Origin of the sequence: Mucilaginibacter sp. UYCu711 (assembly GCF_050433825.1) — a bacterium.
Taxonomy (GTDB): domain Bacteria; phylum Bacteroidota; class Bacteroidia; order Sphingobacteriales; family Sphingobacteriaceae; genus Mucilaginibacter.
Map to the genome: position 1 here is coordinate 458,572 of NZ_JBNPWM010000003.1, position 47,947 is coordinate 506,518.

At 43.2% G+C, this 47,947-nt stretch carries 38 protein-coding genes (1 of these 38 cut by a window edge); 8 read left to right on the forward strand and 30 right to left on the reverse strand.

All coding sequences use genetic code 11. The features are described from left to right. From ABIB50_RS09190 to ABIB50_RS09245, 12 genes are all read right to left on the reverse strand, one after another. Positions 1-1,704: the 5' portion of an efflux RND transporter permease subunit gene (locus tag ABIB50_RS09190; protein WP_429379166.1), read on the reverse strand. 1,434 nt of this gene lie to the left of the window's left edge; the window shows 1,704 of its 3,138 coding nt (coding positions 1-1,704); it begins with the start codon at positions 1,702-1,704; its stop codon lies beyond the left edge, outside the window. Between the two features lie 97 nt (positions 1,705-1,801). Next, positions 1,802-2,899: an efflux RND transporter periplasmic adaptor subunit gene (locus ABIB50_RS09195; protein ID WP_429379168.1), complete on the reverse strand. Its 1,098-nt coding sequence runs from the start codon at positions 2,897-2,899 to the stop codon at positions 1,802-1,804. A gap of 25 nt (positions 2,900-2,924) precedes the next feature. Beyond that, on the reverse strand, positions 2,925-4,202 hold the full coding sequence (locus tag ABIB50_RS09200) for a TolC family protein (protein WP_429379170.1): 1,278 nt from the start codon (positions 4,200-4,202) through the stop codon (positions 2,925-2,927). Between the two features lie 64 nt (positions 4,203-4,266). Continuing rightward, positions 4,267-5,628 (reverse strand): sensor histidine kinase, encoded by a 1,362-nt coding sequence (locus ABIB50_RS09205; RefSeq protein ID WP_429379172.1) that lies wholly within the window; start codon positions 5,626-5,628, stop codon positions 4,267-4,269. Further along, a complete protein-coding gene (locus ABIB50_RS09210) occupies positions 5,629-6,306 on the reverse strand; it encodes a response regulator transcription factor (protein ID WP_429379174.1) in 678 nt (225 codons plus the stop codon). It abuts the gene before it with no gap. Positions 6,307-6,347: 41 nt separating this feature from the next. After that, the gene (locus tag ABIB50_RS09215; protein ID WP_429379176.1) at positions 6,348-6,794 is read right to left on the reverse strand and encodes a DUF1569 domain-containing protein; all 447 of its coding nucleotides are present in this window, start codon (positions 6,792-6,794) and stop codon (positions 6,348-6,350) included. A 335-nt stretch (positions 6,795-7,129) separates the two neighbouring features. Further along, positions 7,130-9,958, reverse strand: coding sequence for an FAD-binding and (Fe-S)-binding domain-containing protein (locus ABIB50_RS09220; RefSeq protein WP_429379178.1), 2,829 nt, complete (start codon positions 9,956-9,958; stop codon positions 7,130-7,132). Positions 9,959-10,056: 98 nt separating this feature from the next. Then, positions 10,057-11,073, reverse strand: a complete 1,017-nt coding sequence (locus tag ABIB50_RS09225) for a carbohydrate kinase family protein (RefSeq protein ID WP_429379180.1) — start codon at positions 11,071-11,073, stop codon at positions 10,057-10,059. Positions 11,074-11,076: 3 nt separating this feature from the next. After that, positions 11,077-11,649 (reverse strand): D-lyxose/D-mannose family sugar isomerase, encoded by a 573-nt coding sequence (locus ABIB50_RS09230; RefSeq protein WP_429379181.1) that lies wholly within the window; start codon positions 11,647-11,649, stop codon positions 11,077-11,079. Further along, the gene (locus tag ABIB50_RS09235) at positions 11,646-12,791 is read right to left on the reverse strand and encodes a Gfo/Idh/MocA family protein (RefSeq protein WP_429379183.1); all 1,146 of its coding nucleotides are present in this window, start codon (positions 12,789-12,791) and stop codon (positions 11,646-11,648) included. The genes ABIB50_RS09230 and ABIB50_RS09235 overlap by 4 nt, the downstream gene beginning before the upstream one ends. 23 nt (positions 12,792-12,814) lie before the next feature. Beyond that, positions 12,815-13,648: a class I fructose-bisphosphate aldolase gene (locus ABIB50_RS09240; protein WP_429379185.1), complete on the reverse strand. Its 834-nt coding sequence runs from the start codon at positions 13,646-13,648 to the stop codon at positions 12,815-12,817. 40 nt (positions 13,649-13,688) lie between these two features. Further along, on the reverse strand, positions 13,689-15,938 hold the full coding sequence (locus ABIB50_RS09245; RefSeq protein WP_429379187.1) for a GH92 family glycosyl hydrolase: 2,250 nt from the start codon (positions 15,936-15,938) through the stop codon (positions 13,689-13,691). A 178-nt stretch (positions 15,939-16,116) separates the two neighbouring features. On the opposite strand from ABIB50_RS09245, the gene ABIB50_RS09250 reads away from it, so the two are divergent. Further along, positions 16,117-16,833, forward strand: a complete 717-nt coding sequence (locus tag ABIB50_RS09250) for a GntR family transcriptional regulator (RefSeq protein WP_429379189.1) — start codon at positions 16,117-16,119, stop codon at positions 16,831-16,833. Here ABIB50_RS09250 and ABIB50_RS09255 read toward each other — a convergent pair. Beyond that, a complete protein-coding gene (locus ABIB50_RS09255; RefSeq protein WP_429379191.1) occupies positions 16,830-17,444 on the reverse strand; it encodes an HAD family hydrolase in 615 nt (204 codons plus the stop codon). The genes ABIB50_RS09250 and ABIB50_RS09255 overlap by 4 nt on opposite strands. 262 nt (positions 17,445-17,706) lie before the next feature. On the opposite strand from ABIB50_RS09255, the gene ABIB50_RS09260 reads away from it, so the two are divergent. Then, entirely contained in the window at positions 17,707-19,716 is a 2,010-nt protein-coding gene (locus ABIB50_RS09260) for a tetratricopeptide repeat protein (protein ID WP_429379193.1), read from the forward strand. Positions 19,717-19,772: 56 nt separating this feature from the next. Here the strand turns inward: ABIB50_RS09260 and ABIB50_RS09265 are convergent, their stop codons facing one another. The 14 genes from ABIB50_RS09265 to ABIB50_RS09330 form a co-directional block, all read right to left on the reverse strand. Then, positions 19,773-20,531: a Type 1 glutamine amidotransferase-like domain-containing protein gene (locus tag ABIB50_RS09265; RefSeq protein ID WP_429379195.1), complete on the reverse strand. Its 759-nt coding sequence runs from the start codon at positions 20,529-20,531 to the stop codon at positions 19,773-19,775. A gap of 27 nt (positions 20,532-20,558) precedes the next feature. Then, positions 20,559-21,329, reverse strand: a complete 771-nt coding sequence (locus ABIB50_RS09270; protein WP_429379197.1) for a Type 1 glutamine amidotransferase-like domain-containing protein — start codon at positions 21,327-21,329, stop codon at positions 20,559-20,561. A 206-nt stretch (positions 21,330-21,535) separates the two neighbouring features. Continuing rightward, positions 21,536-23,512, reverse strand: coding sequence for a CocE/NonD family hydrolase (locus ABIB50_RS09275; protein WP_429379199.1), 1,977 nt, complete (start codon positions 23,510-23,512; stop codon positions 21,536-21,538). A 27-nt stretch (positions 23,513-23,539) separates the two neighbouring features. Next, positions 23,540-25,150, reverse strand: coding sequence for an alpha/beta hydrolase-fold protein (locus ABIB50_RS09280; protein WP_429379201.1), 1,611 nt, complete (start codon positions 25,148-25,150; stop codon positions 23,540-23,542). A gap of 24 nt (positions 25,151-25,174) precedes the next feature. After that, the gene (locus tag ABIB50_RS09285; protein ID WP_429379203.1) at positions 25,175-26,575 is read right to left on the reverse strand and encodes a RagB/SusD family nutrient uptake outer membrane protein; all 1,401 of its coding nucleotides are present in this window, start codon (positions 26,573-26,575) and stop codon (positions 25,175-25,177) included. A 23-nt stretch (positions 26,576-26,598) separates the two neighbouring features. Continuing rightward, a complete protein-coding gene (locus ABIB50_RS09290; protein WP_429379205.1) occupies positions 26,599-29,901 on the reverse strand; it encodes a SusC/RagA family TonB-linked outer membrane protein in 3,303 nt (1,100 codons plus the stop codon). Positions 29,902-30,151: 250 nt separating this feature from the next. Continuing rightward, positions 30,152-31,351 (reverse strand): FecR family protein, encoded by a 1,200-nt coding sequence (locus tag ABIB50_RS09295; RefSeq protein ID WP_429379207.1) that lies wholly within the window; start codon positions 31,349-31,351, stop codon positions 30,152-30,154. 139 nt (positions 31,352-31,490) lie between these two features. Beyond that, entirely contained in the window at positions 31,491-32,066 is a 576-nt protein-coding gene (locus tag ABIB50_RS09300) for an RNA polymerase sigma factor (RefSeq protein WP_429379209.1), read from the reverse strand. A 494-nt stretch (positions 32,067-32,560) separates the two neighbouring features. Next, entirely contained in the window at positions 32,561-33,889 is a 1,329-nt protein-coding gene (locus ABIB50_RS09305; protein WP_429379211.1) for a Gfo/Idh/MocA family protein, read from the reverse strand. Between the two features lie 484 nt (positions 33,890-34,373). Next, positions 34,374-34,691, reverse strand: coding sequence for a hypothetical protein (locus ABIB50_RS09310; protein WP_429379213.1), 318 nt, complete (start codon positions 34,689-34,691; stop codon positions 34,374-34,376). 399 nt (positions 34,692-35,090) lie between these two features. Beyond that, entirely contained in the window at positions 35,091-35,474 is a 384-nt protein-coding gene (locus ABIB50_RS09315) for a hypothetical protein (protein ID WP_429379215.1), read from the reverse strand. Positions 35,475-35,626: 152 nt separating this feature from the next. Next, positions 35,627-36,322, reverse strand: coding sequence for a hypothetical protein (locus tag ABIB50_RS09320; RefSeq protein ID WP_429379217.1), 696 nt, complete (start codon positions 36,320-36,322; stop codon positions 35,627-35,629). A gap of 296 nt (positions 36,323-36,618) precedes the next feature. Beyond that, positions 36,619-37,383: a PRC-barrel domain-containing protein gene (locus ABIB50_RS09325; RefSeq protein WP_429379219.1), complete on the reverse strand. Its 765-nt coding sequence runs from the start codon at positions 37,381-37,383 to the stop codon at positions 36,619-36,621. A 32-nt stretch (positions 37,384-37,415) separates the two neighbouring features. Continuing rightward, the gene (locus ABIB50_RS09330; RefSeq protein ID WP_429379221.1) at positions 37,416-38,027 is read right to left on the reverse strand and encodes an OmpA family protein; all 612 of its coding nucleotides are present in this window, start codon (positions 38,025-38,027) and stop codon (positions 37,416-37,418) included. Positions 38,028-38,254: 227 nt separating this feature from the next. Between ABIB50_RS09330 and ABIB50_RS09335 the strand changes: the two genes are divergently transcribed. Together ABIB50_RS09335 and ABIB50_RS09340 are read left to right on the forward strand one after the other, a co-directional pair. Further along, positions 38,255-38,515, forward strand: a complete 261-nt coding sequence (locus ABIB50_RS09335) for a nucleotidyltransferase family protein (RefSeq protein ID WP_429379251.1) — start codon at positions 38,255-38,257, stop codon at positions 38,513-38,515. Next, a complete protein-coding gene (locus ABIB50_RS09340; protein WP_429379223.1) occupies positions 38,502-38,816 on the forward strand; it encodes a HepT-like ribonuclease domain-containing protein in 315 nt (104 codons plus the stop codon). Before ABIB50_RS09335 ends, ABIB50_RS09340 begins: the two co-directional genes overlap by 14 nt. 114 nt (positions 38,817-38,930) lie before the next feature. Here the strand turns inward: ABIB50_RS09340 and ABIB50_RS09345 are convergent, their stop codons facing one another. From ABIB50_RS09345 to ABIB50_RS09355, 3 genes are all read right to left on the reverse strand, one after another. Then, positions 38,931-40,028, reverse strand: coding sequence for a PKD domain-containing protein (locus ABIB50_RS09345; RefSeq protein ID WP_429379225.1), 1,098 nt, complete (start codon positions 40,026-40,028; stop codon positions 38,931-38,933). 447 nt (positions 40,029-40,475) lie between these two features. Beyond that, positions 40,476-40,790, reverse strand: coding sequence for a YdhR family protein (locus ABIB50_RS09350; RefSeq protein WP_429379227.1), 315 nt, complete (start codon positions 40,788-40,790; stop codon positions 40,476-40,478). An 87-nt stretch (positions 40,791-40,877) separates the two neighbouring features. After that, complete coding sequence (locus ABIB50_RS09355) at positions 40,878-43,475, reverse strand: helix-turn-helix transcriptional regulator (protein ID WP_429379229.1); 2,598 nt, start codon at positions 43,473-43,475, stop codon at positions 40,878-40,880. 124 nt (positions 43,476-43,599) lie between these two features. Here ABIB50_RS09355 and ABIB50_RS09360 point away from each other — a divergent pair, with 124 nt between their 5' ends. The 4 genes from ABIB50_RS09360 to ABIB50_RS09375 form a co-directional block, all read left to right on the forward strand. Beyond that, positions 43,600-44,349 carry a DUF4242 domain-containing protein gene (locus ABIB50_RS09360; RefSeq protein ID WP_429379231.1) on the forward strand — a complete coding sequence of 250 codons (750 nt, stop codon included), beginning with the start codon at positions 43,600-43,602 and terminating at the stop codon, positions 44,347-44,349. A gap of 17 nt (positions 44,350-44,366) precedes the next feature. Beyond that, a complete protein-coding gene (locus tag ABIB50_RS09365) occupies positions 44,367-45,362 on the forward strand; it encodes a fibrobacter succinogenes major paralogous domain-containing protein (protein ID WP_429379233.1) in 996 nt (331 codons plus the stop codon). 174 nt (positions 45,363-45,536) lie between these two features. Beyond that, the gene (locus ABIB50_RS09370) at positions 45,537-47,402 is read left to right on the forward strand and encodes a beta-N-acetylhexosaminidase (protein WP_429379235.1); all 1,866 of its coding nucleotides are present in this window, start codon (positions 45,537-45,539) and stop codon (positions 47,400-47,402) included. A gap of 382 nt (positions 47,403-47,784) precedes the next feature. Next, positions 47,785-47,947, forward strand: a 163-nt coding sequence (locus ABIB50_RS09375; protein ID WP_429379253.1) for an alpha-L-fucosidase, incomplete at its 3' end; no start/stop codon positions are given.

A 47,947-nucleotide genomic window follows, 5' to 3' on the forward strand; every position in this document is an offset into this window, starting at 1 on the left:
TACCCATAATGCGCCCTCGTTAAGGTCGGGTAAAAACTCGGTCCCTAAAAATTTGGCCGAGAAGAAGGTGAGCACCATAAAAGCCACCGCTACCAGGATACTCTTTTTAGGATGTTTATAGGTATAAGTAAACAATTTACGGATGCCATTCTCGAAGAACAGCACCACCGGGTTATGCTTCTCTTTAACATTTTTATTTAGTAAGATGCTCGATAATGCAGGCACCAGCGTCAACGTAAATATTAACGCACCTAACAACGCGAAGCCTAACGTATAAGCCAATGGCGAGAACATTTTACCCTCTACCTTCTGGAACGCGAAGATCGGGATCAGACAGGTGATGATGATGAGCTTAGAGAAAAAGATAGCTTTACCCATCTCTGCACCTACATTTTTAAACAAGCCCAGCTTGGCAAGCTTGTTAAATTTTTCCATACCCACTTCGTGCGCTTTATGATCCAGCGCCACAAAAATGCCCTCGACCATCACCACGGCCCCGTCTATGATGATACCAAAATCAACCGCCCCCATTGATAGCAAGTTGGCGCTCATACCTTTAATCCGCATACATATAAAGGCAAACAAAAGCGACAGTGGTATAATAATAGCTACGATCAATGTCGTGCGCCAATCGGCCATAAACAGGAATACAATAACTGTTACCAGTACAATACCTTCCAGTAAATTATGTATTACCGTTTCCGTACAATAATCCATCAGGTTGGTACGGTCGTAAAATGTATCGATCTTTACATCTTTTGGAAGGACGTTATCGTTAAGGTCCTTCACTTTGGCGCGTACGCGGTCCAATACCTCGGCCGGGTTTTCGCCCTTCCGCATTACGATGATGCCTTCTATAACGTCCTTCTGCTTATCGCGGCTTACCTGGCCTAAACGCGGCAGGCCGGCTTCTCTTATTTCGGCAACATCTTTAGTTAATATCGGTACGTTATTTACATTTTTAATAATGATGTTGCGCATATCGTCAATATTGTTGATGAGGCCGATACCGCGCACTACATATGCCTGATCATTTTTCTCGATAACATCGCCACCCACATTGATATTACTACGATTGATAGCCGTAAAAACATCAAGCGAGGTTAACCCGTATTTTTGCAACAATGCCGGGTTAACGCTAACCTCGTAAGCTTTTTCTTCGCCGCCAAAGCTATTAACATCGGCAACGCCGGGTACAGATTTAAACTGGCGATCGAGCACCCAATCCTGTATCGCTGTAAGCTCATGCAGCGATTTGGTTTTGCTTTTTAAGGTATAACGATAGATCTCGCCGGTTGGGCCGTAAGGCGGCTCAATTTCGGGCTTAACTCCGTCGGGCAGATCGGCATTAGCCAGGCGGCTCAATACCTGTTGCCGCGCAAAAACGTCGTCCACATCATCATCAAAAATTATCCGAGTATAAGATAAACCGAATGCCGACGTGGTACGCAGGTTTGATTTTTTTTGTACCGAGTTTAATACCGTTTCAATAGGTATAGTTATCAGCTTCTCAACCTCCTCGGCACTGCGCCCCGGCCATTGCGCAATGATGATTATCTGCGTATTGGTAACATCCGGGAAAGTTTCGATAGGTGTATTGCTGTAGCTCCATACGCCTATTGCCACCAAAACGGCAGTCATGCAAAACACAAAATAGCGGTGCTTTAGCGAGAAGTAAATTATATTTTTAATGAATTTATTCATTTTTTAGTATCAAGTAATTAGTATCAGGTAGCAAGATTTCTTTAAGTATCGGTGGCAGGCATCTTGATACCAGCTACTTGGATACTTACTACTTCAATTAATCCTCAGTCAGCGAATTATATAATAGCAATTGATTTTTGGAGATCACCTTATCGCCCGGCTTTAAGCCCGATGCGATGTAGGAGATATCGTCAACCGTTTTTATCACACTAACCTCGCGCACCTTCAGGTCGCATTTACTGTTGAAAATCACTACATAGTTTTTGCTGCTGTCAAACACAATAGCTTTTGCCGGTACGGAAACCGCCTGCGCGTTTTCGTTATTGGTAATGGTTACGTTGGTAAACATTTCGGGCTTTAACAGCATGCCGGGGTTGGGTAAAGCAATCTTGATCTTCATTACTTTGTTGTCAGGGTCAAGTACCGAGCTTATCTCATTCACCTTACCCATAAATACTTTACCGGGGTAAGCCAGGGTTGTTACTTTAGCTGTATAACCTGTTTTTACTTTGCTGATGTCCGACTCAAACACATTGGCCCAGATCCATACATCCTGCATATTTGATATGGTGAACATGCTGCCACTATTATCCTGGCGGATAAAGCTGCCCGACGTTATGTTTTTCTCGATGATATAGCCGCTTTGCGGAGCTTTAATAACCAATGTTCCGTTATCGCTGGTATTACCGCCGCCATTTATAGATAGCTGTTGTTTAACCTTCCGGTTTGCTGCAACTGCTTTGTTATAATTTTCTTTCGCTTCGGTAAAATCGCGCTCGCTCGAGATGCCATTTTTATATAATGACTCGGCCTGGTCAAGCTGTCGTTTAGCTATGGCGAGGTCTGATTGGGTTGATGACAGATCGGTATAATTACCGGCCACATCCGCGCTGCGCATTATGGCCAGGGTTTGTCCTTTCTCTACCCTATCGCCCAACGATACCTTTACTGATGTAACCTGCCCGCTTGAAAACGGGAACACCTTCACCACGTTATTATCATCGCTTGATACTTCGCCCGACAGACTTAGCTCATCCTTCATGGTGCTGGTTTTGGCGGTATCAATAGTTATCATTTTTTGCAATGAATCACTTATACATACCTGTTTATTTTCGGGCACGTCCACCTGTTTTTGTTTACACGCAGCCAAAAGCAACAGGCCCGAGATCCCAATCAAAAACGTTTCTCTTTTCATTATTCGTAAATTATTCAATAGTTAATTAAGGCTTTATTATAGTTGTCCCGGTGGCAAAATTCAAATCGGCGATGGACTTTTGCAGGCTGTTTTGCTGTTGCAGCAGTTTAAGTTTGGTGTCTTTATAAGTGTCAAAGAAATCAACAAACTCCACCAAACCTATTTGTCGCTCTTTAAAGCTTTTTAGCATGTTGCTAAACAGCTTATCGTATTGCTCATTAAATGCGGTTTGCTGGGTCGAGAATAATTCCTGCGTTAGCTGGTATTGCCTTACGGCAGATACGACTTCATTTTTAAGGCGCGCTTCGCTACTTTTCAGTGTACTTTCCTGGCTTTTTATGTTGTAGGTTGCCGACTTGATATTGCCCTGGTTCCTGTTAAAGAATGGCAATGGTATACCTATTTGCAAACCATAGTAGTTTGGCGCGTAGCTGCTATTCTTATCATAAGCAACGCCTACGGTTATATCAGGCACGGACAAAGCTTTTTGGTAAGCCAGATCGTGCGTGGCCGAATTAAGCTGGTATTGGTTAGAGAGGTAATCGGCCCGGTTAACTTTTGCCAGCTCGATCAGGGCCGGAATGTCCAACCCTGTCGATTGGCGTTGTTGTTGATCAGTTGTAATAGGATTGATATAGGCGGTTTCGTTAGCGCCTAACAATGTCTTTAGTTCTGTCTGCAGGTCGTTTATTTGCCTGCTATTTTCTATCCGGTCATTCTGCAAGCCAAACAATAAAGCTTTCAGCCTTACCAGGTCCTTCATAGAAGTATTGCCCGCATCAAACGATTTCTGGATCCCATTAACTAAATTAGTTGCCGAGCTGATCTCTACCTGGTATACTTTGCCTTGTTCAATTAAAGTAGCCAGCTGGCTAAAGTCTAATTGCAGGTTATAGCGCAGGTTACGCATCAGGTCGTTAAATTCTGCTTCTTGCACCCGGGCATTGTCTTTGGCTACCTGTACTTGCTTACCGCGTTTGCCTGCAGTGCTAAATACCTGGCTCAATTGTACAAATACCTGCCCCTGCCCTAAATTGCTGTTATGGTAAAAGAATTTTTTGCTACCGCCATCATATATATTCTGATCAGTGCTTAATGTTGGATTATCCCAAAGCTTAGCCTGTGTAATTAAAGCTTTTGAGGCATCGATATTATATTTCTGAGTAAGCAGTTCAAGGTTATTTGCCAAAAACTGTTTCTCGGCATCCTGGAAATTTAACGCTAACGTATCAGCCGGGCCTTGTGCCTTCAGCGCTGATGTAATGATTAACAGGGGTATTACAAAAAGAACTTTAAAACGCATAGTTATTCTAAAGCGTCAAAATTACCCCTTGCTTAGTTGGCTTAAATTAGAATGACATTAGAATTTAATTTCTGTTGAATTGTATGGTGATAGCGGTACCCCGGCCCTCAACAGATTCAACTTGCAGCGTACCCTTAAATAGCTGGATTATTTTTTGCGTAACATATAAGCCTATGCCGCTGCCCACAAAATTATGCGAGTTGGTTGCCCGGTAAAATGATTTGAAAACCAGGTCGAGATCCTCTTTTGGGATCCCAATTCCTGAGTCAACAATCTGCATGCGGATCAATATCTCATCTGCATAAAAATTACACTTAACAGGCTGCTGACTGGAGAACTTAAAGGCATTGCCTATTAAATTATTTAACGCGATAAACAACAACTGGTAATTAGCCGGGATAGTTAACATGGCTTCATCATCAGGCATATGCTCGATATTGATTTGCAGGGCTTCTGCGCCCGCCTTATTAACCCAATAGGCTTGGACATCCCATAACAATTCATCCATCCTTATAGGGCTTTGTTGCGCTATGGTGTAATCCATATCAACCTGGGCAAGCTCCATTAAGCCGGATATGGTATCGCGTAATCTTTCAGATTCTTCTAATACCAATTGCAGCGTTTTTTTAGTTTCCCCGGGGCTTCGTTCTTTATTCAGGGCCAGCTCTACCTCACCAATAATGCTGGTTATGGGGGTGCGTAATTCGTGCGAGGCATTGGCTACATACGTCCGTTGCAGCTCGAAAGCGTTTTCTAAGTGTTCTAATAAACGGTTAAAGTTATTAGCCAGTTCGCTTATTTCATCCTTGCCCTTGCCTTCATCAACCCGCAAATGTAAGTTGGTTGATTTGATAAGCTGCATTTGCCTTACTACACTTTTTATAGGCGATAATGTACTTTGGGCCAGCCAACGGCTCACTAAAAACAAGGTGATGGTTACAATTAAGAACACCACGATCATTGCCTCCAATATCGAGTCCAGCTGCCGCTTTCCTGTTTGATCAACAGCCGAAACCAGGATAACAAAGTTGCCCTGGTTATCTTTATAATAATTGCCAACGACCTGCCGGTTTTGATTGGCATACTCAAGGTGCTTGTACCGCCTTACATTCTTTATGGTTTTTTCCTGCCAGTACTGCTCGTCGTCTTTAATAAATGCCGCGCTGTTACGGTCGTCATAAATGCGGGTTACTTCGCCATGCAGGTTTTTAGAAAAACGGTTCCTTACCTGGGTTAATGAGTCGGGGCTTATTTCATCGGCCTTTAAATAAACCTGCGCCGCAACATTTGCCCGATCATTTAAATGGGTATAAAAGTCGTTGTGCACAATAGTATAAACAGAGATGTACAGCGATACCATTACGGCCAGCAAGATACCCGATCCTATCAGCGTAAAGTAAAGCGAAAGCCGGTCTTTTATTTTCACTTAAACCTCTGTTTTAAATATATACCCCTTGCCTACCACGGTATGGATATACTTTTCGGCAAAGCCTTTGTCTATCTTATTACGCAGGTAGTTAACATATACATCCACCACGTTGGTACCGGTATCAAACGAGATCCCCCATACCTTTTCGGCTATGGTTTGGCGCGATAATATCTTGTCGCTGTTATGCATCAGCAACTCCAGCAAGGCACATTCTTTGGTGGTTAGGGTTATTTTTTTGCCTTCGCGCTCAACTGTGTTATTAGACGTGTTTAGGGTGATATTACCTACAGTTATTATAGGCTCCGCGTCGGCGGCGTTGCGCCTTAACAGCGCATCAACCCTTGCCTGCAATTCTTTTAAATGGAATGGTTTTACCAGGTAATCATCGGCACCGGTATTCAGGCCGGCTACTTTATCATCTACGCTATCCAACGCAGTAAGCATTAAAACAGGGATAGTTTTATTTTTTTGGCGGATATGCCGGCAAACCTCTATGCCCGATACGTAAGGCAGCATGATATCCAGTATTGCCAGGTCATACGGCTTAAGCGCAAATTTGCGGATAGCCTCGGCACCATCAGGAATGATCTCGACTGAATGGTTACTTTCCTCGAGCGCCTTTTTTACTAAAGCCGCTACGCGCTCTTCGTCTTCAACTAAAAATATTTGTGCCATATACCGTTAACAAATATAACGGTTATGGCGATAACAACAGACTAACTATTAAATTGCCTTAAATGATGGTCGACATGTTTATAGGCCAGTTGGCCAACTTGTTCCTTTGTCATTTTGCCAAAGAACCAATGTGTAAATTCCGGGTTGTCGTAATTAGCATATCGCTCCAGCACGCTTATCCATTTTGCCTTTTCGGTCTCAACATTGCCGCCTGTTTCGGTCACTATAAACTCGGGACTGGTTTTTGCGTTGCGTCTCATGGGCGCTTCGTCCTTTAATATGGCTTTCAATATGGGCCGGCCTAATAGATAGCCTAAAAAATGGCGCTTGTAAACCTTCTCGCCTAAATACATTTCATCAGCCAGGATAGCGTGTTTAAGCATTTGATCTATGCTCATTTTACCCCATTGTGGTTTACTGGCTACATTTAAGGTTTTTGCCCGGGCTATCAGTCCGTCACGAGTGGCTTCGTCAAGAATGGTTTTCATTTTTGTTGATCGTTATAAAACAAACCTACACTATCCTGCAAATAAACACGCTATAACTCTGGACAATCTAAAGGGGCAAATGCGACAATTTGCTAATTGTATTAATTGATACCTATTGCAATTTCAAAGAGGCGTAGTCTCGGCCCATATTGTAGCCACGGGTTTCAACCCGTGGTATAAAAAGACAATAAAATACGAGTGCCTTAGGCACGTCCAATATTATATGCGTCGTACCTACGGCACTCAAAAGATTGATGTCGCTTTACCACGGGTTAAAACCCGTGGCTACAAAATTTGTCGAGCCGATGGCTCTAATCCGCAAATGCGACAAGTTGCTACGCTGTACACTCGTCAACCAGCATCAAAATAGAATGGTAGCTTTTGCCAACCGCGTCAGACAAAGCTATCTCGCAGGTTTTTGATGAGGAATAATAACCATCAAAACTATCCGCTTTAACCTCGGTAGCTTCGGGTTTGGTGGCGCAATAGGTTAACTCGGGATGCAGGAAACCCCTATCACCCGCCATACCGCAGCAACCTGCAAATACAGGCAGGTTAACGTCGTTAGCAAGGGATTTGGCTATTTTGGAAAATTGTGCTTCTAAACCCGGCATCTTTTGCAGGGAGCAAACAGGATGAAGTACAATATGATCCTTCTTTTTAGTTATGCTGATGTTTGGCAGCACATGATCATGAATATAAGTAACGCTGTCGATAATTGTAAGCGCGTCAAACTTTTGTTTGTTCTCGTCAGTCAAAGCAGGGCGGCAATGTGTAAGGGTTTGGGTACAGGATGTAATATCCAGTACTACCGGGTATTTCCCTGCTGATGTAATCTCCCAAAGCTTGCTTACCGTTTCATTAACAGTATAGGTATAAGCATCTTTAAATCCTTTAGAGGAATAGATCTGTCCGCAGCAATTTTTCTCAATATTTTGGGGGATGATGACATTGATGTTAGCCTTGGCTGATACATCCATAAAGGTTTGCATAACACCCTTTTGACCCGGCACAGGCTCACCCATTGCACGCGAAATACAGGCCGGGAAATAAACAACCGAATTGATATTGCCTGCAATTACACTACTGCGCGGTATACGGCCAGCCGTAGCCAATTGATTGGACCACAACGGGAAACCCGGGATGATGGTACGCAAGGCCTTTGTAAGTTTAAACATAGCCTTTGTGCCAAAGATCTTATTGACAAGCACACCCGATGCTAAAGCAAGCTTAACCGCGCGATAAACCCCGCGAAAGTTTTTAGCAGTAAACAAGGCCAGGCTATTTTCAGTTGCCGAGTGATTTTCACGGCGCAGGCGTTTTACCAGGTCGCCGGTGTTGATGTCAACCGGGCAGGCGGTGGCGCAAAGGCCATCAACGGCGCAGGTGTCAAGGCCCTCGTATTGATATTGGTCAAGCAGCTCGGCGTGTTGGGCGGCGTTGCCCTCTATTTTAAGTTTACGCAATTCGCGGCGCACCACAATGCGTTTACGGGGGGTAAGTGTAATATCGCGGCTTGGGCATTTATGCTCGCAAAAACCACATTCAATACAACGGTCAACCTCTTCCTCAACCTGTGGCAGGTCCTTTAAATTTCGAATATGCGCCTGTTTATCCGCATTAATAATTACGCCGGGGTTTATTAAATTTTCGGGGTCGATAATTTCCTTAACGGCCTTCATTACCCGGTAAATTTCGCCGCCCCATTCGGTTTCCACAAAGGGTGCCATGTTGCGGCCGGTGCCGTGCTCGGCTTTTAAAGCGCCGCCATATTTTGTTACTACCAGGTCAACCACTTCCTGTAAGAAAGTACGGTATCGCTCCACTTCGGCAGGGGTATCAAATGCCTGGGTAACTACAAAGTGAATGTTTCCATCCTTGGCATGACCGAAGATAATGGCCCGGGTATAATTATATTTTTTAAACAGGAGTTGCAGGTCAGAAATGGCATCGCCCAAACTATCAACCGGGAAAGCTATATCCTCCAAAATCACCGTTGTGCCGCTTGCCCTCACCGCACCTACTGCCGGGAACATGCCTTTACGCACTTTCCAGAACAGTGCTTGCTCATAAGGCACAGCAGTAAAAACCGCATTTTCTAACAGCGAGAGGTCATCCGCAATAGCTAAAAAGCTATCCATTTGCACCTTCAACTCCTCTTGGGTATTGCCCTGGTACTCTACCAATAAAGCGGCCGCGCTTTCGGGCAGGGTTTTAATGATAGCCGGCATGCCTTCCATATTTTCTATGGATTGCAGTGATGCCCTATCCATCAATTCGACAGCACCCGCACCCGAAATAGTTAGCGGGGTTATTGCCTTGCACGCCGAATAGATATCCGTGAAATAAAGCATAGCTGTTAGCTTTTCGGGATAATCATTCACCGTATTTAAAACTGCCTCGGCTATAAAGCCCAATGTTCCTTCGGCACCTATTAGTAAGTGCGCCAGGATATCCATCGGCTCCTCAAAATCAATAAAAGCGTTTACCGAGTAGCCTACTGTATTTTTAGTCTGGTACTTCCTGCGGATCTTATCATGAATCTCGGGGTTATTGATGATCTGCGCACGTAATGAAGCTAACTGCTCGTACAACGCAGCCGATTCGATCTTAAACCGTTCATAATCAATAGCCGATTCGGTAGTATAAGTTTTTCCGTCAGGCAATATAAAGCGGATATATTTTACAGTATGATAAGAATTTTTACTCACGCCGCAGCACATGCCGCTGGCATTGTTCGACAGGATGCCCCCCATCATGGCAGCATTTATACTTGCCGGATCAGGCCCTATTTTACGGCCGTATTTTTTTAAATAAGTGTTTACATTGGCGCCAATAGCACCGGGTTTCACACGCACTATATTGCCATTATCTTCTATGTTGATAGCATTCCAATGCTGACTCAGGTCAACTAAAATACCATCGGTAACAGATTGGCCAGATAAGCTTGTACCTGCAGTACGGAACGTAACAGGGATTTTATGCTGCCTTGAAAAAGCCAGCAGGTTAATTACTTCCTCCTCTGATTTTGGCAGCACTACGGCTTTTGGGCGCAGGTAATAAAACCCGGCATCTGATGCAGACGCAACCAGGTCGATCAGATCTGTTTTGATCCTTTCGGCAGGTAATATGCCCTCCAGTAATTTACCAATTGCAGACTCCAATGTTCTCTCAGGTTTTTCAGATAGCTCGCGATATGTAAAGCCCGGCTAATTTAAGGCATTCATCCGGGAGGCTCTAATATTATTTTTCAGGTTTCTTATCAGATAGCGTCGCGATAACCGTAAAGTCCGGCTAATTTAAGACATTCATTTGATGGTAGCACACCATCTGACGATGTGGACTCAAACAAACTTGATGCCGCGGCACTAACCCCCAACTCCAAACAATCCTTCATGTCCTGGTTGTTATGTACGCCTATTAATACACCGGCTGCAAAAGCATCTCCTGCGCCAGACGCACCGGCCACCTTAGCCGCGGGCACTTGTATACTGGGTTGAAAGTGTGAATCGCCCGCTTCACTGATGGCTATTACACCTTCAGGAAAATGCAGGATAACCCATTTGTTTACGCCCATCTCCAGGAGTTTAAAAGCAGCATCGTAACAATCCTTCATGATAATGTTGCCGCCCGGATCAATGGTTTTAACACCGGTTATCATGCCGGCCTCATATTCATTTACGAAGAGATAGTCGACATACGGCAGGGACGATGGTATAACATCCTTAAACCTCTCAGACCGTTCGCTTACAATATCAACCGATGTAAGTAGGCCATGTTGCTTTGCTTTTTTTAGGACTTTGGAAGCCCGGCTGGTTCCGTCGGCTTCAATAATATCCAGCTGATCAAGCAGTAACAGATAGCCTAAATGGAATATTTTATCCTGCGATAATGAGAAATCAAAATCGTCAATATCCAATAACGCGTTAGCGCCGCGCTGATGAAAAAAGGTGCGCTTGCCCGTACCTTTAACGCTCATTACATCGGTATAGGAAGTATGGGCCTCGTTAGTTTTGCGGATCTGCGTAGTATTAATACCCAAGCCCTGGCAGTGACTGATGACCTGGTTGCCACGATCATCGTCGCCAACCAAACCAACCCCGCTGAGCGGGAAATTAGCCTGTAGTTTCCAAAGGTCCATAATAACGTTATAGGCCGAGCCGCCATTACAACTACTTTCGGACAAGATGTTAACCAGCTTTTCTTCTTCCGGGAAAACATCTATCAACTTTACATAGTCAACTATCCAGTTGCCGCCAACTAAAATGCCGTTTTTCATGGCTTATTTATCGCTTAATAGTTTAACTATAGGAGCCTCGTCCTCGTCAATTTCGGCATAACGGCCAATGTTAGGGTCGGCAAAAAAGTTATCGTTCAGGTCGTCATTAGCGGTAGATACTTCGCCGATAATACACTCATCCGTTCCCGGGTAAAACGCATGCCAGATTCCCGGCTCAATAGTTATGCGCTCGCCGGCTTGTAATTTAAGCGTTGATCCAGATTGAATACTTTTAAACTGCCCGTTAACTTTCATCTGGAAGGCTATGCCTGCTTCGCCCCCGGCGGGATTTTGCGACCACAGTTCAATTACCAGTTCGCCGGTACGGCAAATAATATCTTCCTTCTTTTTTTTATGGGTATGCGCCGGTGTGGTTTGCCCTTTGGCGGCGTACATCAGCTTTTCACAATACTCTTTTTCCTCAGCGAGATTAATTAGTATCAGTCCGTATTTTTTAAAATCACCCAGGCCAAAATCTGTTACATCCCATTTGGGATTTGGCGGCAGTACCCAGCAATTTTTCTTAAAAAACTGGCCCGAGGTTACAATAGCTTTATTAATCTCTGATCTTTTCATACCGGTTGTTGTTGATATTCAATTTTCTCTACCGAGCTGTTAGCAAATGATTTTAACGCCGCATCAAAAACATAATGACTGGCAACGGCTTCATCAGGTGTTACACATCCAAAGCGGCCGTTTAAAAAGCCTTCGCGTTCGGCTACATATCCAGCCAGCATCTGCATAAAACAATCTGCAAAGCCCGGCTCAAAAATACCGCCCGTTATCACCGGGAACGGAACGCCTTTAAAACCAAGATCGGTGCGCTGCCAGTACTGGTCGCCGTCAATCCTAAACGTCCATAGTGCTTTGGTGTCTTTGGTACTGTATTTTACGCCGCCTTTGGTACCAAATATTTCAATGTACCAGGTGTTGGTTTCGCCGGGGGCAATGCGTTTCATTTCTAAAAGCATCGGCACTTGTTTACCGTCGATAGTAACCTGTGTATTTAGTGTAGCGTTGTTCCAGGTATCGCAAACGGCCATGCCGCCTTTACCATCCGGGCGCTCGGTCACAATTTTTTGCAGGTTGGCATAAACCAATTCGGGTTTCCAGCCTAAGCGCAAGGGTACGTGTAAAACGTGCATGCCTAAATCGCCCATAACGCCTATCTCGCCACAATATTTAACCTGTCGTTTCCAGTTAATAGGTTTGTTAAAATCCAGGTCGCTTGAGTGTAAAAAGCCGGCTTTCACTTCAATGATCTCGCCCATACGGCCAGATTTAACCTCTTCTATAACCCGTTGCGGCCCCGGCAGGAAAGGCATCTCAGAGCTGCATCTTACAAAGCGACCCAAGGCTTCGCCTTTATCCCTGATAGCCAGGGATGCTTCCAGGTCAATACCGAAAGGCTTCTCGGCAAGCAGGTCTTTGCCTGCTTCTAATACTTCGATATAAAAATCTTTATGCAGGTTATGCGGCAACGCTACGTAAACCACATCTATATCCTCGCGTGCTAACAATTCCTTATAATCCGCAGTCAGCAGCTCGACGCTCGATATATTTTTATACCAGGCCAGTACCTGCTCGTTCAAATCACAAACCGCTTTCAATTCCACCTTCGCCGGGAAATCATTCAACGCGAACCAGCGCCCAAACGCGCTTGCTGCTTCACGGCCCATCAGACCCCCGCCAATAATTCCAATATTGATAGTTTTCATCAATTCTAATCTAATAGTTTGTTTTAACTTTTTAAAAGATGCATTACATCTGCAGGTTTAGCGCCTTCGTGCACCAGGGCCATCAATGCTTTGGTCATACCGGCCGGGTTAGCGTGCTGGATAACGTTACGGCCATACACAATACCTTTAACACCTTGCTGCATCAGGCCGTAGGTACGGTCCATAATTTCCTGGTCGCTGGCTTTACCGCCGCCGCGTACCAATACCGGGATATTTCCGGCGATTGCCACAATGCGGTGATATTGGTTAACATCGTCGGTTGGGTCGGCTTTAATAATATCGGCACCCAACTCAACACCTTGCCTTACCAACGGGATTATCTTTTCCGGATCACCGTTTACCATGTAACCACCAGCCTCGGTATTTGGGCGAAAAACCAATGGCTCGATCATTAGCGGCATGGCATATTGCTCGCAAACCGGTTTTATTTTAAGGATGTTTTGGATACACTGGTCTGCCACCTCGGGCTCGCCGGGAATACTGAACAGGTTTACCACCACGCAAGTTGCATCTAAGCGTAAAGCCTGCTCAACCGGGTTCTCAATCATGCGGCTAAACAGCGCGCGTGGCAGGTCCTTGCCGTATACATTGGCAACATCTGTACGTAGTACCAACGATGGTTTATGGCGGCCGGGTATCGACTGTAAGTATTGTGCCTGGCCCACTGTTAGCTGTATAGCATCGGGGGCGGCATCAACCAAAACATCAACTGCCTTCTGTATATTTTCTATGCCGTTTAAAAACGCGTATTCGTTAAAAAAGCCGTGGTCTATAGCTACGTCAAAACAGTTGCCCGATTTGCCGTTAAATAATCTATTTAATCTGTATGTTTTCATTACCGGTAAATTGTGTATTAGTTGTTGTTGATATATTAATTTATTGTTGTTCTAATGCTTTGTCTGCCAACACGATATCCATTAGACCGCCGCGCGAAATACTTTTGTAAGATATGGTACTTTCTTTATAGTTAACACCATTTAATTTGATGGATTTAATATAAATGCCCAAAGGTATATTTTTGGTGACATTGATAACAAACTTCCTGCCGTTATCCATATTAATCACGGCCTGTTTAAATAACGGGGTACCCAACTGGTAGTTATCAGATACGGGGTCGACCGGGTAAAAGCCCAGTGCCGAAAACACGTACCAGGCGCTCATTTGCCCCGAATCGTCATTGCCGCTTAAGCCCCCGGGGCCATCGGTATATTCTTCCTCACGGATCCGGGCCACTACCTGCTGCGTCTTCCACGGGGAATTGGTAAAGTTATACATGTAAGGTGTTTGGTGCCCCGGTTCGTTACCATGCCAGTATTCGTCTTTTATAAAAATACTGTCCAGCGCGCTCTCCAATTTATTTTTGCCACCCATTAATTTGGTAAGCCCGGCAACATCCTGCGGCACATAAAAAGTGTACTGTCTTGGGGTGCCTTCGGTTATGTAGGGTGTTTTCCTGTCGGGATAAAAAGGCGAGATCCACGTACCATCTGCATGTTTGGCACGGGCCAGGCCGGTAACGGTATCAATTACGTTTTTATAATTTTTTGATCTTTTGATGAGTTGGTCATAATCAGCCTTATGGCCTAATGATTTAGCCAGCATTGCTAACGCATAATCATCGTATGCATACTCTAACGTCCGCGATACCTGCTCGCCTCTATGCGGCGCATTGTTTACCGGGTCTTCCAACGGGATATATCCATATTTCATGTACGAGTCTAACGCCCGGCGGCCTTTGCCTTCTTCATAATCAGCCTTTGGCGCAACTTCAAAAGCGTTTTGGCGCAGTAAACGGTAAGCCTCTTTTACGTCATAACCGGCAATCCCTTTTAAATAGGCCGACGCGATAAACGGCGCGCCGTGGTCGCCTATCATGGCGCTGGTATAGCTGTTCCAGATGGGGAATATCGGCATCCAGTCACCCTGCTGCCCTTTTAGTATTAACGAGTGTACGATGTTGCTTACCAGCTTAGGCTGTAAGATTTCTAACAATGGCAGCTCGGCCCGGTAAATATCCCACATGGACATATCGCAGTAATAGTTTTTGCCCGGTGCCACTTTAGCAATCTGGTATTGATGCGCAAAGACCGGGTAAGTGCCTTCGACATCATTATATAATCGTGGTGCCTGCAAGCTATGGAATAGCGCGGTGTAAAAAACATGCTTGTTCTTTTCTTCGGCATCGGTTACCTGGATCTTATTTAAAGCTTTTTCCCACGCCGCAGCAGCTTTGGCCCGTACGCCGTTAAAATCCCAGCCGGGTATTTCGGTTTCTAAATTTTTTCTTGCTGCCGCGATGCTGGTAAATGATGTACCTATTTTTATCCGTAATACATCCCCCTTTGCCACTTTAAAACCGAGGTAGGCACCGATGTCTTTTTGATTGACAATGCTATCCGCAGTAAAATGATTGCCACCCATAAACACGCCGCCATTAGCAGCGACCCGCTCAACTTTCATCACAAAATATCCGCTGAAACCGGCAGGCTTGCCACTACCTACATAAATGCGATACGCAGGATTATTTCCCGAGATCTCATTAGCTGAACGGTTAACATAGATATGCGCTTTACCTTTATCGCTATTTGGGGTAACAAGTAAGTAAAGGCTATCGTCCCTGCTTGCGGTAAACTGCATTATACCGCAACGTGCGGTGGCGGTAATCTCGGTTATTAACTGGTTATCGGTGAATTTGGTTCGATAATAATCTGGCCGGGTAATTTCGTCAGCATGCGAAAAAGCTGCTGATACTTCGGCATTAGCAGTAACCAATTTACCGGTGATTGGCATTATGGTAACACTGCCGTAATCGGGCACGCACGAACCGCTTAACCAGTGTGTCCCGCGGAAACCGCTCATCATCTTGTCCTGGTAGATATAGGGCGGTACGCATTTGGTTTCTAACCGCTGGGTTTGCGGTGTCCATTGCGTCATGCCAAACGGTATGCCTACACCCGGAATGGTATTGGCCCGCTGCTCGGTACCGGCCCCGTGTTTGCCTGCCGATAGGGTAGTGCTTGGTGCCGTGCCAACATATGGGTCGACATATTTAAGCAGCGCTTTATTTTGGGCACGAGTATTGCTTACAACTGTAAGGAATAAAAAAGCACCAAGCAATCTTTTCATCTGAATTGAATGTTATTTATAGTATGATGGCACTAAGGGGATTGCACCGGGTTTATAAAAACCAAACATATAAAAGTTATCTTGTATATACAAGTTGTTTATTAAACTTTTTAAAACCTTGTTCACAGTGTTTTAAGCTAACATTTACTATATTTGTAGTTACACCATGCCTAAATCTATGAGTAAAAAAGAAGTAATCCACCTATATAAAAAAGTAATCGAGGACCTGCGGGCCGCCATTGAAGATGGCGAGTATAAGACCGGCGACTTACTGCCTTCGGAAAATGAGCTTTGCAGATCATACGATACTACCAGGGTTACTATCAGGCAGGCGCTGTCGGCGCTGGCCAATATGGGTTATATTATTCGCAAGCATGGCAAAGGCAGTATCGTTTCGCAGCCAAAATCAGGTTTAGGAATCCTTTCGTTGAGCGGTGTAACAGCCGGTATTGGTACACAAAAGCTAACTACATCCATCCTGCAAAAACCGGTTAAGCAAGACTGGCCCGCCGATTTCTTTTTCGCGATAGATGACAGCGAAAGCAAAAACGGCTGCATTTTCTTTTCGAGGTTAAGGCATATTGATGAAACGCCGGTTTTGTACGAGGAGACCTATATCACTAATGTTGACCTACCTCGTTTTTCATCAAGGAATTTAGAGAACCGTTCGCTATTTAAAATACTGAAGGAGTTTTACAACGTAGAAGTAACCGACGGCGAGCAAAAGATCTGGGCTATCCATGCCGATAAAAACATCAGCGCGTTGCTTAATATCAAAACATCGCACCCGGTGGTACACATGAAACGCCGGTTGCAGACCAATAATAAAGATGTGAGGATCTACTCGTCGTTATTTTGTAACACCGAAGAGAATTTCCTGCGGGATACTTTTTAATCCAACTGGTCTATCCGTATAGCATCCATGCCTGCAGCAATTGCAGATTGCACACCAGGATCGCCATCCTCAAACACCAGGCAGTCTTTAGGGTCAATACCCAGTTTTTCGGCGGCAGCTAAAAACGGGTCGGGAAATGGTTTACCGCGTGGCGTTTCACCAGCGCAGACCAGCGTTTCAACCAGTTCGGCAATACCTAATACCTTTAATGTTTTTTCTACTGCATCCCTTGTACCACCAGAAACTACTGCTATCCTTACTTTACCCACATGTGCCTTTAAATGATCAACCACGTGGTCAACAGGCAATAGCTTATTAATATATTCATCATGGTATAACTTCAGCCTGATCTCGGCAAATTCATCGGGATCGAAATCTGTATTGTATCGTTTGTTGATCTCTTTAACCACAGCAGGCACCGGCAGGCCGGCAAATTCATCAATGATCTCGCCGGTAATAGTTATGCCCTTATCTTTAGCTATCTGTATATAAGTTAAAGCATGCACCGGCATGTTATCGGCAAGGGTGCCATCACAATCGTAAAGAAAAGCTTTATAATGCCCGGCGCTGCGCTGCACCAGTTGTTGATATTTAGACAAACTGTTTTCCATAGGCCGCTAAATTAAAAAAATAGCCCACGGGTTTTGTAAGTTGCCTTTACAAAAGGAATTAATAGGATTGTCCATCTTTAAAGCCTTTTATCTATTTTTAGCCTACATATTTTGCGATAGAATTGTAGCTGTCAATTACGGTTAATATGCAATGGAAAGACGGTAAGATTATCGGTTACAGGATCACATCGCCGCAGGCAAAAAAAGTAAAAGTTAAAATAAACGGAACTATAAAACAAGTCATGTCCGTTAAAGGGTAGCAATGGAAAAACGAAAATTTTGGTGGGCGATTTTAATAATGATGGCGCTATGTACCATCACTTATTCCAACCATTTTCAAAACGATTTTCATTTTGACGATTCGCATACCATTCAAAACAATGTTTATATCCGCAATATCCATAACATCCCGCTGTTTTTTACTGATGGCAGTACCAGCAGCACCTTACCACAAAACCAATCGTACCGGCCGGTTGTAACCACATCGCTGGCTATTGATTACTGGCTGGGCGGCGATTACTATTTGTTCTTTTTTCATTTTGATACTTTTCTGCTGTTCCTGTTGCAAGGGTTGCTGATGGTTTGGTTTTTCAGGAAGATCTTTAATCTAACAGCACCTGATTTAAAATTCAACACCTATGTTGCCCTTATTGGAGTCACATTTTACTTGCTGCACCCGGCTATAGCAGAGACAGTGAATTATGTTATCGCCCGATCCGATCTGCAATCTACGCTGGCCGTTGTAGCTGCATTTGTGCTGTATCAGCATTCAAAACGATGGAATAGATTTTATCTATATCTTACCCCTATAATTATAGGCACGCTGGCAAAGCCAACGGCTATTATGTTTGCGCCGCTATTGTTTTTCTACGTTATGTTTTTCGAGGAGCAATTAGGCCTTGCAAATATTTTTAATAAGCGATTGTTTAACGTTATAAAAAAAACGTTACCTGCATTTATCTGCTGCGGTTTCCTTTACTGGCTACAAGGGCACCTTACCCCTAATACCTGGCAGCCAGGCGGCACATCGCCGTTGCAATATTTAATTACGCAGCCATTTGTAATAGCTCACTATTTCCAGATGTTTTTTTGGCCGAATGGATTAAGTGCAGATTCAGATTGGGGGCTTATAACAGGTATGGCCGACTGGCGCTTCATCACCGGCTCGGCATTTATTTTGGTGATGCTGGTGATAGCGTTCTTTACTTCACGTAAAAAAGAACTAAGGCCTATAAGCTTTGGGATACTCTGGTTCTTTTTAGCATTGCTGCCCACCTCAAGCATTATCCCATTAGCCGAGGTGCTTAACGACCACCGGATGTTCTTCCCGTTTGTGGGTCTTTTAATCAGCATAAGCTGGACTGTTGCCTTGCTCATTAAAAGCTATCTGCCCAAATTTAAAATTGCCCTTTCAATTATGTTAGGTGTTATTCTTACCATTAGCGCTTATGCAACCTGGCAACGTAACGAGGTTTGGTATAACGAGGAAACGTTATGGCATGATGTCACCATAAAAAGCCCCAATAATGGCCGTGGCTTAATGAACTACGGCCTTAGCAAAATGGCAGCTGGCGATTATGCTACCGCAGATATTTATTATACCCGTGCGTTAAAGCTCCTGCCAAGCTACTTTAGCCTGTATGTTAACCTCGGCATTTTAAAAGCGGCTACCGGGCAGCCTGCGTTAGCTGAAAGCTATTTTAAAATGGGCCAAGCCTATGGCAGTAATTATCCCGACGCTTATATTTATTATGCCCGGTTTTTAAACCAACAGCACCGATATCCCGAAGCAATAACAAATCTACAGCGAGCAATAGCCTTATCATTCGGGAACATTTACGCGCGGACGCTCTTGATGGAAGCGTATCAAAATACAGAGAATTGGGCCGAGCTTAAAGCCCTCGCGTTAGCAACCCGACAACTTGCGCCGGATAATACAGAAACACAAAAATACCTGCAGGCAGCAGAGGTCAGGAAAAGCAAAACAGATAGCGAAGCAGCGCAAATTAAAGCATCGCCTACGGCAGAAAAATATCTGGCGTTAAGTCTATCTTATTATAGCGCCGAACGCTACCAGCAATGTGTTGATGCCTGTATGGAAGCTATCAAACTAAAACCAAACTTCCCCGAAGCTTACAATAATATTTGCGCCGCTTATAATCGGTTAGGGCGGTGGGCCAAGGCTATTGAATTTGGGAAGATGGGTTTACACCTTAATCCCAATAATCAATTATTAAAGAATAATTTGGCTGAGGCGTATAAGCATCGTTAAACAAAAAAGCCACCCCATTTACACAGGGCAGCCTTTCACTATTAGCTGATTATTTACTATTTAATAATTTCAGTAACCTTCATTGGGGTTTCAACTATTTTACCGTTTTCAACCGAAACAAAGTAAGGCTTGTTGATCTCGTCTATCGATACCACTTTTACCGGCTTTTCATTCTCAAACAATATAGCCGACCCATCGTCGCAGGCATAGCCTGGGTTAAGTTTACCGGTTAATATAGCGTCCCGGTATAGTGGGCGGCGGGTTTGCTCCTTCAACCAATGCGGCGACTGGCTATAAGGCAAAAATCCCAACCCGGCGCAAATAGATAGTTTTTGCGGCCTTGAATCTGTAGTACCACCCTGGAACCAGCAGATAGAACCTGCACTGCCGCCACCTAATACAATGCCTTTATTATAAGCTTTCCGCAATATGGTATCAATGCCGTGGGTCTTCCATTCGGCTATGGCATTAAGTGTACTGCCACCGCCAACTATTATGGCATCCATACTTAACAGTACGTCTTCAAAACTTTTTGTTTGGCGATAGCTGCTTACGTAAAGTATTTGTACAAATGGCTGCATCTCCAGATCCTCGCAGTTTTGGTACCAGGTGGCAATGTTTACCGGGTTATCACCGCTTGGGGTTGGCATAAAACAAATACGCGGGTTTTTCTTTTTGGTAAGCGCCATTACATATTTAATAAACGGCTTACCATAGTTACCGCCCGATGCAAAAATGGTGCGTACGGCGGCGGTCTGCGCGTTACCGGCAAATGCGGCGGTAAGCAATAGTAATATAACGGTTAGTTTTTTCATGATCGTGTGGGATTAGGGATTAACGGCTTACTTTACAATTTCTGTAACCGGCAAAAGCTTTTCGCTCAGCTTGCCATTTACCATAGATAAAAAGTAGGTATGGTTCATCGTATCCAGTGATACCGACTTAACATACTTCTCGTTCTCAAACAACACGGCCGCAAAATCCTCAACCGCGTAACCGGCGTTTAATTTCCCGGTTGATATGGCATCGCGGTAAAGCGGACGTCGCAATAACTCCCTGCGCCAGTGCGGGCTATGGCTGTAAGGCAAAAATCCTAACCCGTCGCAAAGCGATAGTTTTACCGGGCGCGAATCCGTAGTACCGCCTTGGAACCAGCAGATAGAACCTGCACTGCCGCCGGCCAGTACAATACCTTTGTTGTAGCATTTTCTTAATACCGTATCAACGCCCTGGGCTTTCCAGATGGCAATCATATTCATGGTATTGCCGCCACCCATAATGATGGCGTCCATACTTAATAATTTTTGGTCGAACGTTTCCTGGTCGGGAGCAGAGTTCAGGAATACTTTTTGAACGTAAGGCCGCATAGGTAACGCGCGGCAGGAATCATACCAGGCAATGATCTTGGCAATGTTATCGCCGCCTGCCGATCCCATAAAGCATATTTTGGGATTCTTCTTTTTGGTGAGTTTTATCACATACTTAATGTACGGGATAGAAAAGTTACCGCCGGTGGCCAATATAGTGCGGGTTGGCGCGGCAGCAGTTTTTGCCTGGCTATAGCCCTCAAAGCATACGGCAAGCAGTAAAACGACAGCAAATAATTTTTTCATGATTTTTTGTTAAAAGGTTCATATTATATAATTATCAGGTACAATTATTAGTTGCGAGTAGGCATCTTCAATATCATATAATCACTACCTTTCAATGAGGTTTTATTATCGCGATTTGTCAGATATTAGCAAAGCGCGGCCTAACAAAAGCGAAACCGAAAAAAATTTCGGCCTCGCCTTGTCATTCACAACACTTATTTAAACACTTACTTTTCAATTAGCTTCACGTCAACATGCGACGGAAACTGCGGGGTAAAATATACTTTGTTGGTAGCCTTTTGGAAATCGGCTTCGTTAGCTTTATAAATATTTACAAACTTTTGCGGGTTACGGTCATTTAACGGGAACCAGGTGCTTTGTACCTGTATCATTATCCGGTGGCCCTTCAAAAACGTGTGGTTGATGTCCTCAACATCCCATTTAAGCTCGGCTACTTTGCCGGGTACCATTGGCACTGTCTTTTCAAATCCGTTTCTGAATTTGGCACGCATTATCTCACCGCGTACCATCATCTGGAAACCACCCATCGGGATGGCCGGGTTTAGTGCCGCGTTGTTAGGCGCATCATCCGGATAAACATCAATAACCTTTACCACAAAATCGGCATCGGTGCCTGTTGTAGATACAAATAGGTCGGCATTAACATTACCGGCAATGGTTACATCCTTATCCAGTACATCAGTTTGATAAACCAATACATCGGGGCGGGTAGATGCAAAACGCTGATCTTCTACCATAAATTCGCTCCCGCGGATAACACGAACTTCGGCAGTATACGGTACCGGTTTAGCCGGATCGCTCAGGTACGAATCAAACATCTGCTTATTTGCCTTTGGCGCGGTAAACGCTAATTTACCACCGGGTTGCATGTATAATGCGCCTTGTTTGGCTTCGGCAGGTGGCCATTTACTGTATTTATGCCAGGTGTTTGATCCTGTCTCGAATACATACGCCTTTGGCAATTGCGGATCTGGTGCATCTTTAAGATAATGCATAAAGAACGGAAACTCTATGTTTTCGCGATAGAACAACCCTGTTTTAGATCCTAACTGGATATTACCGATGGTCTCGCCATCGCCGCGCGAAAAAGCGCCATGGTACCATGGGCCCATTACCAGTGTATTCAGATCCTTATGCCCGCCCTTTTCTATGGCTGCAAAAGTTTTTAAAGGGCCGTATGGATCCTCCTGGTCAAAGAAACCACCAACGGTCATCACAGCCGGGCCAATATTTTTTAAGTGAGGCTCGGGTGTTCGGCTTTTCCAATACTCGTCATAGGTATCATGATATTGCATTTCGTCCCAAAGGGGATTAGTATGGTGCAGTATCCGCTCGTTAAAATTCTTTAGCGGCCCCATTTTTAAAAAGAAGTTATAGCCATCCTGCGTATTATAGGCAGAGAAACCACGAGCGCCCATTGGCGATGGTTTAGGCCGTGGAACACCAAAACCCGAGATAAAGGCAAACGTTCCCATCTCCTGGAAAACACCGTTGTGATGGCGGTCATCGCCCATAAACCAGTTGGTAACCGGTGCCTGCGGCGACACTGCCTTTAATGCAGGGTGCGCTTCGATAGCCGTCATGGTTGTATAAAAGCCGGGAGCCGAGATACCCCAGGTGCCTACTTTGCCGTTGTTAAGGGGCAGATTTTTTGTCATCCAGTCTATAGCATCATAGGTGTCCGAGCTTTCGTCAAAATCGGTCGGCGTTTTCTTAACCTTATAAGGGCGGGTTGCAACAAAGTCACCTTCAGACATAAACTTGCCACGTACATCCTGGTAAGCAAAAATAAAGCCTTCGCGCGCAAAGATCATAGACGGGCCTAAAGATGTTTTAAAAGCATCGGGCCCGTAAGGCGCGCAGCCATAAGGCGTACGATCTAACATGATGGGATAACTCCTCGTATCGTCCTTAGGCATATAAATACAGGTGTAAAGCTTAACCCCGTCACGCATAGGTATCATCACCTCCATTTTTTTATATTTTTTGCGGATATAGGCCGAATCTTCTTTGTTAACCATCCTTCCGGGTGCCGCCGCAGCAGCGCCGGCTGGGGGAGTCGCGACACGGCCACCACGTTGCGCCATTAATGGCGTGGTGGTTAAACCCAGTATTGCAGTGAGCAATACCAGGTTTAATTTTATTACGCTCGTTGTTGTTGAGCGGTTAAAGTCCTTCTTCATAATTGTTGAGTTTTATATGAAACGATCTTATTTATAACCGGGGTGCATTTTTTTCAGGTATGCGTCCATTACTTTTATCAGCTCGCTAGTGGTATAATTACGGTAGCTGTGGCCGCCGCGGTCGCCGTAGGTAATGGTACCGCCGTAATACGGGTTCGTGGTTGTCACCAGGAAATCTTCCATATGGTATACACCAAAGTTAAGGAAGAAATCGTCATAACGGCCGGCAATGATATTGAGCTTGCCCACCAGCTTGGGCCCTACTGTCGCCCAGTTTTTTTGCAGGTAAACACGCATATCCCAATTATCTATCCAGTACTGCGCTACCGACTTGTCCATAGCACCGGTATTTTTATCAAATAAAGGCTTAAAGTAACCATCTGGACCAATAGGGCCAAAAACCGAACTCCAGATATCCAACTGCCCCCCTGAACGGCCTTTAGTTCCGTTTACTACCTCCATGGTATTACGCTGCTCTGAGGTTAAACGTGCGTCGCCGGTTATATAAAACCGGGTATTAATGGTAGGTACTTTATAATATTCGTGGATCTTATAAAAAGCATTTACATCCTCATAAACATTAATGCCTTCTACGTTATGGAAATCCAACGGATCGGGTGAGTATGACCAGGTGCCTCCGTAAAAATCAGGGTATAAACATTGCAACGCAAAAGATTCCCAACCACCTGTTGAGCCACCGGTTAGCAAACGTGCCCAGCCTTCAGGAATAACACGGAATTGTTTTTCGATAAGTGGGACCAATTCTTCATGTATCGCATCGGCATAAGGGCCGTTGTTTGGGGTATTTACTGCGTACGAATCATCAAAATATGGCGATGGATGTTGTATAGTTATCCCTATAAATTCAGGGAAATCGGCAGATGTCCAATCCTTATAAAATTCATTCTTTGGGTCGTCTTTAAACCTGAACGGCGGGGCGGTAGAGAAATGTCCTTCCGCATAAATAGACGGATACTTCTTTTCAGGATGCTCGCCATAACCTTTTGGCAAAAGTATAGTAGCTCCAATAAAAATGGGATGCCCCCAAAATGCGGTGAGCTTGGCACTCTGGATCTTGATATGCTTAACCCACTTGGTATCCTCCATTGGCGGTATAGGTGGGATCTCCTTATCAGCTACCAAACTAATAACCGGATTGGCGGTTTTGCTGATAGTAATTTTCATTACTTTACTGATTAGATTTCCCGGGGACCTGGTCCATTGCTGGCCCTCCCACTGGTCCATGTGCATCCAAAGCGTGTGGCCGTCTGACCGTTTAAACTCGGTGTATTTGCTCAATACCGCCTGCGCGTAATAAGTACCCGGCGGGATATCTTTCATAGGGCTTGGATAACCTAATACCTTGCTATCAACTGTTACCGGTGTTGATGGCTTAAGATCGGTTACATCCACACCAAATAAATATGGCCCGTAACGCCCTACCTGCAAGCGCGGCTCGGTAGTATCCTTGTTGGCAATTATCAAAAACATACGGCCGGTAATGGCTGCTTTGCTGGTGCCCGGCGCGAATGAAAGTTTAAAAGATGGGATTTTGCCGGCGGCAGCTTTGTGCTGCGCGCTGGCATTAAATAATCCTCCGCTTATAAATAGCAATGCTATTAAAAACTTATTTTTCATTTTTTTAATGTTAGTGTATGTTAACTATTGCGGGTTTTTAGCATCCCATTGTACTTCGGCAAAAGGTCTTATCAATTGTACATATACCAAAGACGTTGGCAGATCATTAGGCAAAGTACTCAGCAAGTCGTACCTGCGCATATCAAACCAGCGATGGCCCTCGTAAAATAATGAATACCTCCGTTGGTTCAGCATTTCGGTTATCAATGCTGCCTGGTTACCTATTACAGCCGGTTTTGCAACAGCTAATTTAGGTAATCCGGCACCAGTTCTAACAGCATCTAATGCTGTTACTGCCAGGGCTAAACTGGCCGGCGTGTTTATTTGTATCTGGGCCTCAGCGTATATTAATATCAATTCTTCGTTACGCATAATTGATACCGGGGCAATGTTTGAAGGGTACATATAAACATCATAACTGCCAACTAAACCACTAAATGAGCGATCTGAGGTTCTTTTTGCAACTTTGGCAGTTGGGCCTGTAATCACGCGCGTATCATTGGGCTCAGCGTCTGTAACAAATTTGGCCTGTGCCACAACAGGGCTTGCGATATCGTTCTTAATTTTATAAGAGGCATTGGTTAAATCGCCTGATGTAGTTGAATATGTAAAAACCGGCCCGGTTGTTAAGGGTCCTGTTAAGTTTAAAAATGAGCTGTTTATTGCTGTAAGTGCGCCGGTCCAGTCTTTTTGATAAAGAGCAGTTTCCGCGGCTACGGCCCGGTTAAACTTTTTAAAATCAGAAGGGATTGCAAACCCGGCCCAGCCGCTTGTCATAGTAAAGGCAAATGGAATAGTACCAGCGGCGTCTAATTGTGTCGCACCAAGGTCAAGCAAGCGTTTTATTTCTGTAAGGCCCGCTTCGTAGGTTACAAATGGCCCCGGTTTAAGTAAATCGCCGGGTGCGCTCAAATCGCTAAAGCTTATACGGATACCATTCTTGTACTGCATGTTAATGTTTTTAAGCATTGTCCAGGCCTGTATAGTATTAGCGAAACCCCGTATACCATTCTTTTGAGGTTCGGTAATGAAGGTTGAGTTGGTTGCCGATCTTTGAAAGATCTCTGCACGGCGGCGCGTTTGCGAAAAATCATTATACGATGCATTAAACCCGGTGTTATTGTTAAATCCACCGTTAGTGGTACCTAATAATTCGGTAACCCAGGTAACCTCAGTCGAGCTAAGATTATAAACCTCTCTTCCTATTGACCCAGCCACTAACCGCAAGTTAGGGAATCCGTTACGCATAGCCGATTGAACGCCAATACCTAATTGATTAAGCTGTGAAGCGTTAGCATTGGTCAATACAGATTCGACCGAAGGTGAGTTAGGGTCAACAACCTCCTTGTTTTCAAACACGCTGCAAGCCTGCATGCCCAATAAGGCTACAAGTACGAGGGTTGATTTTATTTTAAAGTGTTTCATATTTCTAATTTTTTATAGTTAAATTAAAATCCAACTGCTAAATGAAAAAATATCCGTTTACTGCTTGGGTATGAAGCATTATCAACACTGGCACCCACCGATTGGTTACCAAAATTGGACGCTTCAGGATTGTAACCCAGGTATTTTGTCCAGGTGATAAGGTTAGTTGCCGAGGTGCCTATACGTACGCTTTGAACATTGTTACCGAACGTGTTAAGTAAAAAGCTTTTAGGTATAGTATAGTATAACGATACTTCGCGTAACCTGAAATAACTTGCATCCTGAATATATTCGCGGGCAACAACATTAGGGTTACTTGGCTGCCTGGCTTTACCATTTGGCACACCCGGTAGTCCCCATAGGTTATCACTCTTGCTCCAATCTATTGTAGTACCACCTACGTCCTGCTGTTTGCGGGTAAGGTTGGAGTTAAAGTTACCGTAGCTTCTGTGGATCAGGAATGAAAGATCGAAGCTTTTAAAGAAAGTAAATGAATTCTGCCATGATGCCTGGTATTTTGGCTGTGCATCTTCATACTGTGTTGCTTGTGCTACACCATCAGCATCTACAATGTTTGGTGTACCATACCATGCGGTTGGCGAAGACCCTAATCTTAACTGGTTACGTCCGTAAATACTGAAACCGCTACCTACGATGGTATTAGGGATATTAAGCTTGATCATTTTAGAACGGTTATACCAGAACAGCAAAGTAGTGTTCCATACAAAATTTTGTAGTTTAACAGGTGTACCATTTAAGGCCCACTCCATACCTTTGTTTTGCATATCGCCTACCGGGTAGGCATTAAATTGCGTAACACCAGTTGACGGGGCTATAACGTATGGGTTTAACAGATCATACGTAGTCTTATTATAGTAGGTAACTTCGAGTGTTAACCTGTTGTTAAAAAAACCTATATCAATACCACCTTCAATTTCTTGCGCGGTTTCGGGTTTAAGATTAGCATTACCTACGGTTGTCGGCGTAACTGTACCTAACTTACCATCAATAATAGTGGTGCCCAGGGGGGTGTAAGCTGTACCAAAAGTGGGTTCGCCACCTGTGCGGCCAAAAGCTAAGCGCAACTTAAATTGACTTATCGGCTCAACTTTCCAAAAATCGAATTTGGTTAAATTAACCGCGGCTGATGCTCTTGGAAAGGCATATAATTTGTCATAATTAAGCCCGTTAAGCGTTGATTTATCAAAACGGATGCCTACAGTACCTACTACCTTATCTTCCCAGTTAAATTCCTGCTGAGCAACAAAGCCAACGTCGGTCCAACTTTGAAAAGTTTCGCTTGAGCTTCTAACCGTAGCATTATTTGGATTTTGTTGTTTAGGCAGCAAACCCTCGCCTTGTACCCAGCTGAAATCGTTTTTAGTAGATAGCTTGGTCATACCTATCTGCGAAGTCATATCAACAGTTTTCAGCAGTTTCCAGGTATCGATCAAAAAGCCCTGGTAGTTAGTATTAAAACTCCTGTTTTTTGAGAATCGTGACGCGCCCGGGTTAGAAAGTGACCTTTGCGATTGCAAATCCTCAGGCATGTATACTTCCGATTCGCTCAATACAAAATCTAAACCACCTGAAAAAGTGAACTTCAAGGTATGTTCTGGCTTCCTGATCAAATACAAATTTGTGCCAAACGATTGTATAAGCCTGTTAGTACTCTCGGTATCTATAGCCCTATCTGCTATAGCTATAGGGCTATCGGCAGTATATCTCGAGTCGGGATATACGCCGTCTACCGGTAATAACTGCGCATAGTTAGGCGTGTAAGCTATTGTGTAAGGGATAGAAACACCACGGTTATCATTACCGCTAAAACTACGCTGGTTACCTGTATTCAGGTAATTGGTACCGATAGAGAAACTCCAAAATTTGGTTAGATTTTCATCCAAATTCAATTTAACAGAACGGCGCTGAAAGCCGGTTTTCTTTTGAATACCTGTTTCGTCATTTAAGCCCGCCGATAAAAAATACTTTGTTTTTTCATTCCCGCCCATAACACTTAAACTGGTGTTACTTACATGGCCGATATTGCCATAAATTATTTTTTCATAATCATGCAGCTGGCCCGCCGCGGTGGCCGTTTTCCATAAATTTATTTGTGTTTGTTCGTTTGTAGGCATTGCAGCGTTGCCGTCTGCATAATGGGTGCCATTGCCAAAAATGTAATCAAATTTAGTTTGACCGGCCGGCCCCAGCGGGTCAAGACTCCAATTTTCTGAACCTAAGAATCGTGTCGCTGAAGCAAACCCAACATCCTGGCTAAAGTTTGCCCTGGTTTTACCGGCTTTGCCTTTTTTTGTGGTGATGATTATTACCCCAGCGTTAGCGCGTGTACCATAAATAGCGCCTGCGCTTGGGCCTTTTAACACCTCGATAGATTCTATATCGGCCGGGTTAATATCCGATAGGCGGTTAGTTGCCTGATCCTGGTTAGCACCCGCGCCAGAGAATGGCCCTGCACCTGCACCGGTAGCAAACTGCGAGTTATTTACAAACACACCATCTATAACATACAATGGCTCTGAAGTACCAATAATTGATGATATACCTCTTAATTTAACAGAGATACCACCACCAGGAGCCCCACTGTTGGCTGTAATATTAGCCCCAACCAATTTACCACTCATGGCCCCATCAATAGTAACCGGAGGTGTTGACCCTGTTAGTGCCTGCGCCGATAAACGTGATACCGCGTTTGCCGAATTACTTCTTTTTACACTGGTTGCCAAACCGGTAACTACCACCTCGTTTAATGATGATTCATCAAGTTCTAACACAATGGTAACCGGCGATGTGATCTTAGCGATTGAAACTTCTTTGGGTTTGTAACCTATAAAAGAAACAACCAAAACTCCTGCATCGGGTGCATCAATTTCAAATTCGCCGTTTACATTGGTAATTGTACCAAATTTGGTTCCTTTTATCATTACTGATGATCCCGGTAGTGGTTGGCCCTTTTCATCAAGCACCTTTCCTTTTATTGTTTTCTGGATAGGCTGGCTTATTACGGGCTCGTCGTTTTTTGCGGTTACAACAATTGTTTTATTCTCTATTGTATAAGTAAACGGCTGGCCTTTCAGGCATTGATTTAAGGCATCGGTAACGCTTTTATTCTCTATATGTACTGATACCGGCTTAGCCATTTTTATCTCGTTATATTTATAGAGAAAGAAATAGCCGCTTTGTTTTTCAATTGTTTTTAAGGCTTTTTCTAAAGTGATGTTTTCGCCGGAGAAACTTACTCTTTGAGAGTATACTTTGGCGCTTAATTGCAGGCATGAAATTGTGATAATAAATACAGTTAATTTCATAATAATTAACACTTTGGGGGAAAAGAGCCATAGTTTACTATGGTCTTTACGAAGAAAATTTAATTGCATATCTTTGCAAGGTTTGAGTGAATAATTTGATTCTGTCAGGGATCTTTTAGCTAACTCTTATTTATAGTCCGGGGGTGTTGGTAGCACTTCCGGATTTTTTTATAATTAGCTGTGAAGTTGGTTTCATAGCTGTTTCTTCATATTTCTTTTTGGTTAGGGGGTTAACAATCTGTTAATTTAATTAGGGTAATACAATTATCTTTTTATCCTGGATCTTAAAATGCACGTTAGCCAGTTCTAACAGGTGCAACGCCTGTACAATATTTTCGCCGCGGCCAATGGTGCCTACAAACTCATCTTCCTTTACCCGGCCATCATACACTACATCAACATCATACCATCGCGATAGCTGCCTCATTATATATTTAATGCCTACCCGGTTAAACTTAAAGTAACCGTTCTTCCAGGCCATTGCCTCATCAATCGAAGCAACACTTACTTTCAGGTCGCCGGCTTTGTTAATAGCCGATTGCTCTCCCGGTTTTAATATCCCCGACTCTTTATCACCTGTTACCTTTACCGAGCCTTCTAACAAGGTTGTTTTAATAACATCTTCATCCGCATAAGCCATTACGTTAAAGTGCGTGCCCAATACCTCAATAGTTTGGCTGCCTGCTTTTACGTGAAATGGTTTAGTTTTATCTTTTGCAACTTCAAAGTATGCCTCGCCGGTTACACTCACGTTACGCTCATTACCTACAAAAGCTGTAGGGTATGTAATTGACGATGCCGAATTAAGCCAAACATCTGTACCATCTGGCAATGTTAACTTGTACTGGCCGCCGCGGGGCGTTGTCATGGTATTAAATAATACCTTTTCGGGCTCGGTATCTGTTTTGTTATATACCAGTTGCCCGTTAGCCATTTTAACTATATTGGCATTACCCTGTTGCGCCAATGTACCTTCCTTTGCATCGTTCAACACTATTGTTGAGCCATCCTGCAAGGTTAGGATGGCCTTGTTACTACCCGGTGTTATATTAGTTTTTGCAGGTATATTCTTTACAACTGCAACACCTACTTTAATGGAGCTATGATAGCTGTAGATAGCCAGCGCCCCAATAAACACCACCGCGATCCCGCCTATAAGCTTTATCAAAAGTGACCCGGACTTTTTGAGCTGAGCTTCTTCTTCCTCATGCTCATCGGCTATATTATCCAGGATGCTGTTAAAAATTACATCGAACTTCGGTTTTGATTGCAGATTTTGCTCAAAATCGCCTACCGGGTATTCATTTAACTTCGCAGCTATATTCTCGCGTAAAGTATCCTCGTTATCGTCGGTCCTAAAATGTGCAAGTAAGAATTTAACCTCCTGCTCTGTACATTCATTGTTTACGTACCGCTGAAAGATCTCCTTAAGCTGTTGTTCCTCTTCCAATTTTGGTTGTGTTTACAGCTAATACGCTCTTGCGGCGTTTTACATCTGCTCTGTTGTGCAAAAAATATAAATATTTTTTCGCAACGTTATTTTTCAGGAAAGTTTAGGCAGATATATTGAGAGGTAGCAGCTAATAATGTTAGCTGATATTGGTTGACAGCAGGAAATATTTCCTAACCACTCTTGATGCTTTAACGATATGCTCATTAACTGTTGATATAGATACGCCAAGCAACCGGCTTACCTCTTCGTAACTTTTCCCTTCTATCTTACATAATACATAAACCTGTTTACGTTTAGGCGGCAGCTGTTCAATTGCCTTGGCCAAAACGTAGTTACCTTCTTTATAATATATATGTTGTTCGATAGGGGATGTCGAGGGAGTGACTACAGAAACCAGGTAGGTTTCCATTTTTTTATTAATAGCCGCCTTACGGAAGAAATCGTAAGCCAAATTTTCGGCAATTTTAAATAAATATGCTTTAAATGACTTGTCGAGATCAATATTTTCTTTGCCGATCCATATTTTTACAAACAATTCTTGCAATAATTCTTCGGCAACGTCGCCAGATTTTACCATTTTAAATAAATTACCGTAAATTCTGACCTTATAATTATGATACAACTGCTCAAACGCCCGTTTATCGCCAATTTTTAGCAACTTTATCAGTTCATTTTCAGTTAATATTAAATAATTATCAGAAACTTTTGTCATTTTGGCAATTATCTTGAACCAAATATACTAAATAGTAAATTTAATTTCATTATTGTCAAATAATTTGGCACATAAATGCAAAATATTTCGATATGTACTTATTTTTTTATCAAATATTTGATTGGAAATGATTTAAAAGGCTAAAATTATCAATATAATAATTTTAGCACATCATTTCACGTGTATTTTTTACACCAACGCTTAGATTTTAGTTGTTAAAACACTTATTTAGCTCGCTTTTTTTTAAAAGAAGGGATGGTAGTTCCGCTTGCCAACGATGCAATCAACAATTAATAGCCGATAAACCTTACCGCCTCTCCTTATCATATATTAATTACCAACCAACTGCGGCATCTTAAAATGCACGCGGTTTTTCTTCGCGCAGCTTTTTTGCAGCCTCGCAGGTAAGTTTTAAATAGAAGTCGGATGGCTCGTCAAATATGGATACTTATATAATGCGCTAAGCTAATTTTTAATCTTAGCAGTAATGTTACCTAAAAGCCGCTATCATCCAACGCGAATATATTTTTGCGCGTCTTCCATTTGCCACGCGTAAAGTCAGGGAACTCCTGCACCGCGTTACCTTCTTTTAATGACTTGGTTGACAACGGCGCTATTACGCTCATGGTCATCGAATCATAAACATCAATAGGCGTTTGTTTTTTCTGTTTAACTGCCAGTATAAACGCGTTAAATACATACCAATCCATACCGCCATGGCCGGCACTGGCTGCATCATTGGCATACTTTTTCCAAAGCGGGTGGTCGTATTTATCCAGCCATTCTTTGGCCGGCTCCCACACATCATGTTGTTTAGTTTGGTGATCGATGTAGATGCTTTGGTTCACATCCATCCAAATGCCCTTGGTACCATCAATCCTAAACCCTAACGAATATGGCCTTGGCAAATGTGTATCATGCGTTAGCAGCACGGTTTCGCCATTAGCGCAATTGATCATGGTTTGGGTGATATCTCCATTCTTATAATTAAGCTTTGATGCCGCACTGCCCGGCGACACTTCATTGGCATAAGCCGCCAATCCACGGGCCTTAGAACTGAAAGATGACATGCTTGTAAACCTGTTGCCGCGATTAATATCAATATAATTCATTACCGGGCCGGCACCGTGGGTTGGGTACAGGTCGCCGTCCTGGTCTATATTAAACTGGGTGCGCCATTGCGCCTCGCTGCTGGCCTCGGGGCCGTATTTAGCACCATCGGTAAACAGCACGTCGCGCAGATTGTGCTGGTAGCCGCCTTCCACGTGCAGTAATTCGCCAAAAACACCATTACGCACCATATTTAAAGTAGCCATTACATCGCGGCGGTAGCATACATTCTCTAATGTCATGTAAGGGATGCCCGTTTTTTCGGATGTGTTAACAATATCCCAGTGCTCCTGCACTGTCAGGCCGGCAATAACCTCGCAGCCTACATATTTACCGGCTTTCATGGCATCAATAGACTGTGGATAATGAAACTGCCACGGAGTAGCTATTATCACCGCGTCGATATCCTTACGGTCCAATAGTTTTTTATAGGCGTCCAGCCCGCCGGTGTATTCGGTAGCCGCGGTGCGGCCTTTTTTGGCTATGAACTCGCGGCAGCGTTTTAGTGAACTTTCCTGGGTATCGCATATAGCCACTATCTCTACATCATTACGCAGCGTAGCTTCAGATATATGGCTCATGCCCCGGGCTCCTACGCCTATATAGCCTAATCTAACTTTATCTGCCACACCGGCAAAAAGGCTGCCAGAAGGTAAAATGGTTAAGCCGGCTGCAGCTATTGCCCCGGCTGCTATAAATTCTCTACGTTCCATTGGTTTATTGTTTTGAAGAAACTAATGTAGCAAATATGAAAGAGAAAACGATTAAGCCTAATAAGCAAAACATAGCGGCATATTAACGCTGTTTGTTTCACGCGTGTGTGAAACAAATGAAACACGTGAAACAAGATTTAGATCTAAAGCATTGTAAAATAACTACTTACAAAAAAGCAGTGAAACAAAATGAAACAAGATTTTTAGATAATTAATTGACAATTAGCCTATTGTGAAAATAACAATTGTTTAAACATTGAAACAGGACCGCTGACGATCTGACCAGCTATTTGCTATATATCCTCTAAAAGAGCAATTTACATGCATTACCTCCCAGTTAAGGTACGCCATATAGTTTAGTGTGTCTACAATCCCTGTGGTTTGGAAAAAAGTTAACAAAAAAACCTGGTTTGCTACCAAACCAGGTTTATGAGAAAATATCAAAGCGCATTATAACCGCACCTCTATAATTTGTGGCATTTTATTAGGACGCTTTTGCCAACACCAACATTTTGGTCACTTCCTTAGGTGCTTCTTTTCTACGCGCTTTGCGGTCGGTATCGGCGTATTTTAAACGTAGTTTCTTTATCATTTCAAAGCTAAAAGCATCATCAATAGGCAGATGGTACTGGCATACTGTTTTTGCATGCAAAGCCAACCTATCAGCCGGAACCGTCAGGTTTTCGTGGTTAATATGGGTAAGGCCAGTCTGGCGGTCGGTATCAAATATTACAAACGTATCAATTTGTTTTCCTTTATTATCAGTATATACAACTGAGGCGTTTTGATGGTAGTATTGCATAATAATTAGTTTATAAATTAAGCAGCTTGTTTTAAACGGAATTGCTGCAACTCTTCTAATAACATTTCCCGTAATTCGATGTCTGACGCCTTTAATAATATGGCGGTTGTGATATCTATATTTTCCATAACAAATTGGTGTGATGTCTTAATAAATACCAAAACTGTGCCATTGGCCCTTTTTTGCCTAAAAACCGCGCTTACGCCCTTTTTACGTACATTTTTATAGACAATAACCTAAGTTGCGGGTGGACACTCAATAACAAACGCGAGGAGTGATTTGCTTTAACAGTTGTTTCATGAAAATGTGAAACAAACGGAACAAGGGATTCAACCCAACTGTTTTAATATCAGCTGATTGAAAATATCTGATGAAACAAAATGAAATAAAACGCCTGGTTTAAATTTTATTCCTGTCGAGCGTTAGTTTTACAGGGAGGCTTTGGGTGCCGGTTATAAATATCACATAAATTATAACAGGCAGCCGGTCGTACGCATCCTGCATGTTTTTGACGATGAAGTACCCGGCAGTAGCTTTATCACTTTTAAAGCTTATTTTATTATCACTGTCGGGCGTGCCGCTATCAGGCGCATACAGCACTGGTTTTGCTTTAGGCGATCTACGTAAACTTATCTCGCTGGCGCCAATATAACCGTTAGCCAGTTTGAGGGTGATAGTTTGGCCCTTTATTTTACCGCTATAATTGGCTGTTTCATAGGCTTTTTGAGCAATACTACATAGCGGTATAGTTAAAAAGAAAAGTAGTGCAATTTTAAATATCATGAGTATGCTGGTGTTACTAACAACTAATGTAGGGGGATGATGTTTTACTGTCTATACAATTACTGCAACATCCCCGTTGTTCGCAGTCTCCGACTTCGAACAACGGGGATGAAATAAAATCTACTGTTTGGAATCTCTCTGCTCAAATTCGCCTATTCAAGATCATGGGTGGTGACGAAACTTTCCCCCATTTGGACCACATCGTTTAATGTAAAAACACTCCCCTGTTTAAAAGCACTTTGGCAGACATTGAAACCCTGCCTGATACACGTATTCCTGCTGCCCGGGGTACCGTGGTGATCCGGATTAGTAAAATCATTATCTCCCATACTGTAAAAAGCATTAAAAGCCGCGTCGATATCAGTAGGTTTAAACCGCTGATTTCTGTAAAACATATACGCGCCAGCCAGGTAGTCAGCAAATAGTTCATTTTGCTTGGTGGGTAGATGAAGTCCGTATTTCCTGGCCACGGTGTGTGCAAACTCATGAGCCAGGATTATGGGTATGTTGGTTCCGCCTTTACTTTTTTTCATTTGCGTTCGATGTAAGCCTACACCAAAACACACGGTGCCATCAACCGATTCAGCATCTTTAACCGTTTGGGGAGTTGAATACGCATTGTTTCCTTCACTATCATCGTAGAAGAAAAAAGCGGGCTTAACCAAAAACGACGCAGATAAAAAACGCAATTCTTCCAAGGTGACCCGATCTATTTCCGGGTCGTCCATAGAACGATATAAAGTGCCCATTTCGGTTATAGTGCCCGTTAATGAGCATCCTTTGAAAGATTGGAACATGCTTTGCGCAGGAAGCAATGAAAGGGCTAAAATTACAATTAAAGGTTTCATGTGATGTGATGTGTTTAAGTATACATAAAAGTAAAACAATTGATTTTAATTTGCAAGGCAAATCAGCTGTTTGTCAGCACATTATCATATATTCCATCTCCTGCCCGCAATTGCTAAATCTTCATTACCACACACAGCAAAAGTCCGGGAAATAATAACAGGATTCAAATTTAAATATGATACAACTTGCGGTAGCGATTCAAATGAAGATCACGAATAAGTTTTAAAAATCAGGGGCAAAACATAAGGCCCCGGAAAATTCCCAGGGCCTTATCACTCCTATCTTGTCAACTTATTTAATACCCAATTTTACCTAACCCGGGCTCATCTTTTTCAATTGAACTATCAAAAGGGTTCCTGGCCGATGGCTCTGACAGGTTTGTGCCGGCAGGCGACTCGTCCAGGCTATCTTCGCTTACGGGCAGGTTTGAGCGCGTGGTTGCACCGCGGTCATAAAATCTGTCCACATCAAAATAATCGTGGTCATAAAAACCATTACGGTCGTAAGCCAGCGTAGTGCCCGTCCCTTCAAACACATGCCTTATGGCCAGTTCCATTTGCGGGGTAACTTCGTTATGCACATAACCCGGCAATAAAACCAACTGGTTGGCAGTGGCGGGCACTATAACTACATCACCGTCAAACGCAGGATTGTACAAACCGTCGTTCCCTTCGTAAAAAACAGGCGTGGGGCTGGTAGTATCTATCACCGTCGCATCTACAACTGTAGCGCCACCTACCGTATCATTCTCGGTACCGGCAACTTCTTCGCTTATATTATTACTGCCGCTATATAGTTTAGCTATACCTATCGGGATCAGTACATCTTTACCATCGGTAACGTTAATCTCGCTGTCTTCCAAACTAACTATCAGGTAACGCACCTTACGCGATTGCGGGTCGAACAACATATCTGCCACTTCGCCAATTTTTACGCCCTGTTCGGTTTTTACATCCCAGTTTTTTATGTTCGGCTCGCCGTCAACTATTTCGTAATCACTGCCGCTTAATTCCTGCAGGTGATCGTTTTTATATTCATTGTTATTGCTGTCAAAACTCATCTTCTTAATATTTAAGATTATTCCTCTATTAATTATTTACTATCCGGAAAAGCAACTATCTGCACATTACGGTTTTGTTGCCTGCCGCCGGCTGTCTCATTACTGGCTACCGGTTTGCTTTCGCCAAAGGTGTGTAACGATATTTTGTCGCCATCAATACCATTAGCTACCAGCCAATCTTTAACCGTTTTTGCGCGCCAGCCGCCAAGATCGGCGTTATGCTCGCCGGTACCGGTCGAATCGGTATTGCCATAAATAGCTATAGGCGCGTCTTTAAAGCGTTTGTTTAATGATGCCGCTATCTGCTTCAATTTAGCATCAGCGCTTCCCTGCAAGTTGTTTTGATCTGTAGCGAACAGGATATTTTCGCCCAGCGTATAAATAGTATACTTATCTGTACCACTCAAAACAATATCCTTGTCGGTTATATCAGGGTCGGTAATTACCGGGCTGTTAAAGTCCACGCTGTTCCAGTCGGGCTTGGTAACGGCAATCGTTTTGGTAGAATCGGTAGTGCTTACTACGGTAGTTTTGCTGTTACATCCCCTAAGCAGGAAAAATAAAATAAGGATAGCGAAGATCGCCAGCAAAAGCCAGATCCACCACGGACTTGAGTTTTTGGGTTGAACATCTAATTGTGCCATGTTGTGTGTTTGTTTTAAATAGATTAATGGTTAATGCGATAAAAATGCATACCTGTTTTGGAAAACAAATTTCGCGACAGGGTGAATAGAAAAGCAACGGGGATAAAAAATGTTTTATAAATTAAGTTTTTAATTTATAGGATTAAGGAAAGTGAAAATGCAATATTGTACAATATTGTGTATTTTTGTGTATGTCAACAAACGATATAGAGGTTAAACTCTAACAAATCAAACCGGTACTCGCTGAAAAATTCCATGTAAGCGAGATCGGCTATTTTGGCTCGTATGTTAATGGCAGCCAAACAGCCGACAGCGACCTGGATTTGGTTGTTGAATTTTCACAACCTGTCGGGTGGTCGTTTTTTACATTAGAAAGCTTTTTGGAGCAAGCCCTGGGCTTACGTATTGACCTTGTTGCCAAAAGCGCTTTAAAAACTCGAATTAAAGAATCTATCCTTTGCCAGGTTAAATACATTGAAACCGTCTGAACGAGATCCTATTCTTTATTTGGAAGACATAGTTCTTTCCATGCAACGCGTGCAGGAATATATAGCACCGTTTGACTTTCACGGATTTAAAAGAGATTATAAAACAGTTGATGCAGTGATCCGTAATTTTGAAATCATCGGAGAGGCGTCAAAGAATTTACCAACACCAATTAAAGATGCAAATACCCACATACCCTGGGAAGAAATGTATCGCTTAAGAAATCGTATTAGTCATGAATATTTTGGCATCGACTACGAAATTATTTGGAACATTGTAACGGAACATTTACTCAAAATTTAAATGATATAGCAGAGCTATTAGCTGTTGAGCGATCAAAAGAAAATAGAATTTCATGACTACAAAAACCCCGGCTGCCTAATGCAGCCGGGGTTTACTTCACCACAATAAAAGCTGTTATTTATATAATTTAAATTCGTTTACCTGCAGTGCGGCATCGCCAAAATTCGAGTTAATTACCCATCTGTATTTGGTAAAGAGCTTGGGATTGGCAATGCCATAAAAAAATAATTGCTTATACTTTTGTGTATCATTAGTGGCGCCTAACGCGGTCATCTGATCATAGAAATTCTTGGTCATAGCCCTTGTGTCCAGGATCTCCCAGGTTACGCCATCGTTTGACCCCTGTACGGTCCAGGTTTTAGGATCCCGGGGTGGGTTGTCGTTTGAACTACCTATGCAATAGGTCTTCACTAATTGCGCTTCACTGAAATTTACAGTTATTATAAGTGGATATGTAAATAGCCTGCCGTCTTTACCACCCATGGTATATTTGGTTAATATATTACCATCCATCAGCATGGTAGAGTTTTCGCCCGGCGCATAAAAATTATCGGCCGATACGGTATAGCTGCTCCGCCCCGGGGTAATGTCCTGCAGCAGCCCTTCGGTAGTAGCGTTATTACGGCTTACACTTACGGTCGAGCCATTAGTTGTAGTAATAGTTGCGGTAACAGTATTAAATGATCCGGGCACATAAGTGTAAACCGGATTTAATGATGTGCTGGTAACAGCGGGCGTAACATCACTAAATGTCCATAAAACAGACTTAAATTCTGCTTTGCTAACCAGGCCAAATTTAACCTGGTTAAGTACGCCTGTTTTTTCAAGGGTGATCCGCACCACGCTATCCGGGATAATATTAATATCATACAGTCTTCTTGATGTATTACCGGTTGATGAAATGGTCCGCATATCTACCTGGTATTTTCCCGAAGTAGCAAAGATGTGCGTTGGGTTGTCTTCGGTGCTTAGGGTATCGTCGCCAAAGCGCCACTCTACTTTTTTATATTTTGCCCCTACGCTTTTAAAAGTAAACTTAAAAGGATCGTTGGGATAGGTTACCAGGTCAAACTCTGATAATGGGTTAATTATTACCGGGTCGGGAAGGACCTGATCGACATTCTGTTTCCGGCAGGAAACCAGGCAAAACAATAACGCCGTAGCCATTACTAACTGTTTTGTTGTGATGATTTTACTGAATGATGTTTTCATAAATTGTTTTTTTGTTTGTCATAATTGGTTAATTGATGCTATTGGCTGGGGAGGCCAAATAGTTGATGGCATAAGCCATAGTATATATTGGTTAATCAGGGCAATACAATTCCTGTCAGCGTTGTTAAGTGCTGTTTACCCGCCGCCTTGTTTTGCCGGCCGGTCTTTAAAAATTATACAGGAGTTTATCGGTTGCTACGGGGTGGGGCCTACCCGTGTTTTCTCTTCATTCTCTTTTTATTATCAGTATGCTTAATTAGGTTTTAGGGTAATTGGTTAAGCTATATTACCGGTTTTTAAAAGATTTACTGCAGACAAGGCGGTAAAAATTTGTGCAAACGCAACCGCAATCGATGCCGAAGCTTGTAACTACACTCACAAAAAACAAAAAAGGCCCGGGAAATCAATCCCGGGGCCTCCCCAATTAACATAAATATAACTTTACCGTTAAGCTGCTAAATTACCATTCAGATCAATATCGATATCAAATTGTTCAACCCGCAATGTATCCAGTTTTACACCGTAAAGTGCCGGGATTTCCTGCGCCAGTTGCGAGTTCCAAAACAGGTCTCTTGTTTCTGTACTATCAAATATATATATACCCCCTTTGGCACCGGTGGTTTCTTCTGCTATATAATATTTCTCTAACAGGCCGGGTACGTTTTTAAAAACATCCAGATGTTGCTTAAAAAGATTAACTATTTCTTCAGAACCATAAGTTGAATTAAATTTTACAGATAATACCGCTTTTGCTTTTTTCATTGTTATTTATTTTTAGTGAGGCACAAAAATGCCAACTGCAGTGCTGTTAAATAGCAGAGGTATTCCCTATTTTATAATTAGTATTCCCTATTTTATTATCTCTAACCGCACAGCTTCGGTTACCGCTTTTGCGCGCGACTTCGCGTCCAGTTTAAACAGGATGGATGAAATATGATGATCAACCGTTTTAGCGGATATAAAAAGCTGTTCGGCAATTTCCTTATTTTGCAGGCCATCCTTTAGTAAAAACAAAATATCCAACTCTCTGCGCGTTAAGTTAGCCGGGTTTTCAAGGGTGCTTTTTCGCATCCCGCGCGGGATGTTTTTAATACCCGAGGTTCGCATATCTGCTCTCATTTTTTCATATACCCGATTAGCCCCAAGGCCATGAATTATATTGATAGCCATTTTTTTGTCGGCAATGCCCCCGTCAAATAATTTAATTGCATGTGCATAACGGCACCCTGATTGTTCTGATGGCGCTGCACATTTAACCTTTGCTGCTGTATTGTATATTTTATAGTCATCATAAAACACTTTTGCCTGGTAATTATTTTTTTGAACTTTTGTTACCCAAAAATCAAACTCTTGTTTATAATGTTCTGCGTCTGTATCAGTTAATAAATTTAATGCGCTTTCAAGCATTTCCTTTTTCACCACCCGCTCGCCGGTTAACCATTCGTACTCTAACAAGGCCGCCAATACCGGGATGATCCTTTGCAGTTCCATTGCTTCAAATGCCCGGTCGCTGGCGTCAAGTAATAAGGGTAATGCGTCGGCCTCGCCCCTGCGCATTTTAATGGTAGCTATTACTGTAACCGCCGGGATGATAACAATTGATGTATAACTTTTATTTGCCAGGAGTTTATCCGCAATTGCATATGCCTGCTCCCAATTGCCTGTTTCAAGTAGCAGCCGGGCTTTACAAGTTAACATATATGCCGCCCATGAGTCGAGGTCCCTCTCCATACAATATTGAATCCCTTCTTCACTTGCTTTTTCTGCAAATTCATAATCCTTCAGTATAATACTGTTACTTATAAGATTTATATAAGCCCTGGCCGCGTGTTCGTGATACGATTTTTTCAAGGCTATCTCCAGGCTTGTCATCAACAGGTCGATGCCTTGTTGTTTGGATGCCGGCACTTTTAAGTATGCACTGCCTACATTATTTAAAGCATGGCTAAGCGTTTCATCATCCTTCAGTTCTTTAGCCAGTGTTATAGCTTTTTCGCCCCAAAAAATGCTAAGCGCATTTTGGTCTGAAAGCATTTTTAATTGCGACATGTTGCTAAATGCCATTGCTGTTGCTTTTGAAGAACTATGCTCGCCCAACGCTTTTATGGCCCGGTAGGCGTAATGCTCTGATTGCTTATGATTACCCTCAAACCACCATAGCCTTGATAAAAACCGGAAACTATTCCCCATTTGCTCTTTATCGTCTTGTTCCTGCCGTATGGCCAGTAGCTTTTCCTGGTAAGTGATGGCTTCTTTTAACTGATTTGTTAAATAGCATTCATAGGCGTAACATTCGTAAAGTTTGGCTAACACGCCTTTATCATCACCACTGTAGGAGCTAATTGCCATATAATATAACCTTGCCGACTCAATATGCGCACCTAAAGCCGCAGCCTGCCCGGCCGCTAAGGGGGCATACTTAATTACAAGCTGGTGCTCATTGGCATTTTTTGCATGGTGGATAATCCGTTCAATCTCCTGGTTCTTTTCAAAATCTCCCAAAAACAGGTCAAGTATTTTTTTATTAAGTGCGACTCTTAACACGGGCGATAGCGAAGCTTCAATAGTTCGCCGGTACAGTTCATGTTTAAAAAATATCACCCCATTGTCCAGCACTATTATTTTAGCCAACAGGCAGCCTTCAATAACGGTTTCATATTTCGCTTCCATTCTTTCAAGATAGGCGATCTCAAAACCAGCAGGAATAACAGACAGGGCGCTCCATACACTTTTTATTTTATCATCAAGCGTATTGTATAATGCCAATATCGAGTCTTTAATATTTTCGGGGATCCCGGGGCTATAGCTTGCCAGGATCTCATTTACATAAAACGGATTACCGCCTGATATACTGTAAACGTCCTCACCACTATAACCTTTTTCGGTAGCTAATGCTTCAACGGCTTGTCTTGACAGGGGCAGTAGCTGCAAAGTTGTAAATGAGTCTGGCGGTAATTGGCCAAATACATTTCTTAGTGGGTGTTGTGCATTAACTTCGTTATCCCGGTAGGAAATAATAAACAGGCAGCGGATCTGGGCAATACGCCTGGCAAAAAACTTTATAAAGTCAAGTGTCGCCTCATCTGCCCAGTGTATATCTTCAAAAATCACCAGTGTTGGTTTATCCTGATTGCGCAACTCGTTAAAAAGCTTAGAAAACATTTTAACCCTATCTACAGCCTGATCATCATTCGGCCACAGATCATTATTGATTTGCCCGATTATATCATACAACGGCGCCAGTGGCCGTGGGGTAAAAAGCGAGTCGCACGTGCCCTGGTATATATCACAATCGTTTCTCTTCTGTTTGGAAAAAGCCTTTATTAATGATGTTTTACCAATTCCGGCTTCGCCTGATAATAAAACGCAGTGTCCTTCGCCTTCAACAACTTTTTCAAAACTTGCCTCTAACGAGGCTAAGAATTTATTTCTTTCAATTAGTTCCATTCAATATTTATAAAACAAGTATCAGCTATTATAAAATAGGGAAAACCTCTTATATGCTGTAATTAATTAGGTGGTTCCTTTGTAGCGGAATTCCAGACTATTATTTTTTTAAACAACTCAAATCATGAAAACTCACTTTTTAATAACTGCTCTTATTGCAGTCACTTCTGCTTCTTATCAATCACATGCCCAGGCAAATAAGGTCAACTGGCATAAAAACACGCCCCATCAAAAAAACACCACGAACTTTTATATGGATATACATCATTTTGGACCCGGAAAGGTTAGTTATGAAGATGTTGCACAGGCACATGAAAAAGATCTTGCAGTTCAAAAAAAACATGGCGTTAAGTTTATAAACTTCTGGTTAAATGAAAAAGATGGCACTGTATATTGCCTTTCAAGCGCGAAAAATTCACGTTCGGTTGTAGATACGCACTCCGAAGCACACGGGTTGCTTCCCGACGAGATATTTTTAGTAAAAGGCAGCCTGCCCCGTACCATAACAGAGGGTAAACTTTTTATGGATATCCATCACCTGGGAACCCGGGTTAAGGTCAATGATGTTGAAAAAGCGCATCAGAAGGACCTGGCATCGCAAACAAAGTTTGGTGCAAATTTTTTGAACTACTGGGTGAATGAAAAAACCGGCACCATATTTTGCTTATCGCAATCACCAGACTCATCAGCCATTATTAATACGCATAAAGCAGCCCATGGCTTAATACCCGCTAAGATAGAGGAGGTTAAACAAGGCGTCAGGAAAACACCTACAGCCTATCTTAACAACCACCCCCTTTATTTTTTAGCGCATTATTTGATCGTATCAGACGGCGGTCCGCTGTACCAAAGTTTGGGTAACTTAATTAACTAATTTTTAATGTTCGTATTTTGAAGATCTTAATTTATACTATAGTGGTTTATACTATGGCGGCCCTTTTGCTGGCACTAACAGCCTTATTATCAGGTTGCAAAAAAGCTAAACCGATATGCCAGCCAGCTATAGTTTTAACCGATTCACTTTCAAATGTTACCGCCACCAGCGCAATTACAAATAATAGTATTACCAATTGTTGTTATGAGCCGGTGATTGAAAGCGGCATATATTATGCTACTCATACAAACCCCACAAAAGCAGATTTTGTAGTTAAAAGCAATACATACGGCGCAACCTTTTCAGTTAATATGAAAAATTTGCTGCCCAATACTACTTATTATTTAAGAGCGTATGCAGTTACCAAAGCAGGCGCAGCTATTGGTAACGAGGTGGGGTTTATTACGGCAGCACCACACCTTTTTACTGATATTGACGGCAATGAATATAGTTACGTCACCATAGGGCACCAGATTTGGATGACCGGCAACCTGCGGGTTACGCATTATAGAAATGGCGACCCTATAGTAAATGGAACTACAGGAATGTTGTGGGGGATAGCAACAAACCCGGGAGCATATGCGTTTGCAAATGGCACCCCTACAAACGATGCCGCTTTCGGAAAGTACTACAATGTTCAGGCCGTAAATGACCCGCGTAAAATAGCGCCTGCCGGTTGGCATATCCCATCTGACGAAGAATGGAAAACATTAGAAATAAACCAGGGCATGTCGCGCGAAGAAGCTGATGATATTGATCAGCATTTTCTGAGGGGTAATATCGCACAGAAATTGATGCAGGGTGGTTCGTCCGGGTTAAACTTACAACTGGCAGGCTATCGCAGCCTGGGAAATGAGTACGAGCTATTTGGAGAAGCCGGAACTTATTGGACCTCGACCCAGGTTAATTTAAATACGAACTGGGTACGTGCCGTAAATTTTTCTGACGATAACTCTGTGATCAGAACGTCACGAACCAACATAGGGTTGACAGTAAGATGCGTTAAAGATTAGGCCCTTTTAGTAAAAACCCGGCTGCTTTCGCATGCCGGGTTTACCAAACTAAAAAAATGCGAAACCTGCAGTAAAATCTGTGCAATCGGTACCGCTTTATGCATTGATACCGTAGATAAACTAAAATTACCTTAACTTAGTTTTATAAACCGGGCCAGGCCATAAAGCTATATCATGAAAAAACTGCTGCCATTACTGCTTATGCTGATAAATGTTTGCTCGTTACGCGCGCAAAAAGCTTCAGATCCTCAATCGCTTTCAATAATTCCTTACCCGGTAAGTGTTAGTACGTCAAATTCAAAGTTTGTTATAACCAAAAACACCGTTATACGCATTGACGCTAATAATCCCGAACTCCGCCAGATAGCGCAAACAATGGCAGTAGCGCTTAAAAGCCTGGTCAATGGCCCGGTTGCTATTGGCATAAATAATGGCAGCAAAGCCCCTCACAGTATAGTTTTAACACTAAATCATACAGCTGACACTTTGGGTGATGAAGGCTATAAACTATCCGTAAATTCCAGAGGTATAGTTATCAGCGCCAATAAGCCGCAGGGTATATTTTATGGGCTGCAAACTTTTAAACAGTTACTGCCTGTTAAGGCTACGGTCTCAACAGTTACCATTCCCCCTGCCGATATTATTGATAAACCCCGCTTTAAATGGCGCGGATTGATGCTGGATGTTGGCCGCTATTTCTACTCGGTTGATTTTATTAAGAAGTACCTGGACTATATGGCCATGTATAAACTAAACACCTTTCACTGGCACCTGACTGAGGATCATGGCTGGCGCATAGAAATAAAGAAATATCCAAAGCTTACCCAAGTTGGCGCCTGGCGCGCCGGCACACAGTTCGACCGGGCCGCTAACCAGGTAGATAATAACCCGCATGGCGGCTATTATACGCAGGACCAGGTGCGCGAAATTGTAGCCTACGCCAAAGACCGCTATATTACCGTTGTACCTGAGATCGAGATGCCGGGGCATTCGTTAGCCGCATTGGTTGCTTACCCCGAGCTTTCATGTACCGGCGGGCCATTTAAAATGCCGGTGCTGTGGGGTATTCAGAAAGATGTTTATTGCCCGGGTAATGAACAAACCTTTACATTTTTGCAGGATGTGTTAACCGAGGTGGCGGCGCTCTTCCCCGGCCCCATTATTCATATCGGGGGCGATGAATGCCCTAAGGACAGGTGGAAGCTTTGCCCCAAATGCCAGGCACGCATAAAGGCCGAAGGCTTGAAGGACGAGCACGAGCTGCAAAGCTATTTTATTAAGCGGATTGAGAACTTCCTGCTCACCAAGAACAAACGCATCATAGGCTGGGACGAGATATTAGAAGGCGGACTGGCGCCTAACGCGGCGGTCATGTCATGGCGCGGGATAGCCGGCGGCATTGCCGCTGCCAAACAGCACCACGATGTAACCATGACCCCAAGCAACTTTATGTACTTTGACTATTACCAGGGCGAGCCTTATAACGAACCCGTTGCTATAGGCGGTTTGCTGACATTAGAGAAGGTCTACTCATACGAACCCGTGCCTGCCGAGTTAACCGTCGATGAAGCCGTATATATTAAAGGTGTACAAGCCAATGTATGGTCGGAGTTTATACACTCGGCCGAGAAGGTGGAGTATATGACACTGCCCCGCGCCGCCGCCATGGCCGAAGTAGCCTGGACACCCACCCGCATCAAGAACTGGGAGGGCTTTAAAGACCGTATGGAAGCGCAATACCAACGTTATGACGCTATGGGTATCCACTATTCAAAAAGCGCTTACAACGTTTGGCAAACCGTAACCAACGCGGCAAACCAACGCGCAACCATTACCCTGACCACCAACAGCGCAAAGCCCGAGATACATTATACCACCGACAGCACCGAGCCCACCTTAACCTCGCCGGTTTATAAAACGGCTTTTGATGTAAGCACACCGGCGATCATCAAATCGGCTACTTTTAAAGGCGGGAGGCAGGTGAGCAAGGTAAGCGTAACATCCGTTAATCCGGAGCATGCGGTGTTTGAGGGGAAGTGATGGTGTGCCAGGTACCGGTGGTACAGGTGAAACACTTAATCTGCTTATTTATAGCACTTTAATTTTTGGTGTGATACATCTTATTCGTCAGGGAATTTAAGTATAATTTTTATCTATAAGGTTGATAATTAATTGATTGCAATATGGGTGATTTTTGTGGGGTGATACAGGTTTTCAGCACACTTTAACCTTATCTTTTGGAGTAACGATCGACCGGTTAATTTACAGTAAGCGTAATTATCAATAAAGCTAAAACCACTATTGGTTTGCTTAAATAGCTTAATCATTGGCATATAGGCTATAACAAAAATGCAATTAAACGCCCTAAATTGCATTACCAATTATTATTAGCCCTAAAAGGCAACCCTTAACTATTACGGTAATGAAACGAATATTAACTCTATTAGCTTTATTTGCTTTATTTGCAACTACAGCATCAGCACAGAAAAAATTAACCCGCGATGAGCGTATGAAATGGTGGCGCGAAGCCCGTTTTGGTATGTTTATCCATTGGGGCGATTACGCGCAATGGGCCGGTTTATATA

What these genes read in the sequence shown, in the direction of transcription:
- ABIB50_RS09235 (WP_429379183.1), bottom strand. Translation starts at nt 12,791, where the DNA reads ATGAAAACTATCAATATTGGAATTATTGGCGGGGGTCTGATGGGCCGT.
- ABIB50_RS09230 (WP_429379181.1), bottom strand. Translation starts at nt 11,649, where the DNA reads ATGAAAAGATCAGAGATTAATAAAGCTATTGTAACCTCGGGCCAGTTT.
- ABIB50_RS09360 (WP_429379231.1), top strand. Translation starts at nt 43,600, where the DNA reads ATGAAAACTCACTTTTTAATAACTGCTCTTATTGCAGTCACTTCTGCT.
- ABIB50_RS09305 (WP_429379211.1), bottom strand. Translation starts at nt 33,889, where the DNA reads ATGGAACGTAGAGAATTTATAGCAGCCGGGGCAATAGCTGCAGCCGGC.
- ABIB50_RS09315 (WP_429379215.1), bottom strand. Translation starts at nt 35,474, where the DNA reads ATGATATTTAAAATTGCACTACTTTTCTTTTTAACTATACCGCTATGT.
- ABIB50_RS09240 (WP_429379185.1), bottom strand. Translation starts at nt 13,648, where the DNA reads ATGAAAACATACAGATTAAATAGATTATTTAACGGCAAATCGGGCAAC.
- ABIB50_RS09370 (WP_429379235.1), top strand. Translation starts at nt 45,537, where the DNA reads ATGAAAAAACTGCTGCCATTACTGCTTATGCTGATAAATGTTTGCTCG.
- ABIB50_RS09330 (WP_429379221.1), bottom strand. Translation starts at nt 38,027, where the DNA reads ATGGCACAATTAGATGTTCAACCCAAAAACTCAAGTCCGTGGTGGATC.
- ABIB50_RS09245 (WP_429379187.1), bottom strand. Translation starts at nt 15,938, where the DNA reads ATGAAAAGATTGCTTGGTGCTTTTTTATTCCTTACAGTTGTAAGCAAT.
- ABIB50_RS09200 (WP_429379170.1), bottom strand. Translation starts at nt 4,202, where the DNA reads ATGCGTTTTAAAGTTCTTTTTGTAATACCCCTGTTAATCATTACATCA.
- ABIB50_RS09290 (WP_429379205.1), bottom strand. Translation starts at nt 29,901, where the DNA reads ATGAAATTAACTGTATTTATTATCACAATTTCATGCCTGCAATTAAGC.
- ABIB50_RS09215 (WP_429379176.1), bottom strand. Translation starts at nt 6,794, where the DNA reads ATGAAAACCATTCTTGACGAAGCCACTCGTGACGGACTGATAGCCCGG.
- ABIB50_RS09210 (WP_429379174.1), bottom strand. Translation starts at nt 6,306, where the DNA reads ATGGCACAAATATTTTTAGTTGAAGACGAAGAGCGCGTAGCGGCTTTA.
- ABIB50_RS09265 (WP_429379195.1), bottom strand. Translation starts at nt 20,531, where the DNA reads ATGAAAAAACTAACCGTTATATTACTATTGCTTACCGCCGCATTTGCC.
- ABIB50_RS09310 (WP_429379213.1), bottom strand. Translation starts at nt 34,691, where the DNA reads ATGCAATACTACCATCAAAACGCCTCAGTTGTATATACTGATAATAAA.
- ABIB50_RS09355 (WP_429379229.1), bottom strand. Translation starts at nt 43,475, where the DNA reads ATGGAACTAATTGAAAGAAATAAATTCTTAGCCTCGTTAGAGGCAAGT.
- ABIB50_RS09270 (WP_429379197.1), bottom strand. Translation starts at nt 21,329, where the DNA reads ATGAAAAAATTATTTGCTGTCGTTTTACTGCTTGCCGTATGCTTTGAG.
- ABIB50_RS09350 (WP_429379227.1), bottom strand. Translation starts at nt 40,790, where the DNA reads ATGAAAAAAGCAAAAGCGGTATTATCTGTAAAATTTAATTCAACTTAT.
- ABIB50_RS09255 (WP_429379191.1), bottom strand. Translation starts at nt 17,444, where the DNA reads ATGGAAAACAGTTTGTCTAAATATCAACAACTGGTGCAGCGCAGCGCC.
- ABIB50_RS09280 (WP_429379201.1), bottom strand. Translation starts at nt 25,150, where the DNA reads ATGAAAAATAAGTTTTTAATAGCATTGCTATTTATAAGCGGAGGATTA.
- ABIB50_RS09325 (WP_429379219.1), bottom strand. Translation starts at nt 37,383, where the DNA reads ATGAGTTTTGACAGCAATAACAATGAATATAAAAACGATCACCTGCAG.
- ABIB50_RS09260 (WP_429379193.1), top strand. Translation starts at nt 17,707, where the DNA reads ATGGAAAAACGAAAATTTTGGTGGGCGATTTTAATAATGATGGCGCTA.
- ABIB50_RS09225 (WP_429379180.1), bottom strand. Translation starts at nt 11,073, where the DNA reads ATGAAAAACGGCATTTTAGTTGGCGGCAACTGGATAGTTGACTATGTA.
- ABIB50_RS09300 (WP_429379209.1), bottom strand. Translation starts at nt 32,066, where the DNA reads ATGACAAAAGTTTCTGATAATTATTTAATATTAACTGAAAATGAACTG.
- ABIB50_RS09320 (WP_429379217.1), bottom strand. Translation starts at nt 36,322, where the DNA reads ATGAAACCTTTAATTGTAATTTTAGCCCTTTCATTGCTTCCTGCGCAA.
- ABIB50_RS09275 (WP_429379199.1), bottom strand. Translation starts at nt 23,512, where the DNA reads ATGAAGAAGGACTTTAACCGCTCAACAACAACGAGCGTAATAAAATTA.
- ABIB50_RS09285 (WP_429379203.1), bottom strand. Translation starts at nt 26,575, where the DNA reads ATGAAACACTTTAAAATAAAATCAACCCTCGTACTTGTAGCCTTATTG.
- ABIB50_RS09345 (WP_429379225.1), bottom strand. Translation starts at nt 40,028, where the DNA reads ATGAAAACATCATTCAGTAAAATCATCACAACAAAACAGTTAGTAATG.
- ABIB50_RS09250 (WP_429379189.1), top strand. Translation starts at nt 16,117, where the DNA reads ATGAGTAAAAAAGAAGTAATCCACCTATATAAAAAAGTAATCGAGGAC.
- ABIB50_RS09195 (WP_429379168.1), bottom strand. Translation starts at nt 2,899, where the DNA reads ATGAAAAGAGAAACGTTTTTGATTGGGATCTCGGGCCTGTTGCTTTTG.